61 protein-coding genes (1 of these 61 only partly in view) are annotated in these 54,990 nt (G+C 62.1%); 29 read left to right on the top strand and 32 right to left on the bottom strand.

The genetic code is table 11. The annotated features are described in order from the left end of the window. From ACFY5D_RS21430 to ACFY5D_RS21370, 13 genes are all read right to left on the bottom strand, one after another. Positions 1–221 carry the 5' end (the start) of a GNAT family N-acetyltransferase gene (locus tag ACFY5D_RS21430; RefSeq protein ID WP_387534504.1) on the bottom strand. 319 nt of this gene lie to the left of the window's left edge, so only the first 221 of its 540 coding nucleotides appear in the window; the start codon lies at positions 219–221; its stop codon lies beyond the left edge, outside the window. Positions 222–310: 89 nt separating this feature from the next. Then, positions 311–964 carry a GNAT family N-acetyltransferase gene (locus ACFY5D_RS21425; protein ID WP_387534502.1) on the bottom strand — a complete coding sequence of 218 codons (654 nt, stop codon included), beginning with the start codon at positions 962–964 and terminating at the stop codon, positions 311–313. Next, positions 961–1,149: a hypothetical protein gene (locus tag ACFY5D_RS21420; RefSeq protein WP_387534500.1), complete on the bottom strand. Its 189-nt coding sequence runs from the start codon at positions 1,147–1,149 to the stop codon at positions 961–963. The genes ACFY5D_RS21425 and ACFY5D_RS21420 overlap by 4 nt, the downstream gene beginning before the upstream one ends. Continuing rightward, positions 1,146–1,400: a glutaredoxin family protein gene (locus ACFY5D_RS21415; RefSeq protein WP_387534498.1), complete on the bottom strand. Its 255-nt coding sequence runs from the start codon at positions 1,398–1,400 to the stop codon at positions 1,146–1,148. Before ACFY5D_RS21415 ends, ACFY5D_RS21420 begins: the two co-directional genes overlap by 4 nt. Positions 1,401–1,589: 189 nt before the next feature. Further along, entirely contained in the window at positions 1,590–1,892 is a 303-nt protein-coding gene (locus ACFY5D_RS21410) for a hypothetical protein (protein ID WP_387534496.1), read from the bottom strand. Positions 1,893–1,894: 2 nt separating this feature from the next. After that, positions 1,895–2,305, bottom strand: a complete 411-nt coding sequence (locus ACFY5D_RS21405; protein ID WP_387534494.1) for a hypothetical protein — start codon at positions 2,303–2,305, stop codon at positions 1,895–1,897. Continuing rightward, positions 2,302–2,730, bottom strand: a complete 429-nt coding sequence (locus ACFY5D_RS21400) for a hypothetical protein (protein WP_387534492.1) — start codon at positions 2,728–2,730, stop codon at positions 2,302–2,304. The genes ACFY5D_RS21405 and ACFY5D_RS21400 overlap by 4 nt, the downstream gene beginning before the upstream one ends. Before the next feature lie 83 nt (positions 2,731–2,813). Then, complete coding sequence (locus tag ACFY5D_RS21395; RefSeq protein WP_387534490.1) at positions 2,814–3,527, bottom strand: DUF4192 family protein; 714 nt, start codon at positions 3,525–3,527, stop codon at positions 2,814–2,816. A 346-nt stretch (positions 3,528–3,873) separates the two neighbouring features. Then, on the bottom strand, positions 3,874–4,404 hold the full coding sequence (locus tag ACFY5D_RS21390; protein ID WP_387534488.1) for a hypothetical protein: 531 nt from the start codon (positions 4,402–4,404) through the stop codon (positions 3,874–3,876). Beyond that, entirely contained in the window at positions 4,401–5,210 is an 810-nt protein-coding gene (locus tag ACFY5D_RS21385; RefSeq protein WP_387534486.1) for a ParA family protein, read from the bottom strand. The genes ACFY5D_RS21390 and ACFY5D_RS21385 overlap by 4 nt, the downstream gene beginning before the upstream one ends. A gap of 2,136 nt (positions 5,211–7,346) precedes the next feature. Beyond that, positions 7,347–8,603 carry a MarR family transcriptional regulator gene (locus ACFY5D_RS21380; protein ID WP_387534484.1) on the bottom strand — a complete coding sequence of 419 codons (1,257 nt, stop codon included), beginning with the start codon at positions 8,601–8,603 and terminating at the stop codon, positions 7,347–7,349. Positions 8,604–9,491: 888 nt separating this feature from the next. After that, a complete protein-coding gene (locus ACFY5D_RS21375; RefSeq protein WP_387534482.1) occupies positions 9,492–9,728 on the bottom strand; it encodes a hypothetical protein in 237 nt (78 codons plus the stop codon). Between the two features lie 795 nt (positions 9,729–10,523). Continuing rightward, a complete protein-coding gene (locus ACFY5D_RS21370) occupies positions 10,524–10,823 on the bottom strand; it encodes a DUF4193 family protein (RefSeq protein ID WP_387534480.1) in 300 nt (99 codons plus the stop codon). Positions 10,824–10,958: 135 nt separating this feature from the next. Here ACFY5D_RS21370 and ACFY5D_RS21365 point away from each other — a divergent pair, with 135 nt between their 5' ends. The 3 genes from ACFY5D_RS21365 (at position 10,959) to ACFY5D_RS21355 (ending at position 13,343) form a co-directional block, all read left to right on the top strand. After that, positions 10,959–11,168 (top strand): helix-turn-helix domain-containing protein, encoded by a 210-nt coding sequence (locus ACFY5D_RS21365; RefSeq protein ID WP_387534512.1) that lies wholly within the window; start codon positions 10,959–10,961, stop codon positions 11,166–11,168. Positions 11,169–11,901: 733 nt separating this feature from the next. Then, positions 11,902–12,597 (top strand): hypothetical protein, encoded by a 696-nt coding sequence (locus tag ACFY5D_RS21360; RefSeq protein WP_387534478.1) that lies wholly within the window; start codon positions 11,902–11,904, stop codon positions 12,595–12,597. Continuing rightward, positions 12,597–13,343: a hypothetical protein gene (locus ACFY5D_RS21355; protein WP_387534476.1), complete on the top strand. Its 747-nt coding sequence runs from the start codon at positions 12,597–12,599 to the stop codon at positions 13,341–13,343. Before ACFY5D_RS21360 ends, ACFY5D_RS21355 begins: the two co-directional genes overlap by 1 nt. Here ACFY5D_RS21355 and ACFY5D_RS21350 read toward each other — a convergent pair. The 3 genes from ACFY5D_RS21350 to ACFY5D_RS21340 all read right to left on the bottom strand — a co-directional run bounded on the left by ACFY5D_RS21350 (position 13,305) and on the right by ACFY5D_RS21340 (position 15,647). After that, entirely contained in the window at positions 13,305–13,901 is a 597-nt protein-coding gene (locus tag ACFY5D_RS21350) for a hypothetical protein (protein ID WP_387534474.1), read from the bottom strand. The two genes, ACFY5D_RS21355 and ACFY5D_RS21350, sit on opposite strands and share 39 nt — an antisense overlap. 91 nt (positions 13,902–13,992) lie before the next feature. Further along, entirely contained in the window at positions 13,993–14,565 is a 573-nt protein-coding gene (locus ACFY5D_RS21345) for a hypothetical protein (protein ID WP_387534472.1), read from the bottom strand. Further along, positions 14,562–15,647: a transglycosylase SLT domain-containing protein gene (locus ACFY5D_RS21340; RefSeq protein WP_387534470.1), complete on the bottom strand. Its 1,086-nt coding sequence runs from the start codon at positions 15,645–15,647 to the stop codon at positions 14,562–14,564. The genes ACFY5D_RS21345 and ACFY5D_RS21340 overlap by 4 nt, the downstream gene beginning before the upstream one ends. 99 nt (positions 15,648–15,746) lie before the next feature. On the opposite strand from ACFY5D_RS21340, the gene ACFY5D_RS21335 reads away from it, so the two are divergent. The 8 genes from ACFY5D_RS21335 (at position 15,747) to ACFY5D_RS21300 (ending at position 25,471) form a co-directional block, all read left to right on the top strand. Then, the gene (locus tag ACFY5D_RS21335; RefSeq protein WP_387534468.1) at positions 15,747–16,922 is read left to right on the top strand and encodes a MinD/ParA family protein; all 1,176 of its coding nucleotides are present in this window, start codon (positions 15,747–15,749) and stop codon (positions 16,920–16,922) included. Continuing rightward, entirely contained in the window at positions 16,922–17,263 is a 342-nt protein-coding gene (locus tag ACFY5D_RS21330) for a hypothetical protein (protein ID WP_387534466.1), read from the top strand. Before ACFY5D_RS21335 ends, ACFY5D_RS21330 begins: the two co-directional genes overlap by 1 nt. A 2-nt stretch (positions 17,264–17,265) precedes the next feature. Then, complete coding sequence (locus ACFY5D_RS21325; protein ID WP_387534464.1) at positions 17,266–18,003, top strand: hypothetical protein; 738 nt, start codon at positions 17,266–17,268, stop codon at positions 18,001–18,003. Between the two features lie 439 nt (positions 18,004–18,442). Beyond that, positions 18,443–20,038: a hypothetical protein gene (locus ACFY5D_RS21320; protein ID WP_387534462.1), complete on the top strand. Its 1,596-nt coding sequence runs from the start codon at positions 18,443–18,445 to the stop codon at positions 20,036–20,038. A gap of 2 nt (positions 20,039–20,040) precedes the next feature. Next, positions 20,041–21,537, top strand: coding sequence for an SCO6880 family protein (locus ACFY5D_RS21315; protein ID WP_387534460.1), 1,497 nt, complete (start codon positions 20,041–20,043; stop codon positions 21,535–21,537). Then, positions 21,534–23,132, top strand: a complete 1,599-nt coding sequence (locus ACFY5D_RS21310; protein ID WP_387534458.1) for an ATP/GTP-binding protein — start codon at positions 21,534–21,536, stop codon at positions 23,130–23,132. Before ACFY5D_RS21315 ends, ACFY5D_RS21310 begins: the two co-directional genes overlap by 4 nt. Further along, positions 23,119–24,903 carry a type IV secretory system conjugative DNA transfer family protein gene (locus ACFY5D_RS21305; protein ID WP_387534456.1) on the top strand — a complete coding sequence of 595 codons (1,785 nt, stop codon included), beginning with the start codon at positions 23,119–23,121 and terminating at the stop codon, positions 24,901–24,903. Before ACFY5D_RS21310 ends, ACFY5D_RS21305 begins: the two co-directional genes overlap by 14 nt. Beyond that, a complete protein-coding gene (locus ACFY5D_RS21300; protein ID WP_387534454.1) occupies positions 24,839–25,471 on the top strand; it encodes a hypothetical protein in 633 nt (210 codons plus the stop codon). The genes ACFY5D_RS21305 and ACFY5D_RS21300 overlap by 65 nt, the downstream gene beginning before the upstream one ends. A gap of 128 nt (positions 25,472–25,599) precedes the next feature. Here ACFY5D_RS21300 and ACFY5D_RS21295 read toward each other — a convergent pair whose 3' ends face one another. The 4 genes from ACFY5D_RS21295 to mobF form a co-directional block, all read right to left on the bottom strand. Beyond that, positions 25,600–26,385, bottom strand: a complete 786-nt coding sequence (locus tag ACFY5D_RS21295) for a hypothetical protein (protein WP_387534452.1) — start codon at positions 26,383–26,385, stop codon at positions 25,600–25,602. Then, positions 26,382–27,365, bottom strand: coding sequence for a hypothetical protein (locus ACFY5D_RS21290; RefSeq protein WP_387534450.1), 984 nt, complete (start codon positions 27,363–27,365; stop codon positions 26,382–26,384). The genes ACFY5D_RS21295 and ACFY5D_RS21290 overlap by 4 nt, the downstream gene beginning before the upstream one ends. Before the next feature lie 556 nt (positions 27,366–27,921). After that, entirely contained in the window at positions 27,922–28,095 is a 174-nt protein-coding gene (locus ACFY5D_RS21285) for a hypothetical protein (protein ID WP_387534448.1), read from the bottom strand. Positions 28,096–28,364: 269 nt separating this feature from the next. After that, complete coding sequence (mobF, locus tag ACFY5D_RS21280; RefSeq protein ID WP_387534511.1) at positions 28,365–32,711, bottom strand: MobF family relaxase; 4,347 nt, start codon at positions 32,709–32,711, stop codon at positions 28,365–28,367. Positions 32,712–33,187: 476 nt separating this feature from the next. Between mobF and ACFY5D_RS21275 the strand changes: the two genes are divergently transcribed. Beyond that, positions 33,188–33,529 (top strand): hypothetical protein, encoded by a 342-nt coding sequence (locus ACFY5D_RS21275; RefSeq protein WP_387534446.1) that lies wholly within the window; start codon positions 33,188–33,190, stop codon positions 33,527–33,529. Between the two features lie 56 nt (positions 33,530–33,585). On the opposite strand, the gene ACFY5D_RS21270 is transcribed toward ACFY5D_RS21275, so the two are convergent. The 5 genes from ACFY5D_RS21270 to ACFY5D_RS21250 all read right to left on the bottom strand — a co-directional run bounded on the left by ACFY5D_RS21270 (position 33,586) and on the right by ACFY5D_RS21250 (position 37,030). Next, positions 33,586–34,122, bottom strand: coding sequence for a hypothetical protein (locus ACFY5D_RS21270; RefSeq protein WP_387534444.1), 537 nt, complete (start codon positions 34,120–34,122; stop codon positions 33,586–33,588). 83 nt (positions 34,123–34,205) lie between these two features. Continuing rightward, positions 34,206–34,445, bottom strand: a complete 240-nt coding sequence (locus ACFY5D_RS21265; RefSeq protein WP_387534442.1) for a hypothetical protein — start codon at positions 34,443–34,445, stop codon at positions 34,206–34,208. 291 nt (positions 34,446–34,736) lie between these two features. Continuing rightward, positions 34,737–34,955, bottom strand: coding sequence for a hypothetical protein (locus ACFY5D_RS21260; RefSeq protein ID WP_387534440.1), 219 nt, complete (start codon positions 34,953–34,955; stop codon positions 34,737–34,739). Next, entirely contained in the window at positions 34,952–35,206 is a 255-nt protein-coding gene (locus ACFY5D_RS21255) for a glutaredoxin family protein (RefSeq protein WP_387534438.1), read from the bottom strand. The genes ACFY5D_RS21260 and ACFY5D_RS21255 overlap by 4 nt, the downstream gene beginning before the upstream one ends. Positions 35,207–36,040: 834 nt before the next feature. Next, complete coding sequence (locus ACFY5D_RS21250; protein ID WP_387534436.1) at positions 36,041–37,030, bottom strand: DUF4192 family protein; 990 nt, start codon at positions 37,028–37,030, stop codon at positions 36,041–36,043. Positions 37,031–37,712: 682 nt separating this feature from the next. Between ACFY5D_RS21250 and ACFY5D_RS21245 the strand changes: the two genes are divergently transcribed. The 6 genes from ACFY5D_RS21245 (at position 37,713) to ACFY5D_RS21220 (ending at position 42,557) form a co-directional block, all read left to right on the top strand. After that, the gene (locus tag ACFY5D_RS21245) at positions 37,713–38,330 is read left to right on the top strand and encodes a hypothetical protein (protein ID WP_387534434.1); all 618 of its coding nucleotides are present in this window, start codon (positions 37,713–37,715) and stop codon (positions 38,328–38,330) included. A 21-nt stretch (positions 38,331–38,351) separates the two neighbouring features. Further along, the gene (locus ACFY5D_RS21240; protein ID WP_387534432.1) at positions 38,352–38,735 is read left to right on the top strand and encodes a hypothetical protein; all 384 of its coding nucleotides are present in this window, start codon (positions 38,352–38,354) and stop codon (positions 38,733–38,735) included. A gap of 93 nt (positions 38,736–38,828) precedes the next feature. After that, complete coding sequence (locus ACFY5D_RS21235; protein ID WP_387534431.1) at positions 38,829–39,533, top strand: hypothetical protein; 705 nt, start codon at positions 38,829–38,831, stop codon at positions 39,531–39,533. A gap of 145 nt (positions 39,534–39,678) precedes the next feature. Next, positions 39,679–40,278 (top strand): TetR/AcrR family transcriptional regulator, encoded by a 600-nt coding sequence (locus tag ACFY5D_RS21230; RefSeq protein ID WP_387534429.1) that lies wholly within the window; start codon positions 39,679–39,681, stop codon positions 40,276–40,278. Then, entirely contained in the window at positions 40,275–42,056 is a 1,782-nt protein-coding gene (locus ACFY5D_RS21225; RefSeq protein ID WP_387534427.1) for an alpha/beta fold hydrolase, read from the top strand. The genes ACFY5D_RS21230 and ACFY5D_RS21225 overlap by 4 nt, the downstream gene beginning before the upstream one ends. A gap of 48 nt (positions 42,057–42,104) precedes the next feature. Beyond that, positions 42,105–42,557: a hypothetical protein gene (locus ACFY5D_RS21220; protein WP_387534425.1), complete on the top strand. Its 453-nt coding sequence runs from the start codon at positions 42,105–42,107 to the stop codon at positions 42,555–42,557. A 269-nt stretch (positions 42,558–42,826) separates the two neighbouring features. Here ACFY5D_RS21220 and ACFY5D_RS21215 read toward each other — a convergent pair whose 3' ends face one another. Both ACFY5D_RS21215 and ACFY5D_RS21210 read right to left on the bottom strand, forming a co-directional pair. Continuing rightward, positions 42,827–43,033, bottom strand: coding sequence for a hypothetical protein (locus ACFY5D_RS21215; RefSeq protein WP_387534423.1), 207 nt, complete (start codon positions 43,031–43,033; stop codon positions 42,827–42,829). A gap of 12 nt (positions 43,034–43,045) precedes the next feature. Then, positions 43,046–43,189: a hypothetical protein gene (locus ACFY5D_RS21210; protein ID WP_387534421.1), complete on the bottom strand. Its 144-nt coding sequence runs from the start codon at positions 43,187–43,189 to the stop codon at positions 43,046–43,048. A 315-nt stretch (positions 43,190–43,504) separates the two neighbouring features. Between ACFY5D_RS21210 and ACFY5D_RS21205 the strand changes: the two genes are divergently transcribed. The 3 genes from ACFY5D_RS21205 (at position 43,505) to ACFY5D_RS21195 (ending at position 44,776) form a co-directional block, all read left to right on the top strand. Continuing rightward, entirely contained in the window at positions 43,505–43,891 is a 387-nt protein-coding gene (locus tag ACFY5D_RS21205) for a hypothetical protein (protein ID WP_387534419.1), read from the top strand. A gap of 8 nt (positions 43,892–43,899) precedes the next feature. Continuing rightward, positions 43,900–44,112: a helix-turn-helix transcriptional regulator gene (locus ACFY5D_RS21200; protein ID WP_387534417.1), complete on the top strand. Its 213-nt coding sequence runs from the start codon at positions 43,900–43,902 to the stop codon at positions 44,110–44,112. 235 nt (positions 44,113–44,347) lie between these two features. Then, positions 44,348–44,776 (top strand): hypothetical protein, encoded by a 429-nt coding sequence (locus ACFY5D_RS21195; RefSeq protein WP_387534415.1) that lies wholly within the window; start codon positions 44,348–44,350, stop codon positions 44,774–44,776. 136 nt (positions 44,777–44,912) lie between these two features. On the opposite strand, the gene ACFY5D_RS21190 is transcribed toward ACFY5D_RS21195, so the two are convergent. Together ACFY5D_RS21190 and ACFY5D_RS21185 are read right to left on the bottom strand one after the other, a co-directional pair. After that, a complete protein-coding gene (locus ACFY5D_RS21190; RefSeq protein WP_387534413.1) occupies positions 44,913–45,101 on the bottom strand; it encodes a DUF4113 domain-containing protein in 189 nt (62 codons plus the stop codon). Then, complete coding sequence (locus tag ACFY5D_RS21185; RefSeq protein WP_387534411.1) at positions 45,098–45,322, bottom strand: hypothetical protein; 225 nt, start codon at positions 45,320–45,322, stop codon at positions 45,098–45,100. Before ACFY5D_RS21185 ends, ACFY5D_RS21190 begins: the two co-directional genes overlap by 4 nt. A 102-nt stretch (positions 45,323–45,424) precedes the next feature. Between ACFY5D_RS21185 and ACFY5D_RS21180 the strand changes: the two genes are divergently transcribed. From ACFY5D_RS21180 to ACFY5D_RS21170, 3 genes are read left to right on the top strand one after another with little or no spacing between them, the layout of a single operon-like run. Next, positions 45,425–45,715, top strand: a complete 291-nt coding sequence (locus tag ACFY5D_RS21180) for a transposase (protein WP_387534409.1) — start codon at positions 45,425–45,427, stop codon at positions 45,713–45,715. A 53-nt stretch (positions 45,716–45,768) separates the two neighbouring features. Continuing rightward, entirely contained in the window at positions 45,769–46,260 is a 492-nt protein-coding gene (locus ACFY5D_RS21175; RefSeq protein ID WP_387534514.1) for a hypothetical protein, read from the top strand. Beyond that, positions 46,187–46,627, top strand: a complete 441-nt coding sequence (locus ACFY5D_RS21170) for a DDE-type integrase/transposase/recombinase (protein WP_387534407.1) — start codon at positions 46,187–46,189, stop codon at positions 46,625–46,627. Before ACFY5D_RS21175 ends, ACFY5D_RS21170 begins: the two co-directional genes overlap by 74 nt. A gap of 167 nt (positions 46,628–46,794) precedes the next feature. Here the strand turns inward: ACFY5D_RS21170 and ACFY5D_RS21165 are convergent, their stop codons facing one another. Next, positions 46,795–48,306, bottom strand: a complete 1,512-nt coding sequence (locus tag ACFY5D_RS21165; RefSeq protein WP_387534405.1) for a purine-cytosine permease family protein — start codon at positions 48,304–48,306, stop codon at positions 46,795–46,797. 486 nt (positions 48,307–48,792) lie between these two features. Between ACFY5D_RS21165 and ACFY5D_RS21160 the strand changes: the two genes are divergently transcribed. The 5 genes from ACFY5D_RS21160 (at position 48,793) to ACFY5D_RS21140 (ending at position 54,060) form a co-directional block, all read left to right on the top strand. Beyond that, positions 48,793–49,287 (top strand): RidA family protein, encoded by a 495-nt coding sequence (locus ACFY5D_RS21160; protein WP_387534403.1) that lies wholly within the window; start codon positions 48,793–48,795, stop codon positions 49,285–49,287. Between the two features lie 24 nt (positions 49,288–49,311). Beyond that, complete coding sequence (locus ACFY5D_RS21155) at positions 49,312–50,067, top strand: FadR/GntR family transcriptional regulator (RefSeq protein WP_387534401.1); 756 nt, start codon at positions 49,312–49,314, stop codon at positions 50,065–50,067. A 30-nt stretch (positions 50,068–50,097) separates the two neighbouring features. Then, positions 50,098–51,699 (top strand): gamma-glutamyltransferase family protein, encoded by a 1,602-nt coding sequence (locus ACFY5D_RS21150; RefSeq protein ID WP_387534399.1) that lies wholly within the window; start codon positions 50,098–50,100, stop codon positions 51,697–51,699. Between the two features lie 3 nt (positions 51,700–51,702). Then, the gene (locus ACFY5D_RS21145; protein ID WP_387534397.1) at positions 51,703–52,422 is read left to right on the top strand and encodes a YoaK family protein; all 720 of its coding nucleotides are present in this window, start codon (positions 51,703–51,705) and stop codon (positions 52,420–52,422) included. A gap of 1,314 nt (positions 52,423–53,736) precedes the next feature. Next, a complete protein-coding gene (locus ACFY5D_RS21140) occupies positions 53,737–54,060 on the top strand; it encodes a hypothetical protein (RefSeq protein ID WP_387534395.1) in 324 nt (107 codons plus the stop codon). Positions 54,061–54,503: 443 nt separating this feature from the next. Here ACFY5D_RS21140 and ACFY5D_RS21135 read toward each other — a convergent pair whose 3' ends face one another. Both ACFY5D_RS21135 and ACFY5D_RS21130 read right to left on the bottom strand, forming a co-directional pair. Then, a complete protein-coding gene (locus ACFY5D_RS21135; RefSeq protein WP_387534509.1) occupies positions 54,504–54,569 on the bottom strand; it encodes a hypothetical protein in 66 nt (21 codons plus the stop codon). A gap of 5 nt (positions 54,570–54,574) precedes the next feature. Beyond that, positions 54,575–54,850, bottom strand: a complete 276-nt coding sequence (locus ACFY5D_RS21130) for a hypothetical protein (protein WP_387534393.1) — start codon at positions 54,848–54,850, stop codon at positions 54,575–54,577. Positions 54,851–54,990 lie beyond the last annotated feature (140 nt).

Here is a 54,990-nt window from a genome sequence, read left to right as displayed (position 1 = left end):
GATTGAACTACCTGCTGGGTTCCAAGGTTGTTTCGGCTCAGTGTTAGTCCGCCGAGGAGCTTTCCCAATGGCGTGACTGCTACAAACACTTCTGACGGTTCCAGGTCTCCCGGACTCTCTGGTAAGACATTCGGAGACGCGGCAAGCACTTCTTCGTATAGCCGGGCCAGCAGGGACAGGTCACGGCGAGAGCCGGCCTTCTCTATGACGAAATTTGTCACGACTCATTCTCCTTGCAGTTGTCAGAACTATTTGTTCGATTCTTCCGCTCAGTACCGACAACTTGTTCGATTCCGGTCAACCTCTTCAGTTAATCTTCTACTGGTTGACGCTGGATGAGCCAGGCTCGATAGCCCAAACCTCGTCGGATACCGAGATCGCAATCCCGATAAGTGTTGAGGTTGACCCTTCCAATACTCGCGCCAATTGATGTGGCAAACTTCGCGTTCATCGCCCGTGCTTCTGCGTTGTCATCCTGGGTGGCAAGTGCGATGTCACGCCGTGGCCCTCGATCCGCAGCTTTAGCGAGCAGCTCTAAACCTATTCCGAGTCTCTGCGCTTCCTGAACAACCGCGACTTCGCGGATAAACAGCGGATCTGAATCTAGGAGACCCGGGGATGCAACGCAAAAACCTACATGAACGCCGTCGATTTCAGCTAGAAGGACCAGCCGCTCGGTAATTTCCGTGGCATTCTCTTTCACATCACGAATAGGCATGCGATGACATACGCGCTGCAAATCCCCCAATCGGCGGCCGTCTCGCACAAGCTCGGTCGCTTCCCGAATTGAAACCTCCGACGTCGAGAGGCCTGTCAGCTGTTTCTTCCACTCAACGATTTTTGGGTCTCTGCTGGGAGGAAAGACATGTTTTGCTGCCTCGTACTCGCTGTCACTCACAGGCCCGGGTACGTTCGATTCTTTCATTGAATGGTGTTGATCTACGTCTTTCAGTTGAGAGGTCATTTGCTCGTCCTTTCAGATGTTGGCTTAGCCTGCTTGGTGCATCGTTGCATGAATGCGATGACGATTTCGCGTTGGGTTTTGCCTTGCAGTGCTGCGTAGGCCTTGAATTCGTGGGCGAGTTCTTCGGGGACGTCGAAGTTCAGCCGTTTTTGCGGGGTTCCGTCCTTGGTGGGTTTGGCGCTCAACTGGCTACCGCTTCCTTGGCCAGTTTGATGGCCAGGTCGATGTTGGTGGGGTTCAGGCCGGACCAGTGGAAGTCGTCGTCGACCACGACGATGGGGGCCTGGGAGTAGCCAAGTTCCTCGGTGACGTATTCCAGTGCCGCCGGCTCCTGGGTCACGTCCACTTCTTTGAAATCGATGTGGGCCTCGGTGAATTTCTCTGCCGTCTTGCGGCATCCGAAGCATCCAGGTTTGGTGTAGATGGTGAGCGCCATTGCTCTGCCCTCCAGCTCTTTCGATGTACCATCATTCTGCCCTCAAATGAGGGTCTAATCCAGTGTTTTTCGTTGATATTTCGGGGTTTTTGACCGGTTTTCGTATCCTTAAAATGATCGCAATGTGGTGCCTGTTTTGGCAGTCAATGCCCGCTGGTAGACCCTGGCTGATGCCCGAGTTGGCCCGGTTCAGGAAGGTTGGACCTTGGGTGGGCCGGATGCCGGCCATGGCAGGTCATCGAGGGTCTGCCACAGCGCGGCACTGCCCACCGCGGTTCGGCTCATGCCCGGGGTCAGGTCCAGCGCCAGTGCCTGCAGGAACCGTGCCACCGTGTCGGTGGCCTCGACGTAGGTGGTGTGGCCGGCTTGTCCGGCCGCGAGGATCGCCGCGCATTTCTGCGCCTGGTACCGACTCAGGGCGACGGGAACGTCGTCTTGTTCGCCGTGCCCGGCGAGCAGCTCCTGGTAGTCGTCGGGGTCCAGCGGCCCCATGGTTAGGCGCCGTGGTTTTCGTCTTGGAGTTCTTCTTCGCGGAGGCGTTCGGCTGCGGTGCGGTATCCCTGCCCGTTGATGGCGTTCTGGGCCTGGGCCAGTTCCTCGCCCATCTGCGCGGCCAGCTTCGCGGCCCGGGCCAGGTGCTCGTTGGCCAGGGCGACGCTGGCGGCGGGGTCCTTGCCCTCGTATTCGGTGACGTCGTATTCCTGAAGGGATCTCGTGAGGCCCTGGGCGAGTTGGGTGGAAATCTGGGGCAGGAAGCTGCCAAGGTTCTTCAGGTTCCCCAGGATCCGGTACACCTCGGGGGCCGGGTGGGTGGCCCGGGTGAGGTGGGCCACGGTTCGCAGTGCGTCGTAGGCGTTGTCCGCTTCGTGGACTGCTTCGGGGGTCTGGTCATCTTCCATGTTCATGCCTCTCCTGGTTCCTGTGATTCGTGTTCTGTTCTCACCATACTGGTGGGGCACCAGATGCCCAGGGTTTCGCCGGTGTCATCGATCCATGTCACGTGCACCAGGTGCGGGGTGCGGGCGGTGACCTCGACCGAAATCACCGGGGTGCCGTTGGTGGTGGGGATCTCGGCGGTCGCCCGGTAGCGTGGCACGGGCTCGGCCGGCTCGTCGCCCGGGTGGAAGCGCATGAGAACGTACGCCGTGCCCTGGTGGGTGAAGGTGTCCGGGTTTCCCCGTGCCGGGGTGTCCGGGGCGCGCAGCGCCCCGGTGCGGCGGCCGGGGGAGCTTGCGTCGGGGACGTGCGCCGAAATCTGTTGGCGCGGCACCCAGGGTGGATTGTGGTGGATCTGCGTGTTCCGGGGCGGGAAGACTAGATCGTGACTCATATGTGCGACTCCCTTTTGGTGTGAGTGTAGCCGGGGTGGGGTGACGGTTTGAACCGTCACCCCACCCCGGCTGGTGGTTGGTGTTAGTGCTGGGTGGTGGCGCTGGCGGCCATGTGGCCGCTGAGGATCAGCCGGTTCAGTAGCTGGCTGAGCCGGTGGCCGGGGTTCGATTCGAGTGCGAGGCCCACGAACCTGCGTGCCTCGGTTCCCTTGCCGTCGATCCAGCGCGTCCAGCTGATCGCGACCAACAGGTCGGCACGGTGTTCGGTGGGGATGAATTCAAGGGCGGCATACAGCGCGTCTCCCCCGGCCTTCAAGAAGCCCCAATCCTCCGGGGTCTTCTCGCCCATCAGCGCGGCACCGATTTCCTCATGGTCGGTGCCGGTGGTGGCCAGCGAGGCGATGAGCAGGTCGCGCATCCCCTTGTTGCTGGAGGTTCCGGCCAGCCGTGCGGCGTGCTCGGGGCTGACCTTTCGGGTCTGCCGGTAACCTTCGATCATGTCGGTGAGCGTTCCGCGTGCCACGGCGAGCGTTTCGGCGCACCTTGAGTCCATGGCCACCGCTTCGCGGGCGAACCGCGCCAGCGGTTCCATGGGTGCGTTGGTGCACTCGGGAATGTCGGCGGCGAGCCTGGCACCCTGGGTGGTGGCCATCATGAGGGCCAGTGCCGTGTTGGAGGTGGCGACCGCGGAGAATTCGACCGAGTCGGTTGAATCTCCGTCGTAGTCCATCAGGTGCCCTGCGGTGTTGCGGATGACCGAACGGATGAAAGCACCCCGCGTGGGCGAGCGTGTCACCGAGGGCGCGGTACTGGGCGGTGGTCAGCCTGTATTCATATGGAATTAATTGCGGTAAAGGGTGCAGACTCAGCGATATGGACACCAAAAGATGCGCGGACCCCGGCGTTTTTGACTGAGGAGGATCCTAGGGAAAGTCCACAGATTAGGAATCAGACACACGGGGTCAGTGCCGTGACCAGGCAGCGTCGAGAAGAGACCGGCAACTAGCGCAGGTACAGATTGTGTCGGTGGCCGGAGTGAGCCGGTAGGTCGCTCCCACAGTTGAAGGCCGATACCCGCACGCAGAACTTGAACCAGCTTTCTGCATCAACTGCGCCGTGAGATTCCTGGTAGCGACACCAAGCTAAAACTTGAGCGGGCGGCCAGGGCTGACTTGGTTCAATCCGGTTGGGTACGGTTCCCCGCCGTTGAATTCTTCTTCGACACGCGTATTCATTTGTGAGATAGCCGCTTCAACGTACTCGGACATCGTGCGGTAGCCGGTCAGGTGCCGTGTCGCTGAGAAGGTGGCGCGAAGTCGCGCGTGCTCTTCCTTAGTCTGGAATATGCCTGTCTTGATCTTCGGATCATCAGCGGGTTCGGCTGGTGGCACGCCCTTATTCTTGACGGGCTCGACGATTTCGGTCTTGGGCGCCTCAATTGCTGGGGCTACGGGTGCAGGCTCAACGACAGGCTCAGGGGTCGGCGCTGGTTCCGGGGCTGCAGGCTGCAGCTGTACCGGGGCCAGGACTGGAACGGACACAACGTCGTCCGGCGCCACAGATACGTCGGCAAGCATGTCCGTCACAACGCTGGTGCGATTGGCTTTGCGCAGACCCCGAAGCTTGTTCGCGGCCGCGCTGCCGTCTCCCCCACGCAGAACTTCTTGACTCACGGGGCGGTCCTTTCAAGAATTTTGGAAGCCAACCTTGCCAGCCCGTCGAGTTCGAGCTTGCTGGTAGGGCCAAAGGATTTCAGTGGCTTCGACGCGGCCTGGGACTTCGCGAAGATCTCGCGATCCGAGAGCGCCGGTTCAAGCACAAAGTCTTGGTAATCGTTGCGCATCTGCATAATCCAACGATCCTGGTCAAGACGGTTTTTCTTCTTCTTGTTGATCACGATGCCCACGACATCGAGGTCTTCATTCAGGTTTTCTTGGACCTCAGCAATGGTCGTGACGATCTCGGTGAGACCTTCGACCGATGCAACGCGGGGTTCGCTGACCAGCAGCGCGTGGGTTGCGGCGGTGAGGGCGTTGACCGTGAGCAGGCCCAGGGATGGCGGGCAGTCGATCAACACGATGTCGTAGTTCTCCGACACGCCTCGAAGCGCGGTACGCAGACGTCGTTCCCTGGCCATCATCGAGTCACGCTCTCGCGATGCGAGGTTGCGTTCGGAGGCAATGAGATCAAGCTGGGGGTGATCGCCCTGCCAGGCTTCGCCAGCACGCAAGATCGCGTCACCTGCAACGCCGGCAATGATCTTATGATTCTGTGTCTCATCGCCATACAGCACGTCATTGAGGGTGAATTCAGGTTCGGTGATGCCCAGCGTTGAGGTGGTGTTGCGCTGCGGATCGGCGTCGATGACGAGAACTTTGAGTTTGAGATCCCTAGAGAGAACCTCGGCAAGACCGGTGACGAGCGTCGTCTTGCCGACGCCACCCTTCTGATTGCAAACAGCGATGATCCGGGATGCCATATAGCTACTGATTCTCCATGTGGTCGGTGCAAAATGTTCGCCGGCCGGTCAAGAGGGTACTAAAAATAACCCCTGTCGTCCGGCTACGACGGGAAGCGTTCACTGGAAACAATATGCCCTTATCCCCCTCTATACACAGCGAATCCACTCCGACACGCCGGAAACTGTTTCAGGTAATCGACAAATGGTTCATTTGGTGAAAATGGTACTAATGGAATCAACAGTAGAAATGGTACCTTTTCTACTGTTTAACGCCTCTGTTGAAGCCCGCATTCTCACTCGAGTCCGGCCGCGGACGCTTGATGTACCGCACATGGTAAAACCAGGCGAGAGGTCGCCGGGGGATTTTTCGCCTGATTCCAAGCGCGTCGAGGCGAGTTTTGAAATTTGGTACCAAGGGTATAAATGGTTCCATTGTTTCCATATTCACCATTAGTACTGTTCTCGGATCGCACCAAGGCGATTGGTAGTATTGGTTCCAGTGGTAGTAATGGTTCTATTTCTAGCATTGGAACTAATGCTTCCATCCCACCTTCAATGTCACTAATGGTTCCATTGTTTCCATATGCACCATTTCTGTCGACCTTGCTCCGGGTCGCGGATTGAGTTTCGACTTGATCCGGCACCGATAGTTCGACCGGGCGGAACGTTGCCATCGTTTCCACAGCTACCGGTACCCTGAAGATGCTGAGAACCTTGAGTTCTAGGGGCATATCTGGGGGTACCATTTCTACCAATAGTTCCTGGTAGTCCATCGGGCACAGTCGGGAACCATTGGTAGAAATGGTACCTTTACTGATTTTCGATTGAACTATTGGTAAAAAGGTTCCATTGTTTCCATAGGTGCCATTGCCTGGCGGGCGCGCTCCCCACTATTTGCTAGAGGGTAAAATAGTTCAATTGGTACCAATGATCCCTTGTGAACCACCCGCTCGGCGGCGGCCAAAGGTTTAAAAAGGTAGAAATATTTCCAATGTTAACAATGGTTCTATTTCTGCCAAGGGTTTCATTGCATGGCCAGTCGCGGTGCCAGCGGTATATCCCTCTAGGTGGAAATCTAGGTAAAATTGATCTGGGAATCTATTGGCCGCAGCAAACGGGAGGGCTACCTTCCGGTCCTTTATATCGGGGGACACGACTGCTAGGCCTCTAATGGTTCCATTAGTTCCTTTGGTACCTTTCGTTTCCATGGAAGTATTGGTACCAATAAAACCTTTGGCAGAATTGGAACCATTTCTTGCCGACGTAACAATTTCGGCTCGCCGTAGTGCTCGCTGCCGCGGCGTGGAGGGGGATCGGCGTTCTCTGAACTGGGGATGTTGAACCAGAAGGGTGCCCTTGAGAGACGGAGGATGGGACAAATTCCATTGGGAATGGTCACTCTACGATGAGCCCCCAGGCTGATCCGCGGACTGCTGGCGGTCTGGTTCTCGCCGGCTCAGTCGGCGGCGAACGCATTGCAGGCCGACGGTATCTTCTGGATGGCGGCATTGAGTGCTCCCCCACCCTTGCTCGTGCAAGGGTGGGGGAGTGGCTCCTGGGTGGGTTTGTAAAAAAGTAGAACAACCGACGCTATGGTTTAGATGCTCGTCGTGGCGGACTATATTTACCAGCTTTGATTTGGTTGGAACATGGCCAGGAGTATTCGAAGGTGCGCTTGATTTTATATCGTCCCGACGGTGAGTGTCCTGGTTGTTCGTCGGTTTTGGGGCAGAGGCTGCAGATCTTGAATGACACGGATCCAGGAAGCGTTGTGCCTGTTGATAACCCGTCGGTGAGGACGCTGAGACGGTGCCAGCAGCCATCGCCGCAGTGTACTCACGCACGCCGATCGGCCGTAACGCAGGGTAGCGGTCGTTCATGAGCACACCGATGAGAATGGCACGCCAGTACATGGAGGGCACTGCGGAGAGCCTTCTATGTGGGTGAGTGTGCCGATTCTTATTGACACTGAAGCAACGGCCTAGACCGGGCTCGATTTCAGAGACCAGATCATCCACGGTGAGCGCGTCACCAGAGACATAGATTTTCTCCAGCGCCTGTCGGTTCATCCACTGCGGCAGCGGCCTGTATCCATGAACCCACAGAAGTATTGGTATCAAATGGTGAAAATGGAACCATTACTACCATTTGACGTCAAGCGGCCTCACCGAACGCTATGTCGGATAGTGACCAGTCATCCGGCGGCCCTTCGAATGTTTCCCACGGGTAATCGTCATCGGGGGAGAGGAGCAGCAGTGGGCCAGACATTCGCTTGGCAAGCCATTCGCGCCATATCTGTCGTTGTGCACGGTACCGGAATATCAGCTCAGCGATGAGCTCTTGCACTCCCAGGGACTCAGCAAGGGATGCCAAGCTCGTTCTTTGCACCGTTTCCCAGCCGGTCGCGGTTTTTCGGGCAAGATTCCACGAGGAAAGAATCTCCAGCGCCTCGTGAACCGTTGAGCGGCCAATGCCGGTAAGCAGTGCCAGTTCAGAGGCATTGGCGGGGGAGTGCTCAAGGGCCTCATAGACGAATGCCGCGGGCATGCCGAGCTCCCTGAATACCGGACGCATCGAGTGAAGCTTCCCTTTTCGCCAGGAGAGGGCTTCGGCTCCAGAGCGGATGTGCTCCGGGATCACCAAGGTGTATTGGTCGGCGTTAACACCGAGGGCTTCCGCGCTGTGAGTGATCAGGGCATCTGGCTCATTTCTCAGTGATCGGAGGTGAGACGCAACCGTTGTCGGTTCAAGGCCAGATGCAATTGAGATTGAACGAACGCCGAATTCAATAACTCTGCTTCCACTCTTATGTGCAGCTTCACCCAGAGCACGCAGGATCATTCTCTTAGCCATACCGATCTTTCCAGAGGCATATCTGGATTCAACGATGCGCAGGGCAGAGCGCCAGCTACGAATGAAGCGGTGCTCGGCGGAGGGCGAGTTTGTGGGCACGGGGGCAGCACCCCCCTGTGATGCCGGCTGGCTTGTGTTGGTTTTCTGGACAGGCCTTTTTCCTGCCAGTGTTCCCGCGTATTTCTGGGCGGACGCCCAGTCGCGGTGCAGCGCGGTCTTTCGGTTGGTTCCCGAATAGCGGGCATAGAACTGTGCCAGGCCAGGCCAGGTGCCGTCGCTCATGCGGCGCTGTACCTCTATCAGTGGCATTCCTGCGCAGACGGCAGAGACCAGGACTGCTTGGCGTGCCTCCGACGGGCTGGAGTAGCGTGTGGTGTCGTAGAGACCTTGGCCCGCGATCAAACTCATTGAGCGAGACATGCGTGAGGTAGGAACAGGTGGGGGTACCTGTGCCGATTCGACGCTGGGCCGCGCGGCAAGGATTTCCGGAGACAGGTCTTCGAGCATTCTTTGGACGACTGCATCACCCGCCGGCGAGTTGAAGATCGAGGTGGCCATGGCGGGGCTCATCTCTAACTCTTGGAAGCCGCCTGATTTGTGCACACTGCCTGGGACGCGGATGCACCCATGCCGGATGTTCTGATGCGGGGTTGGGTCCAAGGTTGAGAATCGTCGTGCTAAAGCTTGGACGATGTCTCGTGAGGTATGGAACGGCAGGCGGCTTTGGAGCGGGACATAGACGTGTCGGCCGCCATTGGGGGAGTAATCCTGGATCCAGCGGGCTCCGAGTTCGTAGAGCCATTCGGTCACTGCTCGAACGTCATTCAGAACAGTGTCCAGCCCGCCCCTGGCTACGTCGAAGTCCAGGCACAGCGTTTTGCATGTGCCATCGGCGCCGTGAACGAGCACTGCGGCGGGTTGGGCTGGGCGCAGTGGTGTGAGGTCGCGCTCGTATCGCAAGGGGTAATTGCGTCCAGAATCGCGTGAAATCCGGACGCGCGGAGCGCCGGCTATTGCATGAGCGAAGGAAGACCAGAGGTATGCCGAGTTGTCGGCAAGTGCGACACGCGGGGCTTGTTGGACACACTGATCTGGCACGCCCACTGGGGGCTGTTGTACGATGGGGTTATTCCTCTCGGAAGGTACGACTGAGGCCCGGCTCTACGGACGGATTGACCGTCTCGCTGAACCGCTTCGGATTCCTTGTAGGTGAAAACTAAATAACTGTTAGATCGATACGAATCTTTTCTTTCTCTTAGCGGGTAAGAGGGATTGTTAGCGTCAGCTCAGTACCACTTGGATTCCCGTCCTTGTGGAGCTACAGAACTCTTGAGTTCCATAGCTGAGGTTCATGACGCTCCTATCAAAAGTTCTTCGTTCGTCCCGGCAAAAGAGGTACGAAGAACCCATACTTCGGAAGGGCCCGCGAAAGCGGGCCTTTTCGCTTTAAGCTGGTTGCTGGAGACGTGCTCCGTGCACATCGACGTCGCGTACAGCCTGGGCGATCAACGCTTCGACGTATTCGCTCACAGTCAGGTTGTTCGAACGCGCGGCAACATCCAGCTTCTCGCGGCACTCCACAGACACACGCGTGGCCACGAATTTACGTTCGCCTTTGTGGCGGCGTCCGCCTCCACGATTACCAGTTGCACTCATCGGCTCGTCCTCTGCTTGTGAATTCATCTGGGCCTTGTTCCTAGATGGTTCGGTCAACGGTGACTAGCAGGATCTGAGGTTGGCGCTACCTTGCGGGTTCGTCTGTTTCAGTTTCCTGCTACAGAAGAAATTACCATCGTGTGGTTCGTATCGCTTGCACCTGTTTCAGTTTCCGCGAGCCGCGGCAGTAAAGGTTCCATTAGGGAATATGGAACAAATGGAACCATTACCCCGTTGGAGGCCGTGAACAGTCGATTCCGAAGGAAAGTGGCTCAAAAACCATTGGTTCAATTGGTGTAAATGGAAGTAATGGAACCTTTTCTTCCATTGTTGCCTCAGAAAAAATTTTGATGTTTCGGGCGTGTCTCTACGTCACACGAATTCACGTGCGACTTGGGGGAGTCTCATTGCCAGATAAATGGCTGCCAGGATCAGTGCCCGGGGCTACAAGGGCGGACAGATCGTTTACAGAGCCATGCACAGGAATCACCAACCCGTCCGCGTCTGGGAATCTCAAGGAAAGAAACCCTGGAAACCAGGATATCCAACTCGCAACCACGCACGTACCCGGGATTTTCTCGGGTAGTTGAGAAATCCCGGAGCCGACGATGGCGGTATCACAGAAAACAAGGACGCGACGATCGAAAAGGGGAGCAGAACACCGATTAATCTTGGCCCGAAGATCGCAGGGTGGCCCCGGTATCGCGGCCAGAAGCACTCAGAGTCCGACCGTGGCACCGTTTGAAGCCAGAGCCGGAAGAGCGGCCTGTGCGCTTCTAAGGCTGCCCCTGCGGCTTAAGCGTGCCGACTCCTGCAAATCAGTCAGTAGCCACAGTCACGGCAAATCTTCACGCCGTTCATCTCGCTGGCGACTTGGCTCCGATGCCGGACGGTGAAGCATTCCCCACATATGAATTCGTCATCGGCCCGGGGCACGATTTCGACAACAAGTTCATCGAGGACTATGGCGCCCGGGAGCTCCTGGCCCTCAGAGAGATCGGTTTCTTCCAGATCGGATTGGACGCTTTTGGCGTTCGGTGCGTCCATCTTCTGGACGTCCTTGAGGGTGCGTTCCGACGCTTCGGCAACGTCCGGGCGGGCTTCGTCGTAATCCTGGGCCATGGTGCTCTTCCTGGTGGTGCTGACGGTTGCCGAAATTCTAGGTCCCGCGGCGTGTTCCGGGCAATTTGATAAACGTACCGCCTTTTTGTGTAACCGATCGGGGACAAAATTTTTGTGCAAACTTCTGAACTGAGTATGCTTTCGCGGGGACGTGAACTACGGGACAGGCGTGAATTGCTGGGATGCAGCCAAAAAGCTCTTGCCGAATCCATCAGTACCTCTCGAAAATTTATCGTGGAGCTGGAAGCAGGCAAAAAGACATCGAAGACCTTCGCCGGATTGCCAATGCGCTGCGCATCATCGACCCTCCGGTCTCGTGCGGATCGGCTATGCGAAATACGGTGAGGATTCCGTCCCGCTCTCTGCGTCCCGGGAAAACTACGAGGTCCTGGCCGAAGTGGCCATCGCCGCGGCTTCAGCCTTGAAGCGGCAGCGAAAGGCTTTCATGGCCGCACGGTGCGAACTAGAGACTTTATGCCTAGTCAATCAACTATTTTGAATAACCGATAACGTACCTTATGTAAAGTGGAATTTATTCTAATTTACGCTTGTATTAATAGATGTCAGTCCGCTCTCAATGTCATTATCAATTTTCTCATTTAATTGGCCATAGATCAACAATCCGCATCACCAATCCATGCGGTTTCGGCAGCCCGGTGATCTTCCCCCAAAACTTCACCGCCGCTTATTCCAAGACTCCGACCTCGTGCCGGACCACTTCACTAGCTGGTGAGCCCCAGGCAAACGTCACGGCGTTCAGAGCGAAGCCGATCGCCGCGGATTCGGGATCCGTCATGCGCATTCCGCGCATAAGGTTTCGACGCCCAGATATTAGTTAGATACGACGGCGCCGATACACGGTGCCATCCACCGATATCAGGACCCGGTGACCAAAAGTGTGCATGGTCCTTGGTGCCTCGCAACCGATCCCGATCGCAAGGCTTCATGAAGCACGACGGCCGCTCGACGCATAACGAAGAGCAACATGCACTTGGCCGCACTAATCCTTGTTCTGCATCGGTCGTATCATGGGTGATCGGCTAGATTTGGTGAGCAAGCTCCTGGATGGGAAGTAAATGTGCCTCTGACTAAGACGGAAGTTGAGCGTTGGCTCAACTCGGTCGCGCCCGGGGTCGGATTGACGGTGCTGTCAAAAAAGGCCGGCTTCTCCCGAATCCGCATCATCCAGCAACTCACGGGCGACCGGGTCCAAGAGGAAACGATCATCAAGGTCTCACGCGTCCTGGACATAGACCCCCTCGAACAGCTGCGTTCGTTCAAGGGCTACGAGCACCTTGAGCCTTCCCGTCCCGATCGGCGCGAAGTGGACGCCTTCATCCGGTGGGAGCACCTGCTGCGCGCGTGTGCCGCGATCGAATTCGCCGAACCCGTCACCGAATCGTCCCTGGGTCCGATCCATTTCGGGGAAACCAGCCGGCAGTGGATCGACAGCATCGACCCCGACGGCGGGTTGCGCAAATACCTGCAATCGACCGGCCCGATCAGCAACCCGGGGCTGTCGAAAATGTTGAACGGGGCCCTGCGTTTTGACCTGGCGTTGCTCGCCGCCCAGTACGCGAATGTTCCGAGGGTTTCGGCCCTGGTGGCGTCCCACCTGCTGACTCCTGAGGAGGCGGGCTGGGTGGTTGACGAACGCGTGCAGTGGCTCCAGGGGCTGGGAAAGGTGGAACGCCTGCAGCTGGTGGAAACACGGATTCATGCCGCACTTGTGCGGGAACAACGAAGTCAGGACTTTATCAATCATCTGGGGTGATGAATATGGGTAACTGGATCGCAGGCGCTCTGGCCGTGGTCTTTAGCGTCTTGGTCATGGCGAGGGCTCCCGGCGCATTGCGGGACCGGGCCAGGGTCCGGGTGTGGCTGGCACACCTGGTGATGGCTCTGGTGTTGTGGCTCAGCGTCACCCCCGTCTATATGGGGGCCGACGCCCTTCTGGGTGGCCGGAACATCGCCAACCTGGTGTCTCACTTCGGCTTCTACCTGATGTTCTGGCTGGGCGGGTCCGAAGTCGCCTTGGGCATCGGGCGCCATGACCTCTATCGGCTGATTCACGGACCTGTCGGCACACTGATTCTTGGCGGCGGCGCCGCGGCCATGACGGCCGCGTTCATCCTGGCTGCACCGGAATACTCGGCCATGGGCCTGAACCCCTTCAGGGATGACCCGATGATCGTCCTCTACAAGGCCCTGAGCTACCTCTACCCGGCATTCGTCGCGGTTCTCCTGGCCAGACCCCTGCTGCGGGCGTCTCTGGAGTGCACCGGGCTGTCGGGATCCGCGATGCGGTTGATGTCCATCGGCTTCACGCTCGTGCCCCTGGTTCCCGTGGCGCACCTGGGTGAGTTACTTGCCCCCGGTTACGCGATGGTCGTTGACCTGGTCCTGTATCCCTCGATTGTCCTGGTCGCGACCGGCACCACCCTTGCATTCATTGCCCGCATCCGGTGCAACAGAGGCGCCTCACCAGTGCGCGGGTACCAGAGCGAACACGCCGACTAGGGCGCCGACGACGGCCCCGGCGAATACCTGGTTGGTGGTGTGGTGCCGCAGCTGGATCCGCGACCAGCTGACCACGGCCACCATCGCCACGGCCAGGTGGGGTCCGAAGGCCAGGTTTTCGAAGGCATGGAGGAAGACGAAGGCGGCCACCGCCACGTGAATGGAAATCTTCCACGCCAGGGTGATGCCGCCGGTGACCAGCATGCCGATCAGGATCAACAGGACCTCGCGCAGCAGTACAGGTTCGGCGTGCGTCATGACCAGAAGCGCGAGGCCCAGCAGGATCGAGGCCAGAGCGGTGAGCAGCAGCGGCCAACGTTGTTCGCGTCGGGTCACATGGACATCGCTGACCTTCCCGGTGGTTCGGGCCCAGCCGAGGGCCGCCCACGGGATGAGGGTGGTGAATGTCGCGGCCAGGAGCGCCTGTCCCCACGAAACCTGGGGAAACCTGAGCGGGGTCAAAAGCATCAGCGCGGTGACGAGTACCGTCGGGGCAAAGACATGGGAAACCACGCGTGGCAGTCGAGGCGTTGCCGGGGATCTCGTCGGTGCTGTCATGGTTCGTGGCTTCCTGTGATGGGGCGCTCGTTTCGGAGCATTGCGGGCCTGAACCCATTCTGGTCTGGTTTCTGCTGCCGCACCGGATTCGTTACTCGGCGTTCCCCGCATCGGCGGGGCCCGCGCCCTGCCGGGGGTATTCCTCGTAGGTGTAGTCGCTGATTCTCCATCCCGCGGGAGTGCTTGCCATCGCAAGGCTGTAGAGACGGATTGAGGTGCCGGGTGTGGTGTGACCTGCTTCGTCGGTCCAGTCCCATGTGACTTCGTAGGCTCCGGTTCCCGGGACGATCGAATCGGTTCCCTCCAGCGCAATGACATGCGGTACCGACACGCTGCGGGGGTGGGCGAACCATTCTCCGCTGGCGCCGTTGCGCGCCGGGGCGGTGATCGAGCCGGCCAGTTCCGCGGTGAAGTAGGGGCGGGCGCGCAGGTCCGCCGCCGTCCGGGTGGTGTCCGAATCGGTATACCAGGTCGTCATGACCTTCAAGGCCTCGAGCGCAACCTGTTCCCGGGCGGAATCCGGAGGACCGGACGAACCGGGCGCCGGCGATCCGAGGACCGGGTCGAGCGTCGATGGCTGGGGTGATGATGCGGGCCCGGATGCGCAGCCAGCCAAAAGAACGAGTGCCGGGGCGCCGAGCAGTGCGCGGCGTGTGAGGATCATACGATGCCCTTTTCGACGAGTATCGGGGTCGGGTCGATGGTGTCGGCATGGATCATGTGCTGCTCGTTCGATTCGGGTTTGATGACCTGGAAGTGCAGATGCGCCGCCGTCGAGTTTCCGGTGTTTCCCTCGATGCCCAGGGGCGTTCCGGCTTCCACGTCTTGTCCCGGGCGAACTTTCATGGATCCGACGGCGAAGTGGTGGAAGTCGAAGATGTAGCCGGGCGCCCACAGACACCTGGCCATGATGCGTGACCCGTATCCCGGGGCGAGTTCCTGGACCAGGGTGATGCGCAGCGGGGTCGGCGCGATGACCGTGGCGCCCCGACCCGTGGTTCGCCCGCGCCCGGTGGAGAAGTCAAGCCCGAAGTGGAAGGTCGTCCAGCGGTTGCAGCTCGCACCCGTCGGGCACGGCCTGGGCCCGAATCCGCTGGTGAGCCGGCCCTGCGGCAGGGGATGGATCCATGTCCCCGCCCCCGGCCGCAACTCCGGCGGGCCGCTGCCGGCGCAGTCGGCACTGTAGATGCGTTGGGCCAGATCAAAGATCTTGGCCACATAGCTTCGGGTCTCGCGAAACGGCGGGATTCCCGCGTACTTGAGCACATTCCCCGGGCCCGCGTTGTAGGCGGCGAACACCAGCCGCCGAGGGTCCTCGCCCTTGACCCCGGCGACGGCGCCTTGCAGGTCGTGCAGGTAGCGGCCTTGGGCCTCGATGGCCGCGAGGGGGTCAAAGGGATCGGCGCCGCGCCCGTAGTGTTCCCAGGTGCCGGGCATGAACTGGGTCAAGCCCCGGGCACCGGCCGGGCTCACAGCCTGGGGGTTCCACCCGGATTCGGCCTCGATCTGGGCTGCCAGGAACTCTGCCGGGATGCCTGCCACGATCGCTGCGGCCTGCAACGCCGGAACCCACTCCTTACGTGCCACGGCCTGGACCCGCAAGCCTTCCCCGGTGGGCGTGCACACGGGGCCGATATCTCCGGTGTCTTGGCCGTTGTCCCGTGCCGGGCCCAGGAGGAGCGGGATTGCCAGGCCGCCGAGGAGTAGCCCCGATCCCCCGCCGATGAGTGTTCTGCGACTGACCATTGCGCCACAAGCCTTCACAAAAAAGTTTCATCTCGTTGACCTAGAGACTATCTCTAAGTGGAATGTTACTCTAGGGCCACGAGGTATAAGGAGGTCATCATGACCGTGGAACCTGACTGGCCGGGATCGGCTCGACGACGCACTGCAGCCGTGACCGCACTCAAACCCCTCACGGAACCGCCGGAAAAACCACCTGACCAGAACATCCAGCCAAACGGCCAGACACCACCCCAACCGCCCGCCGGATTGGTCCGGGGACGCAGGAGCGCCGCCGTCCTCAAGGAAGAAAACGTGGACCAGCAGCTGCCGGCCGGCGACGGATGGCAACGATGGGCCAGGACTCTCACCGCGGGGCTCTGGAATCCCCCGGCTGGCCACGCCGAGCTAGAACGCCGCAGCGACATTTCCACGATTCAACGGGTGTTCCCGCGCCCCATGACCGTGTTCGTCACCCAACCGCTGGGCGGGGCCGGCAAGACGATGACCAGTGTGGGCATCGGCTCCACCTTCGGCATCCACAGCACCCTGGACACACTGGTCTGGGACAACAACGAAACGATGGGGACCCTGGGCATCAGGACCAACTCCAACGGTTCACGCACCACCATCTGCGATCTCCTCGAAGAGCTGCCCAAGCTGCAGGCGGAACACACCCGCAAGGGCGACCTGTCCTTCTATACCCGCCACCAGGGAAACAACAGGTTCTCGGCCCTGATCTCCGATGAGGATCCCGAGCGGATGAAAATGATCGGGAACGCCGAATTCAATGCCATCCGCGCGGTGGTGGAACGCTTCTACAACATCGTGGTCGTGGACTCGGGAAACAACACCCGCGCCGAAAACTGGCTCGCCTGCCTGGATGAAACGGACCAGCTGGTCATCCCCGTGACGCTGAAGCAAAACTCCGTCGCGTCCATGCTGCGGATGATCGAGCAGCTCGAGTCCATGAGCTATCTCGAGGGCGTGCCGCGTTACGAGGAACTGTGCCGCCGCGCGGTCGTCGTGGTCACCCCGAGTTCCCAGCGCACCCAGGCAAGCCCGAAGGAACGCGGCCGCCTGCGGGAGCTCATCGCCGAGGCGATCGGGGACCGCGGACACATCGTGGACATCCCCTTCGATCCGGCCCTGGACACCGGGGCCATCATCGATTGGCAATTGGTCAGCGATGAAACCCGCAGGGCCTTTGAACGCGTCTGTGCCCGCATTGCCGAGGGGCTCTATGCCTGGGCGGTGGACGAGAAGAAGAACCCGGCATTGAAAGGAACACGGAGCTGATGATCACGCACCCGACTCTCACCTCCCTGCTGGCCCTCGGCCTCACGGCCGCCGGCCCCAACCCCCTGGACGGGGTCTCCCCCAACCTGGAGCTGTTGGGCGTGAAGTTCTCCAACATGGTCACCCTGGTCCTGGGCGCCATCTGGGCCCTTGCATTGGCGGCCATCGCCGCCGCGTTCCTCTGGAACCTGGCCAAGTGGGGCATGGCCGGGCAGCGCGGGAACATCGATGACGTCGAGGACGGCTCATCGGGGGCCAAGCGTTCGGCCATCGCGTTCTTTGGCACGGCGATCGCCGGGATCATCCTGGGCGCCCTGCTGGCCGTGGCGGGAATGCTGTAGCCATGACCCGGAAGCGTGCACTGCTCATCACGGTCCTGGTGCTGCTGGTCGCCTCCGTCGTCACGGCGAGCATCATGCTGTCCGGCAAACGCGCCACTGAACCAAGTCCCGGTGCATCGCTTGGCACCAATGCCGAGGGCTTCGAGATCTCGCCGGTGAAAGCCGGCGAAGGAGGCACGAAGTTGGGTCCCGACGGGGTGACACCCATCGGGTATCCGCCGACGTGTGAGGGCGCGTATGCGGCAGCCATCAACTATCGCAGAGCGATCCAAACAACCGATTCAAAATGGGCAAAAACGCGCGAAACACTTCTACTCGTTTCGGCTGATCCGACGGCTCTAGGTTCAAGGATCGAAATCACTGATGAGCTTGTGAAGAAATACGGTCTCAAGGACTTCGTTTCTGCTGACGTTCAGACACTTGGGATATTCAAGCCTTTGAACTGTGAGGCGGGGAAAATTGTTCGAGTGATCGTGTCAGACATCAGCACGCTCCGCTATCCCGATACCAGCCCGTCTGTAATGCTCCAGGCCGCACCATTGGAAGTGCTCTGGCAAGACGGAGATTGGAAGCTTGGTTCTCTGACAAATATCACCGCATCCGAATCGCTCAGTCTTGAATTGCAAACGGATACCGTTCCCGAGGTATCCAAAGAGATCATCGACGCGCTATTCACCGCCGACGATGGCCAGGCGATCAGTCGCGAAGGGTGGATGGTGGTGAACAATGCAGCGCATTAGATTCTTCAAGATGCTGGCTTTGGTCTTCTTTGCCGTTTTTGCAGTCCAGCTGACGACGGCGCCCGCTGCGTTGGCTGTTGACGAGGTTCCGGCAAGCATGACTCCGGACCAGTGGAAGAGGTTCCAAAAGCTGGATCCCGTGCAGAAACTCGAAATCAGGGATTCCCTCATCAAGGAAAACGCCAAGGAACGGTGCGGAGATTTCCTGTTCTACAGCCTCCTGGGCAAGGGGTCCGGCTGCGAAGATCTGGTGAGACGGGCATCGGTTCATGTCTGGCCCACGGCCGAACATGCCCTTGGAATGGCGCGCATACCCATGGGCATCTGCGAAGCGCTGAGAGTGGAAGGTGCGCCGATACGAGCTGCGCACCAATGCGAGGCAAAGAATCTAATGGCTGCTTTCCAGCGTTTTGGTGGCCCACTAATGAAGGTTGCACTGATGCAATCGCCCAATGGGCGTGTGGTCCTCGGGCTTGCCGAGGGTGGAATAACCGTTGCGAAGTTCATTGCCGATCCGCAGTCCGAGCTTGAAAAAATGGCCAACACCGCCAAGGCCGAAAGCGTGAGCTCCGCCCAGAAGGTCCTCGAGCAAATCACCACCGTGTCTTCCTTTGATCCCGGGGACCAAGGGTTCCGGAGCATGTGGGCGACCTTTGCCGGCGTCGGGCTGGTGCTCATGGGGCTGATGATCTTCGCGCTCCATCATTCCTACAGCCGCGGGGAAATGTCCGACGATGCCTACCAAAACGCCCTGATGTACTACGCACCCGGCGGTGCCATCCTGGCCGTCTGGGGTCCACCGCTGATGCACCAACTCGGCGAGTGGTCCTCGGGGCTGGCGGCAGGGACGGGGGCATTCGCGGGATCCCAGGTCACCGACTTCATTGTCGTCATCGCGCGCTTCGGGGCCCTGGAATCCACCGAATGGTTCGGCCCCCTGATTGCCCTGCTCTTCTTCGGCCTGTTGTTGATTGGCTCGTGGGGCGTGTTGATCTACTTGGCCATGGTGCCGTTCCTGCAGGCCTCGGCAGCGCTGGCGTTGGCGTTGCTGGTCGGCATGTTCATCCACCCCCGCACCAAGCCGTACGCCCTCAAGGTCGGCACCACGGTGCTGGGGCTGATGTTCCTGAAGCCGGTGCTGTATCTGCTCTTGGGCGGGATCTTCTGGATCCTTGCGCACCAGGAAGTGCTCACGTCGGAGGCGAACGGTGTACTTTCCACGGCGGTCAGCCTTGCCGTGACGGCGATGGTGTTGATCGCCGTGTTGTTTGCCCCGGCCGCGGTTTTCCGGTTGATGCCCGCGATGCCGGCCAACGATTTCCAGTTCGGGGGCGGGCCCAATGTGGCCGGCGCGGCGGTGGCTGCCGGGGCCGGGGCTGCGGTGTCGCGGTCGATCTCCTCCAAACGCGGCGGGGCATCATCCACCGGCCGGGCAGGAAGCCCCGGTAGTTGGGGTGCCCGAGGCGGATCGGGCGGTGCTGGCCCAGCTGATTCCGGCGGCTTCGGGGGAAGTCCCGTCCCTGGTTCGGGCGGAGGCCATGCTAGGCCCGGCGGGCCGGCGTTTTCTCGTGCCGGAGGCTCCGCTGCGGGGAAGGAAAGTGGTCATCGAACGGGCACTACGAAGTCCAGCGGACGTACCGGAGTTGGCAGGAACAAGGATGGCTCACAACCCGAGCCCGGTTCGCCGCGGCAAGGCAGCTCCGGGGACCCCGGAAACAATTCAACAGCCCCGCGCCCGAATCAGCCAGCACACGGGACACCGGGTGTTCCCGCCTCCGGGGTCCCGGCGTCCGTCGCCGATACTGCGGACAACCATGCCGGAAGCGTGCCATCGTCCGGGCATCCGGACCAAACCCCGGGGCGTAAGTCGCGGTCGACCGGCAGCGTCCTGGGTAGTGCGGCCGGGGCCGTGGCCCGCGCGTCGGTGAAACCCCTGCAAGCCGGTGCCGTGGGGGCCTTGCATGCCGGGCGGGAAGGGGCCCGTCGTGCACGTGAAGCCTCCGAGGCCATGGTTCCCAAGAACTGGGGGGAATGACCATGTCACGGAGTGTCATTCTGGGCGGGGAAATCCGTGCCCGCGATGCCGGAGGGCGCACCGCCTATGAATGGGCCCTCGCGCTGGCCAGCCTGCTGCTGGCCTTGGTCATTGGCTTTGCCGGCGGGGACAACCTCGGGACGTTCTTCCTGGCCGTCCTCATGGGTGTCACCGGGGTGGCGCTAAGTTCCCCCGCCTCCATCTGGGGTGGCCGCAGTCCCGCCGGGTTGCTGGTCGAACGCGTCTATGCCGTGTACCGGCGTCGCACCGGTCGAAACGTCTTTGACCCCGCGTTGGCCACCGGATCCTCGAAGATGTCACGGGATACGGCACCCGTGATGGTGGGGGATGTGAGGATCACCGAGGTCCCCTACTCCACCCGGGGCACCGCATCAATTTTCCGCCAACAGGCCGGAGGCCCGTCCTACTACACCGTCGTCTTCGAGGTCCAGGGGGCGGCCAGCGGGGTCCAGGAAGAGGACTTCGAGGACGCGGCACACATCGGGTGGGGACAGGTCCTGGCACGCTGCGCCCGACGGACCTCGCCGGTCAGCCATGTCCAGTCCTTTGCCCGCTCGGTGCCCTCCGACATCACCGACCACACCCAGTGGCTGGCCGCCTACGTTTCCCCCGATGCGAACGACGAGGTGCTGCGTTCCTACCAGGACCTCTGTCTGGAAGCCGATGCGCGGGCCGAACAACACCGGTCCTACGTGGTGCTGAGATTCAATTCGTCCGTGGTCCTGGCCCGGATGGGCGCGGCCAACGGCGGCGGCCTCGAGGGGACGTACCGGGCGATCACCAACGAGGCACGGGCCGTCATGGAACTGGCCGTCACCCTGAACGCCATCACGGCGTTCAGACCGCTGGACAATTCCCTGGTGGCGTCCCTCTTCGCCCACTGCCAGGACCCCTACACGTACGCCATCGACGACTACGAGGCGGCGTCCATCGACCGGGTCTGGCAGCACCTTGACGGGGGCGCGTCCAGGCACGGGGTCCAAGTCAACGGGAAGGGCTTCACCCGGGTGGGCTACATCCCGCGGGACGGGTTCGAGGTCGGGGAACTCCCGGTCCAGGCGCTGAAGCACTTGGTGTCGGGAATCTACCCGCCGGTGATCCACTCGGTGTCGTGGATCAACGCCCTTCAGGACAGCCAACAGGCGCGCGCCAGGGCGCGCCGGCACCGGACCCGGGACCATGCGAAGAAGCGTGAACGTGCCAAGAAGGGCATGCTCTCGGACGGCACGGACGAGGTGATGCTGGGAGCCTCCGAGCAACGAGCCCAGGATTTGATGCCCGGGCAGGGCCACCACGGGGCCGCGTGGGCCGCATACCTGAGCTACACGGTGGAACGCGAGGACCAGCTCGAATCGGTCGCCACCCACTTGGAGGCCGCCGCCTCCAATGCCGGGGTGCGGCACATCGAATGGTTGGACCGCAAGCAGGACCTGGCCCTCGCCGCCGTGCTGCCCCTGGGACGGGGGATCCGGCCATGAGCCTGATCAAGGACAAGCTTCCGGGTCGGTCGAGGGTGCACGACGTGAAACCACGAACAAACGACGGCCGGCGGACGGACCAACCCCGCGACGATAGCGCGCCCCAAGCCACGACCTCAACCACGACCGGACAGGGGCGCCCGTCGCCGGAGACAAGCAACGACGGCGCCGGGGCCAAGGACAGTCTCCGGCGCGGAAAGAAACCCCGGAAAGCAGCGGATCCGGGAACCACCGACGGTTCCTCCAACGACCTGCGCTGGCACGCCCACCGCAGGCTTGCCACCGGCTCCAAGCTGGGGCTTTATGACCCGGCCCCGCCCGGCGCCCCGTCCTCCACCCGGCAAATGGAGGCCAGCCTGCTGGCCGTCGCGGCACCGCCGACCAACCACAAGGGGCTGATCTTCGGGCTGGACACCGGCACCGGGTGGATCATCAGCCACGACCCGTTCTTCGCCTACGGGCACACCGTGCAGAACCCGAACGTCTGCTACATCGGGGACGTCGGGTCCGGGAAAAGCTCGGCCATGAAAACTTGGGGACTCCTCCGGCCCCTGGTCCTGGGCCGGGACATCGTCGTGTTGGACAAGAAACGCCAGAAAGGCACCGGGGAAGGCGAATATGCTCCCCTGTGCCGGCATCTGGGACGCGAACCGATCGCCTTCAGGATCGGCGGCGGCGGATCCTGCATCAACATCTTGGACCCGCGGATCGGTGCCGGGGACCACGACGAGGGGCACGCCGGGGCCCCGGCCGGGCAGTCCATGTTGCTGCGGGCCGTCACCGAGGAAGCCCTCGCCCGTCCCCTGACCCCGTTCGAGGGCAAGGCCCTGCGCACCGCCCATCGCCGGGCCCTGCGCAATGCCGCCGAGCACGGCTATGTGGCGACCATCAGCCACGTCATGGACGCGCTCCTGCACCCGGACGAGGAGGACGCGCGGGAGGTGGAGGTCCCGCGGGCGGAGTTGCGCGGCTGGGGCCTGGAAATCGCCTTCGAACTCGAGCGGCTGATCAGCGACGACCTTGCAGGCCTCATCGACGGGGAGACCTCCCCCGAGGTCCAGCTCGGTGAGGGGCTGACGGTGTTCGATGTGTCCAATCTTCCCGAAGCGGGCCCCGCTCTGGCCATCGTGATGACGCTGGTGAACACGTGGTTGGCGAACATGCTGCACCGCCGCACCCAGAACCGGCCCACCCATTTGCTGGTCGAGGAGGCCTGGCATCTGGTGCGCGGGACGGTGGCGGAGGTGATCGCCCGGAACCTGAAGCTCTCCCGTGCGCTGGGGCTCTCCAGCCATTTCGCGTTCCACCACATCAGCGATGTCCCCGAGGGCTCCACGGCGCAGGCGATCATCAAGGAATGCGACACCATCTTCATCTACCAGCAAAAGAAACCTGCAGACGCGCGGGCGGTCCTGGAGATGTACGACCTGCCGGCCTCCAGCTACCTCGACATCCTCAAGCTGGCCACCGGCAGCTGCCTGCTCAAGATCGGCAGCGAGGTGCCGATCAGGGCCCGGCACCTGCGCAGCCCCAGCGAGGTGACACTCACCGACACCGACGGGGCCATGAGGCAGGTGCAACATGCCAGGGACTAGGCCACGGGGCACCAATGCCGGCCCGCTGCTCGTGCTGGCCCTCGTGCTCGCCGTCCCCTATGCGGCCCTGAACCTGGGCGAGGCGATCACCCCCACCGGATCGGCCATCTCCTGGAATGCCCGGGACCTGGCTGCGGGCCTCGTGCGGGGCCGGGTCGCATGGCCGTTCGCCTCCACCTTCATCGCCCTGGGCCTGTTCGTGGGTCTGGTCCTGGCCGCGGCCGTGGTCATGGAAGGCACCAAAGGCCTGCGGTCCAGGGAGAACGAGCCGGGCCCCTCCCCCGGCACCCTGCGGGCGTTGTCCCTGCGGCGTGCCGCCAATCATGCGCGCAAGGCCCTGCGGGTCCCGCCCGGGACCAAGGACCGGGACCTGGTGGTGAGCATGGCCGCAACACCCAACGGCAGGAAATCCCTGTACATGCAGTTCGAGGATTCGTGCTGGACCTACGCCCCGGCCCGCGCCGGCAAGACCCTCACGATCGTGGCCCCCGGCATCCTCGGCGCCCCGGGGCCAGTCCTGGCGACCTCCACCAAGGTCGATGTCCTTACCCACACCGCGGTCCCCCGCCTGGACGTCGGCCGGGTGTCCGCGTTCGACCTGGAACAGATCACCGGCTGGCCGCACCAGGTGGTGTGGGATCCGGTGCGCGGCTGCCAGGACGAGGACGAGGCCCTGGCCCGCGGCAAGGCCTGGGCCAGGGCCACCTCGAAGGGGAACGTGAAGGGCGGGGACTGGTTCGCCGACCAGGCCGCCGCCGTGCTCGGGCGCCTTCTGCACGCCGCGGCACTGGAGGGTAGGGACCTGCGCGATGTCATGCGCTGGGCCGCGGACTTCACCGACGCCGAACCCGTGGAAATCCTCCGCCGCCACGGCGCACCCGAGCCCTTCGTTGCCAGACTGGTGGACCTGCGCTCCTCGCGTGCTGGGGAAGCGGTGGACGGCATCAAGATGACCCTGCAGGGCCTCTTCGAACCTCTGGCCTCCGGCAGGGTGCTCGCCCAGCTGGTCCCCGAGGGACGCGCCGCCTTCGACGCCGAGGCATTCCTGTCCGGACGCAACACCGTCTATGTGATCGCCGACGGGGACGCCTCACCGCTGGCACCCCTGGTGACGATGTTCACCGACTTCGTGTTCCGCACCGCCAAACGCCTGTCCCAGCAGCGGGCCGGGGGACGCCTCTGGCCGGTGTTCACCATGTTCCTGGACGAGGCACCGAACGTGGCGGCCATCCGGGACATGCCGGCGGTGCTCTCCGAATCCGGGGGACGCGGCATCCGGGTGCTCGGGTTCTCGCAGTCCTTCGCCCAGAACGAGGCACGGTGGGGCACCGACGCGGCCAGGGCCATCCAGGAGACAGCAAACGTCGTCGTGCTGATGCCCGGGCTCAAGCGCGAGGCCCTGAAGGACTACGCGGCGGAAATGGGCACCAAGCACCGGCAACGCCGCAGCCGATCCACCGGCCGCGGCGGAGGCTCAACGACCACCAGCCTCGAGGAGGTGCAGGTGATGAAGGCCGAGGAGATCAAGCACCTACGCGTCGGCCAGGCTCTGGTGGTGTATCGGAACCTGCCTCCCTTCGTCGGGCGGATGCACCCGTTGTGGGAGCGCAAGGACTGGAAACTGCTCAAGGAGCAGAGCCGGCAGGCCGAGAGAATGTGCGGGAAGCTGCCCGTCGATGAGGAACCCGGGGCGGAGGTGCGAGGCCATGGACGCGGACGATTCATCGGGCGCCTCGGGGAACGCTTCACCTTCCTCCGCCGGGGAACCTGAGGGCACGTTGGCGGAAATCGTGCTCGAGCACGACGACAAGCTCGAACACCTCCACAAGGCCCTGCAGGAGCAGCAGAAAACGCTGGCCGCCCTGGTCAAGCACCTCGAACAACCGGGCAGCTCCCCCGCTGCACAGGATCCGGCCCCGTGGAACCTGAAGGACGGGACCGAGAAGCAGCGGCGCAAGATCCTCGGCCAGCTCTTCGACTGGATCGACTGGTACAACGAAACCTACCCCGGGGTCGAGGAACACGTGATCCCGCCGTGCTGGTTCCACCACAGCGCCGTCGTCCAGGAACTGGTGGCCGTGTTCGTGGCCTGGCAGGCCGCATACTGCGGGAGCGATGAACCCAACGATGCCCCGGCGTACTGGCACGACCGGATCCTCTACCCCGCGATCAAGCGGTTGTCCGGTGACAAGGCAGCCGGCTGGGGCAACTGCCTCGGCGCCCACCGGGAACCACGGCGCCCGGACACGGGCCGAGAGAACCACCTGGAATTCCGCGAGTGGCTGGAATCTTTAACCCACCGGAGCGATTCGGCTGCCGACAAGCGGTTCCACGGCTAGCCTCAAGGCACGAAGGATATGTCGCCGCGTCCCCCATGAGGGGTCCCGCTGTGACTTCCAGTGGATGCATCCGCACATGAATGGAAACCCGGTAGCAAATACCCCAGGGGGCCTTCGCTTTCCTCCGCTTAGGCGATATGCCTTGAGATGAGTGCAGCGAACCGAAGCCGGTTCAGATAGCCCGGTACCGGGAACCCGGCGTTCTTCCGCGTGACCTTGCCTGCCAGGTCCTTCAGGATGCGCGCAGTGTCCTTGCGGAACCCGATCGGATCCGGGTCACCCAGGAGCCACTCGGTGCTCGGGTGCGCGTCACGAATTTCGAGCAGGCTGTGCAGGTCGGCCAGGTCCTTCTCCGATCCGCGGTCCTTCCAGCTATGGGCCTTGAGGACCGCTGCTGCTTCCAGGTTGGGGATCCGGGTCTGGTACTCGATGACTTCGGTGTCATCGAGATGCGCTTCGACGTCGATGACCAGTGCCGGGGTCATCAAGGCGAACCGCAGCTCGGGCAAGGTGTCGATCTGGCCGACCCCGGGGACCGACTGCGCCCGGATGCCCTGGGCTGCTCCGGTCCGGGCGAGCAACAGGTTGATCTCGATCCGCTGTTCGGCACCAACATCCTTGAACAGGATGTTCCCGCCCTCCTTGGTGAAGTTCGCGGCAACCAGGTTCTGGGTCACCGGCTCAAGAACCTCGACGCTTCCCAGCGCGGCGTCCGCATCCGCCGTGGACCGAAGCACCGCGTTCGCCGTCAGGTAGACGTGAAGCAGCATGCGGACCATGTGACCGCCGATGATTCGATAGTCGCCGCGATCTGCCACCGCCTGGGCCACGGCCTGCTGGGCACGGTAGCCCAGCACATCCGAGATGCTGAGGGCGTGGACGCGCACCTTGATCGGTTCGATCGCGTCCGTCACTGATTGCTCCTGATGATGAGTTTCTTGAGGTGGCCGGCGGCCTCCACACTGTCCGTGTCGCCGCTGGCCAGGACATCCCAGTAGACCATGACGGCATCAGCCAGGGCAGATACCCCGGAGCACGGGGATGGCATGGCACGGGCAAGGCGCCACAGTGTTGGGTCCCGGGGTATGCACGTGATGAGCGTGGCTTCCTCCACGGGCGCCGGGACGAAGCCGTCGTCGCCCAGGTCGATGGGACGGTTGACGTAGATACGGCCACGGGAGGGCAATTTCCACGGAGCCAGCCGGTCTGCAGCCACGTCGCCGCTTACCAGCGGACTGGCATCACAAAGCTCGGCGGCTTTCGCGGCCTTGAGCGTCTGCTCGGCAATCGGGTCCAGGCTGTACCAGCCGAATTCCTGCCCGCCGGGACCGGAGTATTCCTCCACCCAATGCCCCAGCAACGCCTCCTTGTCGACGGCCGCCAGTCCGCGCCCGCCGTCTGCGACCAAGTCCCCCAGCTGGCGGGCGGCATTGGAGACGGATTGCTGGCTGGTGCCCAGAAGATCGGCGATCACCGGCTGTCGCTGCGGCCCGGTGGAAAGAAGCAGGCAGCGGCCCACCGCCCAGCGAACCCACGCTGCCCGGCCGGAGGGACGTCTCCGTACCGGGGCCTGGACTGGATCCTCGCTCGCGTAAACGGATCCTCGAATCACCAGCCGGAGCGGGTGCTCGGTGAGGACGTCGAAATGCCCCGCCTTGGCCTGCTCGAGCATGCCGGGAGTGATGGTGCGACCGACGAACAGGGGACCAACCGGGGAACTGCGATGGGAGGAAACGTTGCGGACCGCATGGGAGGTTACGTGATCCAGGGACACGGTCGGCTCCACCAGGAAGGATTCCCCCGACGGCAAGCGCAGGAGCCAGCTGCGCTCGGTGGCTCCCTCGGCGATTCCGATGTCGAGCTCGCGCAGCAGTGCAACCACATCGACATTCATGCGACCCTCCAACAAGTTTCATCCCGAGTAGCGGGTTGTTTCTTGTTGGACAGTTCATCACATGCATGAGTATAATGGCAAATTTTTCCAGAAACCCGTGCGGCCGGACGACCGAGTAGGGTTCACCACCGCAGGTGGTGTCCTCGACCGGTCAAAATAGACCTTGGCAGGTGTTGTTGAAATTTGGCGGCCGCGGAAACGCACCGATTTTTTGATCAAGGGAAGTCGGTCGCACTCACGCCGCCCGGGGACCCTCTTACGGGGCTGTGAGACTTCGAAACGAACATACGAAACCCCTTTTCGGGGCAGTTCGACTATTCCGGTACCAAAGAACGTGGCCTCATTAGTTCCTACCTGGACCAAGGATCTTTGTGTGGCCGGGAGTCCTGAACTTGCAGTTGCTTCAATGTGGACGCTGTTGCGCAGCTACACCAGGCGGACGGCGACAAGATCGGCTTCGGCAGCTGCAAGTTGTTGGCTGGTTGTGGCTCCAACGAGGTTCTTGAGAATGCCCGTTGTTGGGTCGGTCCAGGGATCGGGCGCGGAGCCGTCGAAGTCAGTCGAGCCCAAACCGGGCACGCGCTTTTCTTACCAGCTCGTCGGATGTCACTTTTCCAGCAACATATTCCTCGGACTCCGCACGGCAGTCGTCACTGACTTCAAGGCCCTCAAGGCTCATGCTGTGGGCGGCCTCGATGACCCAGTTGCGTCGCTGCTCAGTCATCGTCATGCCATATCCTTCCCGCACCACATCGGCGCAACGTCCATGGCCCGCATCACCGATCCCGGCGATGCAAAGGGACGGCCGGAGACAACCTTGTGGACTCGTGAATCAATGCTACGTGCGGAAACCCCAAAAATTGTGCCCTGGACAGAACGTTCCCGTCACGCTGTCCCGCCGCCGTTCGGCTTACCGCAACCAATTCAAAGCGGTGCCGCCGCCGATCCATGAAATTCATGCCCTCGCGATGGCTCCGTCCACCTACCATGCGGCGCCGGTCATCCCAGTCGCGGTCCCTCGGCATCCGGCCCGGTCCCGGGGTCCTCGCCCCGCCGGGCCTTGCGGACCTTGGGGGTACGAGTTTCTTGGAGACGCTCCAGTCTCTCGCGCAACGTCGGTTCCCCGGCGTCCCCGCCCGGGTTCGTTGCGGGTGCGGGCGCAGCGACCGGCTCGTTCCCGGCATCCTCGGTTGCCGGCTGGACCGGGTGGTTCCTTTCGTGGCGCCGGCGGCGCAGTTCGGCGATCGCAGCCTCGGCCGCCGTCGGCACCGCATTGGGGGCGGCGGCCAGTTCGGCCTCGATGCGCTCCACGGTACGTTCCCCCGGGGTGAGCGGGGGCTTCGTGGTGAGGCTGCTGTGCTTGTGCAGTGCGGTGGCACGCGTCCTGAAGTCCTTGGCCAGGGGATTGTCCCGGTGTTCCTTGGGGACGAGGCCCGGTTCGCTATCGGGGATGTTGTAGGTGTGTCGGTAGGCGGCGACCTCGGCGGCCAGGTCGCGCCACTCCCGGTGGCGGTCCGCGCGGCGGGGCACCGGCCCCAAATCGTGGAGCCACGGCGGTGGGTTCTCGGCCAGTTCGGCACCAACACGGGTGAATTCGCGTTTCACCACGTCTCGGTACTGCCGGATTTGCGTGGCCCAGGCGGCGGGGGTCTCGGGCTTCCAGACGTGCGCTGTGGGCGCGAACCATTCCGGCAAGTCCCGCGGGGTTTCGTGTTCACGCTGCTCCACGAGGGAGCGCAGTTGAAGTTCGTCGTTGATCCGTTCCACGATGATGTCGGCACCGTGGATGCGGGCGGTGCGTTCTCGTTGGAACGTCTCGGCCCGGTGGACATCGTCGGGCAGGGTCTGCCGCAGGGATCGCTCCTGATGCAGCCTGTCCAGCGCCCATTCAAGTTCTTGGGTCTTGTTTTCCGGGTCGGAGGGGATCTGCCGGTCGCGTTCATCCTCGGTCCGGGTGATCCGCGCGGCGAGTTCGTCATCCCCCAGGTGCCCGTAGAGGCGGTGCCGCCACGGCTTGGCCCCCGCGGTCGCCAGGGCGGCGGGTTCGTTAAGGATGCCGTGGTGGCGCGCGAGGGCGAGGTCGCGCAGGTGCCGGAGGTGCCCGGCAGGTATGTCCTTGAGCGGGCGTCGCGCCTCGGCCAGGAGGCGTTCGCGGCTTTCCATGAGTCGTTCCAGCCTCCAGGCCATCACGGCCGAGCGGTCGTGCGCGGATTCGATCTCGCCCACGTCCAGGGCGTCCTGGATGAGCCGGTGTACCTCCAGCCCCCGGTTCTCCGCGGTTCCCAGGTGGTGGGCGACGGCGTCCCAGACCGGGGAACGGAAGTATCGGTGGGCTTCCTCGGTGTCCAGGTGGGCGGCGAAGAGGGTGCGCAGGCGCTGGTCCCGGGCCTGGTCGACCAGGTCCCGGTAGACGGCACCGAGGTGCTCGAGGCTGCGGGCGCGCAAGCGTTCGGCGGTGGCGGTGTCGTGGGCCGTCAGGTTTCCCGCGGTGTTGGCGGCGATCCGCGCCAGCACGCCCGGGGCGTGCTCCCCCGCTTCCAGGGCCACATAGATCTTGTTGCCGTACCGTCCGCGGCTGGTGGCCACGTACGCCTGGGCGCGGTCCAGGCTGGCGGCCAGGAGCGAGTGGGAGCTGTCGTAGGTCATGCCCTGGGCGCGGTGGATAGTGGAGGCGTACCCGAGGTCGACGTGGTTTCGCACATACTCCGCGGGCAGGGTCGTGGTGCCGTGGTGGTCTCGGTGCTGCACATCCAGCGACCCGTCCGCCCTGATGCCGGTGACAGTCCAGACGTCGTTGTTTTTCACGAAGTCGTGGCCGCGGTTCACCGGAAGCCTCCGGTCGTTGCGCCGGCTGACCACCACGTCCCCCACATACGCGCGCGCCCCGTTTTGCAGTCGGGTGCCGGTCCCCGGGTGTAGTTCGCCGAGTTGCAGGCGGTAGGCCTGGGCGCGGTCATTCAGGCTGCCGACCAGGGCGTTGCTGGGGGCGATCATCAGGGCGTGGAGCCCGGCGTTTTGGTCTTTTTGCCACCCGGCGAAGACACGGTGTTCCATCAGGTCCGTGTCTCCGGCCATGATGCGCCGGTGCTCCCAGTAGTACGTCCACGGGTCGTCGGTCCCGGTCAGCGGGGCCTGGCGCAGGGACAGGCTGGCGGCCGCCTCGTCCTCGTTGGGTGTGCCGTCGGGGTGGCGGAAGCGGTGCACGGTTTCGAGGCGGACGGCGGGTTCGTATTGGTCGATCAGTCGCAGGGCACCGCCGCAGCCGATGGCTCCGAGCTGGCGGTCATCGCCGATCGCCCGGATCACCGCCCCGTGGTCGGCGGCGAGGTCCACTGCTTGGGCGAAGAGGCCGGTGCCGACCATGCCTGCCTCGTCCAGCAGGAGCATGTCGCCCGGTTTGAGGGGGACAAAGTGTTCGGTGGGTTCATTGGCCCCGAGCACGAACGCGTCCAGGGTCATGGCGTCGCTGCCGATTTCGCGGCCCAGCGCGGCGGCCGCGGCGGCGGTCGGGGCGACGGCCAGGACCCTGCCGCCGGAGGCCCGGGCGGCGTCCACGACCAGGCGCATGGCGGTGGTCTTGCCGGCGCCGGCCGGGCCGATGCCGATCTTCAGCAGCCGGTCGCTGCAGGTGAATTCCTCGGCCAGTGCCCGCTGCCCCTCATCGAGCCGCCCCTCATACGCACTGAGGCACCGGGTGAATTGGTCGTGGGAGGCCACGGGAATGATGGTGCGTTGCGCGGCTTCCAGCAGGTTGCTTTCGGACCTCAGGACGGTGTGGGAGGTGTAGAGCTTGCGCTTGGCTTTCTGGTATTTGTGTATCGCCATCATCGCGCCGGCCACCGGTTGCGGCACCGGAAGGTCCGGGGTCACACACAATGAATGGTCCTCCAGGACGGTGCGGGTGAGGGCGAAGACCATGGTGTCCGGCAGCCTCCGGGGCCCGGCCAGTGCGCCGAGTTGGCGGGTTGCTTCGGCCTGGACATGGTGTTCGCCCCAGACGGCCCGTTCGGACTCGATCCGCTGCACCACCTGCGCGGCGAGGCCCTGCATCTCGTCCGCCGACAGGTCGAACGAGATCCCCGATGCGCCGATCCCGAGCGCCGCGGACGCACGCTGGGCCTGCTGGAGTGCCTCGTCCCCGGTCGGCAGGCCGAGCGTGTCCCCGAACTTGTGCTGCCAGTCGGCGACCAGTTCTGCCAGCGGTTTCCCGTGTTTCTTGTCCGCGCGCGTGGTGAGGGTTGCCTGTTGGCTGAGGCTGATCATTTGCTTCCGGTTGGGCTCGTAGCCGTGCTCGGAACGGAACCTGTCCACCAGCAGCCGTAGAGCCGACTGGATCTGGCCCCGGCGCGAGGATGCGGCGTCGATGGCTCGCACATCGATCCCGGCGATCTCCGTGACCGGGCGTTTACCGGGGACCTGACGCTCGCTGGTGGCCACGCCCAGGGCGTTGCAGACGTTCTCCATGACACAGCGGTTGTAGTGCTCGCTGGCAGCCACGTTGAACTGGTACAGCAGCGCCCCGTCCAAGGTTCCCCATTGCTCGTCGGTGCCCAGCACCTTGTTGGAGACCACCACGTGGTCGTGGAGTTGAGGGTCCCCGTCGCGGGCGTCGTAGTGGCGGAACCTGGTGTAGATGAGGCCGCCGGCCACGTCCTGCTGCAGCACCCCGTTCTTCCCCCGTCGCGTATATACGGCGGTGTCCTCGAGGTATCTCATGGTCGATTCCACTGCCTCGAGGTGCGCCCGCTCAATCAGCAACCGGGTGTTCTCCCCGCCCACGCCCCACAGGTAGGAGACCGACTTCGGCGGGGAAAACACCAGGTCGAAGCCGGCCACCGCTTGGGCCGCGGGGTGCATCTGTTGGGAGATGAAACGGCCGAGTTCTTCCCTGGAGACGGGGTTGCGGCCGTGCAGTTCACGGAAGTACCGGGCACCGACCTTGGCCCTGATGATCCGGCGTTCATCGACCCCGGGCGCATGGTGTTGCAGGCGTTCGAAGTCCCCCAGGGCGGTGGCGATCCGGTGGTGGAGGGTGTTGTCCTTCTGGGTGAAGCGCTTGTAGCGCTGGCCCAGTTTCTGCTCGAAGGGTTTGCCGGTGCGGTCGCTGGTTTCGCCGAAGCGCGGGTGAAGTCCCTCCCCGTAGAGCAGCTGCATCTGCGCCTCGGTGACCTCGCCGCTGACCTCCAGGTGCGCTGCTCCGCGCCCTCCCCATTGTCCCGGTGGGTAGCCGGAGAGGTGGTAGTAGTCCCCCAGGTCCCGGTTCGTGGCGCGTAGTTCATCACCGCTGGCGACTTCACGGGTGTAATACGTGTAGCCGTCGCCCGCACTGAGCTTGTGCACGGTCATCACACCCCCAGTGTGAACCCGCCCTCCTCATTTATCAAGGATGCATGAGGTGTGACAAAGCATGGTGGTTTGACGAGTCCGACGAAGGAGGAAGCAGTCTCGGCGAACCGGTAGCGATGTCGTTCTTCCGAGGGACGAGGAAACGTGAACGGCATCGTGCCATGCTGCGGCCATCAAGGTGTTGATGCGGTTGTGCACGGGAGAATGCGCGGTGGGTAACACGCTTTTCGTTATCCACGGTGGATTCGACGGTGTGCAACCGAGGCGCTGTTTCCGATTTTTCCACAGGCCGGCGGCCTGTGCTCGCTTCTGGCCTGGTGCCGGCACGGGTCCACCGAAATCTCGGAACCGGTGCGTGGGAACCATGGGTGAGGCCGGGACCCGCCGTCCCGGTTCAGGACCGGAAACCCTGTTGCGGGCCGGGTTACGGGTTTACCCTGTGGTGACCGTTAGGTTTCGATGGATGGGGAGGAATCATGGCCAAGGAACGGAAGTCCGCGGCGGCGTTGGCAGCCCGGGAAAAGGCGCGCACCAAGGCGCAGGAAATGACCCGGCGCCACGAACTGCTGCTCGAGAAGGCCGCCGACTTCTTCGAGCTGGAGGACCAGTCCGCCGCACATATGGAGCGGGCCCGGGTGCAGGCGCAGCAGATCCTGGACCAAGCGACGCAAACGGTCGAGGCCGGGCGCATCCAGCGGGGGCGCATCGTCTTGGAGATGCTCGCGGCCGGCGAATCCAGGGCGCTGGTGGCCCAGCGGCTGGGGGTTTCCGCGGGCGAATTGAGGTCTCTGGTGGATGCGGCCGACACCACGGCTTAGGGATGCCCCGGGTTGCTTCCCGGTGCCGTACGAGGGACAAGGTCTCGGCGGGGGTCTTAGAACAGGGTGGGGGTGTCGACGCCTTGGCCGGCGTTGATGGCATGGATGCGCCGGTCATCCCAGCCATACGCCAAGAGGTCATCTCGCAGGGCGCGGGAACGGGCGGCCATCGCCGCCCGCGGCAAGCCCCTGAAGCGCAGCCCAGATCCATTGGCGGAGCGCAGTTTGCGTTCCCGGTCCACCATGTTGGACCGCCGGTCCCCCATGCCCAGGTGCCGGGGATTCACACAGAGGGGAACATCGCACTCGTGCATCAACTCGGGCAACTGCTGGTGCGACAATCCCTGGTGCAGGGCCAGGCAGTAGCGGTGCGGGCGCACCGAGGCACCGTCCAGATAGAAGCGGCCGTAGCCGTCATCGGCGATCGCGCCGACCCAGATCCAGCAGTGCTCAGGGCGCGGCCCGCGGATGACCTTGGACCAAAAGCGGCGCTCCGCCTTCTCCTGCGTCATGGATGCCCCGGGACCGTACTTTTCCGCCTGCGGGTCGATCATCCGGTGCCTGATCCCCTCCGTACGTGCTGTTGCGGTCATGTGGAACCAGCATAGCCGGGCACCTCATGTAGCCACCGGTTGGAAGTCGCGTCGGGCATGCCGGCCCGAAGGATTCGACCGGTTCAAGCGCCTTGGTGCGAAAGTCTGTTGGTGCACCAGAACAGGAACACCGCTCCGCCGAGAAGGCCGGCGGCCTCGAGGTACGCATCATTCCAGAATCGACCGAGGGCGGTGAGTAGGAGGAGGATTCCGAATGCGCCGCAGAGCAGCCGGCTGATCGCCAGCACGCTTTGGACCGGATGGACCAGAAGCTGCCAGAGCACGACAATGCACATGAACCCCGCGGCCAACAATACGATCATGGCGCACTCCCCCGGCGTCCAGTGGCGCGCTCGTTGCGGCTGGGCGGGGTGCGGCGGTGGGTCTGCTGCCGCCCGCTGGAATTGCTCATGTGTGCCTCCGCCCCGGGCGGGAACACGGGACGTTCCCCGCTGATGCGAAGGTATCGTGCACCACCGACGATTTGGGTTCCGAAGGGCCCCTGTTCTGATTCGCGTGGTTCGGACCAAACCACCACCACTCGGCAGAAAGCGACCCGTGCTGATGGTCCGGTCTATGTCCTCGGTGGCGGGTTGGCCGGAGCAAGGGCGACTCTAGTGTTGCCGGTCCGGGGGCACGGGTGCGGCCTCTTGCCGGTGTCCCAATTCGGCCGGCATGCGGCGGACGCACCGTTGCATGAAGGCGAGCACCAACTCCCGCTGGCTTTTCCCTTGGAGCGCGGCATAGGCCTTGAACTCGCGGGCGAGGTCGTCGGGAACGTCGAAGTTCAACCGCTTTTGCGGCGTCCCGTCGGCGGCGGGTTTCACGCTCATCCCGCCACCTCCTGACGGATGAAACCGATCGCCCGGGCGATGTTGGCCGGGTCCAGTCCCGACCAGTGGAACTCATCGTCCACGACGACGACCGGGGCCTGGGAGTAGCCGAGTTCCTCGGTGACATACTCCAGTGCGGCCGGCACCTGGGTCAGGTCGACTTCCGTGAAAGCCACGTGCGCCTCGGTGAATTTTTCGGCCGTCTTGCGGCATCCGAAGCATCCCGGCTTGGTGTAGATGGTGATGGACATTGCCCTCTCCTCCCACTCTTTCGCTATGTCCTAATTTTACCCTCATATGAGGGTTCAAAACAGGCTTTTGCCTTGATTTTTCAAGGTTTTCAAGGCACTCGCGTGCGTCGAAGCGTGGCTCGTTCAGCGGCTCCTCGGGGCGGCGATCCTCGTTGCCGGGACTTGATCTACTTCGGGGAAAAGGCGGGAACGTGCGGTCCGCCAAGGGTCTGGGGATGGCCGTCAAAGCCTGCTTTTGGGGATTCCTTGGGATCGCTCACCCGATGGGCATCGTGCCGGCTCGATGCCCGGCCCCTGACTGGCCAGACGGGCAAACACGAGCACCTCCGGCGCCTCGATCCGGGCAATAGCTGATCTACATTCCATGGCTGAACGCCATCTGGGGAACAGACAGGATTCCGGCGAGAATGCCTGGCACTGCCAGAGCCGACGGGTGCTACTGCAGGGACGGCGACTCTTCCGCGGAACACGGACACCTGCGTCGATACGCCCACCCGCGATGGGGAAAGCTTGGACGAAATGCCAGCACCAGGCGGGTAAACAGGCTGTGGTTCGCCCGTGCCTGAGTGGTTGGTGGCGCGTAGCGCCTGGGTGCGGCGGCCGGGGGAGCTTGCGGAGGAGGCCGCCGCCGAAATCGGTGAGCGCCGAACCTGCCCTGCCACAGAGGATCTGCGCGAGGGTCTTACCCGAACGCGAAGGTCAGCGCTCAGGCGTGCACCATTGCGGGGGCGGGGTCGTTGGTGCGGGCGCACATGTAGCGGGCTGGGGTGAGGATGTCCCTCGCCCCAGCCCTCGGTAGACGGTGGTTGCAATCGCTGGCCTCCGTGGATGGTCTTAGTGTTTCGTGGTGGCCGAGGCGGGCAGGTGGCCACTGCTGATCAGTCTGGTCAACAGCTCGGTGAGGCGGTGGCCGGGCTCGGTTGCGCGGGCGAGGTCCAGGAAGCTCATCGCTTCGCTTCCCTTCCCGTCGATCCACCGGGTCCACCCGAGCCCGGCGAGCAGGTCGGTCCGGTGCTCCGGCGGGATGTATTCAAGGGCGGTGTAGATGGCGTCGGCTCCGTCCCTGAAGTAGTCCCAGTCCTTGGGTGCGGCTTCGCCCATGAGTGCGGCGCTGATGCTGTCCATATCGTCGGCGCTGGTGGCCAGCGAGGCGAAGATCAAATCGCGGATGCCCTTGTGGGTGCAGGTTCCGGCCAGCCAAGCACCCTCGTGCGGCGTGACGGTTCCGGTGCACTGGTAGCCGAGGATGAGGCCGATCAACGTTGAGCGCACCGCGGTGCGGGTTTCCTTGTCCTCGCAGTCCATCCGGCGGGCCGCATCAGCGAACTTTTGCAGCTCATGCACGGCGGTGTCGGTGGTGCAGGGCGGGATGTCGGCGGCGAGCTTCGTGTAGCTCTCGGTGGCCAGCATCAGGGCCAGTGCCGCATTAGAGGTGGCGACGGCGGAAAACGGGAGCTTGTCGTTGCGGTTCCCGTCGTAGTCCATGACGTATCCATCGCGGATGAGCAAGGCGTGGCGGATGGGGCGTCCGGTCAGGGTGAGAACGGTGTCCAGCGCCCGGTATTGGGCCGGGGTCATGGCGTGGTCGTCCTCGAAGCTGAGCAGGAGGATCCCGTTGACGGTGTCGAGGCGGTGCACGTAGTTCGTGATTTCCGCGGCCCAGAGCCCGGCCGGGGTTTCGGGGCGTGCGTCGATGCGCAGGGTGGCGGCCAAGGTGTGGTTCTCCATCAGCATCAGCACCACCGAGGAGGTGGGGGTGAAGCCGATCCCGTGGATGGCCACGGCGACGGTGTCGGCGATGGTGGTGGCGGTGATCTTGTCCATGGTTCTGTCCTCGCTCCTGGGGTTCGGGGGTCGTGGTGCCAGCCCCGCGGTGGTTCTCCCCCATGTTTTTTGTTTGCTGGCGCAATGAAATGGAGCGGGGCCGGGGCCAAGCACAGCAACCCGAAGGGCGGTGGCGGGAAAAGTTCTTGACCGAAATAAGCGACGCAGGAGCGCGGTCAAGAAGTTTTCCCGCCGCCGGCCCGGAGCGACGAAGGAGCGTAGTGGCTTGTGTGCTTGGCCCCGGTCCGTAAAATCCGAAGGACAGCAAACAAAAAATGATCGGCCGGAGGCCGCAGCCTGATTCGCCGAAGGCTAATCAGGCCAAGAGTCGGCCGCGGAGCGGACGTCCGGTTTCTTGGGTGCGAGCGAGCGAGTACCCAAGAGGCCTGAAACTGGCAGTCGCATATGCAAGAAGAGTTGCACTGTCTAAGGAACACTCCCTCTCCATCGCTACAATCCGCCCAGGATTCCATGACGCATTGATGCGTCCGTGGTCGGGTACCGAGCATGGGCAGGAGGTAGCCGAGACTCCGCCCTCGCCCCGTCAGGGACCCGGGGCTTGGCAGCGGCGGGCACGGTTTCGGGATGGTTACCTTGTCCGACCGGATAACTGCCTTCGGGCACCCTTTCGGCCCGGCGCGTGGACGGTGCCAGGATAGGGCGTGCCGACCGCCAGTTCCCCATGGCGTACTCGGACCTTGCACTCAGTGCTGATGGCCAGTGCATCGCGGTCCAGACCGGCGACACCGAAGTCGCCATTCATCGAACGACCTCCACCGAAGAGACCCCGGATTCTGGCACCGCAGATGGTGAGGTTCTGACCTTCGAAGGCAAACGTGCACCACCGATCCTTCCCCTCGATGCCCAGTACGGCCCCGGGTTCATCCTCCGTGTCCTGGACACCTCCGGTTCGTTGGATGCTCCCTCCCCGTTGATCGTGTGGACGCCGACGAAGGGCGCCACCAAGCACGAGCTCGGTGTCGGAAGCCAACTGATTTCCCGAAGCGGCCATTCATGGATCGGCAGCACCATCCCCACCATGGGGCCACGCACCCTCAAATCAATCACGGCCGAAAAGCTGGAGACCTACACGGCCCCCTCGTACGGCCCCGCGCTCATCGGCGTCCTGGATAAGGGATCGGCCCTATGGGCCAGCATCGAAACAGACAACACCGCCTCGGTGCTCGCCGCCAACGCCAAGGGCAAGATCCGCACCACCGGGGTACTCAAACGCCCGGGCAAAAGTGCGGTGGTGGCCAAGTGGGTCGCGGCAACTGCCGATCATGTGCTCATGCTCTGAAAAGAACCCGACGGATACTCAATGGTGCTTCACCGAACGAAGAACGGCGACCTCGCCAACAAGACCTCGTTCAAAATCCCCACGGATACCACCGTCGAACGCCTGCCGATGCGCACCTCGGACAATGGGAATACCGCGATCATCCACCAGACATGGGCCAATCTGAAGGCCGGAACATTCGGCGCACCTCAAGGAATCGACTTGGCGAAGATCAAGGCGATCCCCCGCCTCGGCGGTATGGAACTTCAGGCAAGTTCCGAAAACACATTCCGCCTTGAGAACGGAACCTCATTCTCCGTGCCCAACAAGGGCTCGGTCCTGGCTGTAACCAAGGAGGTCGTGATCCTCGAGGAATCCCGGCTCGTCTCGGTTTACGGCAAAACCACCACAGAAGGAACAAAATAAATTGACCAACCCACAACGCCATCGCGTTGCCGGACTCGCAGCATTCGGCATAGCCGCAGCAGCCCTCCTGGCTTCGACCGCAGCCCCGCTGCCATGGCCGAAGATCAGACTGGCGTCAATCTTCCTGCCACCAAGGTGTCCGTTCAGGTCTCCACGGATGCGCCAAAGGGTGCCCCTGCCAAGGCATCGAAGGCGGCAGCGAAGGCAGCCTTCTCGGTTTCGGAGGGCTCGGATGAGACAGTTGACCCGACCCCGATCGACCCGCCTGAGCCGGTTGACCCGACCAAAGCTCCGATGGGACCCACGACTCCTCCGGTGAAGCCAACCACGCCGCCTGTTACACCCAACCCCAAGCCAGGCACGGTGAAGCCGGCAGCTCCGAACAGGCCGAATCCTGGCGGTGTCAAGCAGCCGGAAAGCATCAGGAAGAACACCACTCCGCTGCAGCCCAACGGCGTGACTAAGGGCGGGGCCATCAAGACCCCGGTCAAGCACGCCCAGCGAGTTGCCGTGAAGACCCCAAGCGGCGCCATCCAGCGTGCAATGATTCCGGCCGGCACCACCAGCGTCACCCCGTACATCCCGGATAACGCGGTCCTGGTCGACACCGGGCTTGGCGCCCAAAGCGCTGCGGACAAGGACATCGAGTTCTGGTCCATCATTGCTGGCATCACGCTTCTTGCAGGAGCTGGAGCCGGGATGGTTGTTACCCTTCGCGGACGAGGCGCAAAGGCGCAAACCAACATTGGGGGGGGCTGGGACAGCAAAGTGAACTGGCCCTCCTCCTTTATGGAGTAGAAGTGGCTTCCAAGACCCCCACCATGTCCAAGCCATGGTTGGCGACAGCCGAACTCTGATCTGCGACTTCGGTGTTGCTGGCTGTGACGTTCTTGAAGCCTTCCCGTCGGTTGCAAAATTATGTAGACCGGTCTATTTTTAAGTTATGACATCCAAGGGAAACCTGACCAAGGCGCGGCTCGCGGAATCCATGCTCGAGCTCATCCAGACCAGCGGTTACAGCGGCACGGGCCTGAATGCCGTGATCGAACACGCCGCAGCACCGAAGGGGTCGATCTACTTCCACTTCCCCGACGGGAAGGAGGGCCTGGGCGTCGCGGCGGTCGAACTCGCCGCGAAGCAGTTCGAGACGCTGATTGCACAGGCCGCAGCTTCCGCAGGCGGCGCAGGCGAGGCTGCCCGCGCCGTGATTGAGGCCCTGATGACCATCGTCAGCGAGAGCAACTTCCGGCTCGGGTGCCCGGTCTCCGTGGTCACCCTGGAGATGGGCGCGGAAAGCGAGCGACTGCGGCAGGCGTGCGCCACTGCCTTCGAGTCGTGGATCGCCCCGACGGCCGCGTTCCTCGAGGCAAGCGGTGTTGACGCCCAGGAGGCCCGGTCTCTGGCAACCGTTGTTGTGTCAACGATCGAGGGGGCGGTCATCGTCTCGCGCGCCATGCAGAGCACCCAACCCCTGGCTTCCGCCGCTGACGTCGTGGCGGAGCTCATCAACCAGCGCTGCCAGACCGTTGGGGGGACGCGATGACACCACACGAAGACTCCCGCCACGCCCTGGTTTTCGGGGCCTCGGGACTGGTCGGCCGGCACCTCGTCCTGACCCTTGCCGAAGCCGGGGTGAACGTCACGGCTGCAGTTCGGACCGCCGATTCCGGAACGCGGGTCGAAGAATGGCTCGTGGAGCACGGCCTGACACGGAGCATCGGCACGACCATCGTCGACTTCAATGCTCCCGAGATGCTCGCCGGCGGCCCAGCAGCCTTCACGCACGTCACCGAGATTCACAACTGTGCCGGGTCTTACCGCTTTGGCATGACCGCACAGGAGGCACGCAGCGCAAACGTCGGCATCGTCGAGAAGCTTGTCGACTTCGCCGCTTGCCTGCCCGACTTGCAGCGAGTCGTGCACGTCTCGGGCTACCGCGTCGGCGGGCAGGACCCCACGACTGTTCCGTGGCCAGATGACCACCGCACCGCGGCCTACAAGGAACTCGGTGCGTACGAGGCGTCAAAGGTGGAATCCGACGCGATCTTCCAGGCCCGGGCCCGGGGGCGCGGGGTTCCCTGGACCATCGTGAACCCGTCCAGCGTGATCGGCGACAGCGCCACGGGGGAGTCCGACCAGCATATCGGCCTGGCCGGCACGATCGAGCAGATCTGGGACGGCACGGCAGCAGCATTACCAGGCAACGAATCGACGTTCCTCCCGGTCGTCACGGTCGACTACCTGGCGGCGTTCATGGCGGCGGCAGCGGTCGACCCGGAAGCGGCGGGCAAGGCCTACTGGATTCTCGACGACGACACCCCGCCGCTGGCGGACCTGCTGACGCACGTCGGCAGGCATCTCGGCGCGAAGGTCCCGCGCCTCCGCATGCCGATCGGCGTCATCAAGCGCCTTCCGTCCCGGATCACCAAGGCGGATCCGGAGACCCTCACCTTCATGTCCACCGACCGCTACCCGACCGAGACCGCGATCGCATTCGCCGACAAACACGGGATCCAGATGCCCGAGGTCCTGGTATCCCTCGAACGGTGGGTGGACCACCTGGCCGCCCATCGTTTCGGTGCCACCAGGGCCGGCGGCCGTCGATTCGTTGACGCTGGCGGTGTGAGGACATTTGAGTTGGGTGTTCCCGGATCAAGCAGGGTGATCCTTCCGGGTTTGCCCGTGAACGCGGACACGTGGGCAGAGGTAGCAGCCGGCATTGAGGGGCGGGTCCTCGACCTGCCTGGACTTGGCCTTAGCGGCGGGACTGGCGTCCAGGATTGGGAGCGGTGGCTGCCGGCGGTAGTAGCTGGGGAACCTGTGGACCTCGTCGGCCACTCCATAGGTGCGGCCGCGGCAGTAGTCGCAGCTGATCGGTTTCCGGCGCAGGTTAAGTCCCTCACGTTGATCGCGCCCTTCTTTCTCCAGGCACCGATGGGTGCCTCAGCCAGACTGCGGCCGCTCGTATGCACGTACTTGCGACACACCGACCCGGCACGGCTGTCACACCAACTAACCGGGACGGAAGCGAGCGCGGCTGCTCTCGAGTCCAGCGTCAGCGACCTCAGGCGAAGCAGCGCCAAGAGGGTGGCCAAGCATCTCACCCTTGCGGGTTCGAAGCACTGGCGTGGCGAGCTGTGGGAGGCACTTGCACGATTCAGTGGCCCTGTTCGCATCATCACCGGAAGCAACGACCCACTCACCCCAGCCGCGGTTGAGCAGCTCAAATCACATCCGAACGTGAAGCTGATCTCAATCCCTGATGCCGGGCACCATCCGCACCTGACCCACAGTGGCGCTCTCATTGATGCACTGAAGTGAACCGTCCCGCATTTGATGCCGCTGTCTTTCGTGAGAAAGATAGCAACCATGCCCAAGAAATACCCCGCCGAAGTCCGCAACCGTGCCGCACTGATCGCCAACAACAAGGCGATGGACGCAGCAATTTTGGTTTGCCAGGAGTTCGTCAAGATGTTCCTGCAGGCCAAGAAGATGCCCAAGGACGCGCAGGGATTCATCGCCTGGACGCTGGCCCACTCGAGCAACCGCGTCAACCACGCCCTCGCCCGGCAGCGCGAAGCCGCCAAGCTGATGGGGAACGAGAACGAAAGCGGCGAACTTCGCAGCTACCTCGCTCGCCCGGGAGCCAACCCGGAGAAGGCAACCCTCGCACTGATGCTCAGTGCCTACGAGGTCACCTGCGACCGGCAGGACTGGCGCCACCCGATGACCGACATGGCCACCTACCTGACCACTCTGGAAACCCGGGGATACCAAGTCAGCGCGGTGGAACGCATCATTGTTGATAACATCAGCAAGTAGGACTGTTTGCCCCAGAAATTTGAACGGCTGGGGCAAACTTCCTTCCTCTGGGTTTGATCGGCCAACACCTCGTTCCAGGTTTGACCGGGCATCACCCCGGTTGCGATCAAACACGGCACCGGGACTCCCAACCCCGCAAAAGTATTCACAACTCGCGAATACACCAATGGCCACCTCGGTTTCTCTTTCCGAGGTGGCCATTCTTCTTCAGCGGCCCTCGCTGCGCTCGGACTGATTCGATCTGTCCTCCGCGTGGCCGGGCCGGATAGCTAGACGTTGGCTGGATGATACCCCTGGGTATTGATCGCGGTCTGAGCTTCCGAAAGCGCCGTAGCGAGCTCCTGCGCCAAGAGGCTTGCCCGCTCCAAATGCTTCCTGGCATCGGCAACGGACATCGCCGGGTCTTTGCCCTCGTCGTCGTACACATCGCGGGTTTCCAGCGACCGCTGCAGGCCCCAGGAAAGCCTCTCGCACACCGTCGAGAGTGCCTACCCCGCCATTTTCAGGCTCCCCAATACCTCGTAGGCCAACGGTGCCGGATAATCACCGTTCAAATGGCAAATGGTCCGCAAAGACTCATAGAAATCATCGGCTTGCTGCCCGGCGACTGGCAGGGTTGATTCTTCGTTCACGGCGCTCTCCTTCGTGGTGTTGGCTGGCTAAGGTCCACGCAACGCCCCAGGCGCGACGGGTTGTGGATTTTGGCGGGTGTTGCAAATGCAACACCCGCAGCTTTGCCTTCGCCAGCGACGACTTCACGACACACTGCAGATCAAGTGAGTCATTTGACTCACCTGCACCCCCTGCTATCCGCTTGGACCCTTGCCGTCGAGACGTCGTCGGCGTGCATCACCAAATGCCCACGCCATATGTCAACGATCCTTTACATGCATGCACAACCGGAGCTAGACTCACCATGTAAAGGAACCTGTACTTAGGAGAGCACGATGAAACGCATGATCCCATTCCTGATCGCAGGACTACTCGCCCTAGTGGGAACCTCGGCCTGGCTGGCGGCATCCCCGGACGGAGAAAAGCTCTGGCCCTCACTCGCCTCAGGCCTCGTGGTTTTCAGCGGCGCGGCAGGGGCACTCATGATTCGTCGAGGCAATGAAAAGCGGACCCGCTCGGCGGCCGAATTCAGCTTTGAAAACGAAATGGCAACCAAGGCCCAGTCGAGCACCTTCCGCGACGCACTAGTCATGGGTGCCGCACTCTTCGCATCCATCACCGTCTTCGAGCTCCAGCGACTCTCGGCCGCGCTGCTTTTTGCGTACCTGCTGATCCTCGTCTTCGACTTCTTCATCCGCTTCCGCTTCCTGACCCGAGCGTAGGCAAACCAATGAAAAACCGTCTCCAGGAACTACGCAGCGAGGCCAATCTCTCCCAGGCCGAATTGGCCGCAAAACTTGGCGTTTCAAGACAAACGATCATCTCCATCGAAAAGGAACGATACGATCCGGCACTGCCGCTCGCCTTCCGCATGGCGGATCTCTTTTCGGTAACGATCGAGGACATCTTCCAGCCGGGAGTAGCTAAGACAGACATTCCCTGAAAGTGTGAAAGAACCGTTGGTAAATATGCCAGCGTAATTCTACTGATTGGGTACACACATGTCAGTCTCGATATTGCGGTCAACCACTGCCAGCATTTCCCGAACAGCAACGATTTTTGGTCTAGCGTCTGTCCTTATGCTTGCCGGTGGGGGTCTATCACCAGCGACAGCCGCAGCACCGCCCGCAGAGGCAACAACCATCACCCAGGTTGACCCCGCGACCATCACCCCGCAAATGGTCGAAGAAGCCTACGACCAGTTGCTTGCAAGCGACCTGCCACGCACCGTCACCGGCGAAGGCCAGGCAGCCCAGACCACGTTCAAGTTCACTGAGGGCTTTGAACTCACCTTCGGCACCGACTACAAGGCAGCCAAGGACGCCGGCAACGCAATCCAACCGCGCATTGGCGGCGGCTTCGACGGTGGCGGAATGTATGTTCTGCTCAACCAGTTTGACCAGAACCTTGTGATCGGCGGATCCGGGTTCGTCCTCGGTGCCGCAATTTGTGCGATTCCGGCTGTGGGCCAGGTCGCCTGCCTCGTCGTTGGTGCCATCCTCACGATCGCCACCACGGCGCTTGCCGTGAACGGTGGGACCTGCTCCAACAACCGCCAGTTCAAGATCTACGTCACCAACGGCCTACGCCCGGCAGGTTGCGTCTAATACCTTCCGCTGATCAACCAGCAGCAGACCTGTCCGGCAGCATTTTGCGGCAAGGACAGGTCGGGCTTATCACCTGGTCTTCGATCCCAATCGAACACCAGGTGATAAGCCCATCTTTTTGAGAGATTCTATGCAGTCAGCTGCCCTTGACCACCAGCAACTCGTCCCAGTGCGGGGTGCAGCTCGGGGACATCATCTCCCGTTTCCTCTGCCAATCAGGAGCTTGCTTCATTCCCGCCAACCCCAGGCCCAATGCATCGACGCCGTGTCGCTGCGTGATCTTCTGGATCAGCGGACCGGCTTCCTTGGCCTCGTGGGGGTTCACGAACGTCTCAAAGGTTTCCTACGCCCCATCGGGAGCAGGTCGGTGACCACGACGCCCGCGCGGGCGTACTTTACCCCCTCCAGGATCTTCGGCAGCAACGCTTTGGCCTCCCGCGTCAGTAGGAGCGGTTCGGCCGTGGGGCCCGGCAAGGACACAGTGACGGTCGGCTGGTGCGAATCCTTCGTGTTGTAGTAGCTGGTCATCGCCCACGCAGTGAGCACCTTGGCCGGCTGGTGGTGTTTCTGCAGCCGGCCAAGGCCTGCTGTATGTAGATGTCTGCGGCCGTGAGGTGATCTGAGACAGGGTCTAGGAGAATTCGTTTCATGTCAGATCGTCGTAGATTCAGTGAAGAGTTCAAGGCCGGTGCCCTTGAATTTGTTGTTTCTTCGGGTCGTTCCCTGGCAGCTGTTTCCGCGGAGTTGGGTATCAAGGATGGAACCCCGGGCAATTGGGTGAGAGCTTGGAAGGCTGAGCATCCAGAGGCAAGGGCGGATGCGCCTGGCCCGGTGGAGTGGGCCAAGCACAAGGCATTGCAGGCCGAGAATGCCGCGTTGAAGAAGGAAAACAAATCTCTGGGAAAAGCCGGCGCCTTCTTTGCCGCGAAGCATCTGTAGCGGATTTATTCGCTTTCATGTAGCAACAGAAGGCCAACTGCGCGATTGCGTGGATGTGCCAGCGGCTCGGGGTTTCCCGGGCCTCGTACTACCGGTGGGCGCAGCCGGCCGGGTTGGCGCCGACTGCGTCCAGGCATGCGCAACTCAGCGTGGCCGTCCAGCAGGAATTCGAGAACAGCGACCAGATGGCCGGGCGCGCCCAGCTGACCAAGTTCCTCAACGGTCAGGGCATCAAGGTCGCTGCCGGAACCGTGGGGTCCATCATGAACGAGTACGGGCTGAAATCCTGGCGGATGCGGGCCTGGAAGAAAACCACGGTTAATGATCCGGAAGCGCGGGCCGAACACATCAAGAACCACATGCACGATGAGCACGGGAAGCGAGATTTCGCCGCCGGTGTTCCCGAGACCAGGCTGGTGGGTGACATCACGTACCTCAAGACCTGCTCGAAGGTGGCTGTATTTAGCCACCGTGATCGATTTGGCCACCCGCGTGGTGGTCGGCTGGTCCATTCCCTCGAATATGCGTACGCCGTTGATCATTGACACGTTGGTCATGGCCCGGACGCATGAACGCTTGGCCACCGACGGCGTCATTTTTCACAGCGACCAAGGCGCGCAATACACCTCCGGCGACTTCCAGAGGTGGTGCGCCGAGAACAAGGCTACCCGGTCGATGGGATTGACCGGTGTTTGTTGGGAAAATACCGTGGCCGAAAATTTCTTATCCCACCTCAAAACCGAGATGTATCACCACTGCGAATTCCCGAAACACCTGTCGGCACGAACTGCGTTCATGGAATACATCGATTCTTGCTACAACAGACGACGGCCGCACAGCAACAGCCAGGGACTGCCTCCGGCAAAGGCCCTGGCCGAATACGAGAGTCAGCTCAAGCCGATAGCGGCGTAAAAAGAAAAATCAATCAAGCTGTCTCAAAAACTTGACGAGCGCATCGTATTCGGGATTACGGCTTTCTATGCGCCGTCGTCTTCGGAAAACGACGGGCGTACCAGAACGCATCTGCCACATGGGTGGTAGATGCGTTCTGGTTTCACCGAACACGTTCCCCTATTGCATCATTCGTACGATGCAGCGTGGCGTTCCTTCGCCACAGTCGGCACGGTGACGCCTGCGCCAACGCGACCCGGGTCGATATCGCGGTGGCAGGCCTCGACAAAGGCGCTACTGACTGTCGCGCATGCCGTGCAAATGGCCGGGCTTCCCGCCTTGCTTGGATCCCTATCCATTTCGACGGCCACATAGCTGTTTTCACATACGTGGCACTCAATGAACGTCTCCCAGATGTCATCAACCTCGTCACGCGGGTCATTCGGACGCGACAGTACCGGTGAGTGGTTGATCCTCTTCGTGAAGATGCCATAGAGGAGGGCTGCGCCAATGAACGTGAGAGGCGTCGACCAGGTGCTTCCCACCCAACCCCCGAATTGGAACATACCGATTCCAAGAAGCGAGGTGAAGATCCAGACGTAGGCACCGATGCTGAACCTGGCGACGCGTCCCGGCCGGAATTCCGGCAGCCCGTGCTTGTCTCCTGCAGGGTGGAGAAGGATGTGGACCAGCATGATGCCAACCCATGACGCAATGAAGGCTCCCTGCCACGCCAAGGCAACCAGGACATAACTCATGACGTCCGTCAGCATGATCAGGTACGTGATGACTCCGCAAAGCAGCACCGCTGAAACCCTCGGCAGCCGGCGACGGAACACTCGTAGGAAGAGCGCTTCGATGTTGGTCGAGGCCTCGTAGAAATTCGCGGTATTGATGCGCGCCTGAGTGACCCACACCAGGAACAGTCCCCACCCGCCCAGCAGGGCAATCATGTACTCCACGATTGCGGTGGTGGAGATATTTCCATCCATCCCTGCCGCGTAGGCGATGAAGATTCCAATGATCCCGTTGGCCAGGTAGACAAGCACGTAGAAGAACGGGCCAAACACGAAGAAGCCGTTGGTCTTGGCGTCCTTCGGCTTGCCAAAGCGGGCAAAGTCCATGGTGAACATCATCAACACCAAGACGCCCAAGTAGATGAAGAATGCGTAGAGCCACCCCGGAGCAGCAAGTGCAACCGGTTCGGCGGGTACGCTGTCGATCCATCCCGAGGTGTCCGTTTTCGCGGAGGCCAGGAAAACGACCAGGAGCAATCCACCCCAGTACACGGGCAACAGAATGGCGTTGTACTTGTCCATCCAGCGTCGGATGCCGCCCATGACCAACGGAAGATTCATGGCCACCGCTACCGCGTACCACACCCGGATATCCAGGCCGCCGATGGTCGCATCAAAGGCATGGGCGATCATGGAGCTTTCGAATACGGCATAGTAGATCGATGTCGCTGCCAAGATCAGCGGGGCCGCCAGTGCGCCGGCCGAGCCGAAAAGTCGCTGTGAAATCAGGGCCATGGTGAGTCCGGTCTTGGTGGCGTAGGAGGAAAAGAGCATCCCCAAGACACCGAAAACCACACAGGCAAGGACGATTCCGGTCAGGGTGTTCACGGTCCCGACCACGGCGGCCAAAGTAGCTGCCGTCACCAAATAGAACATCCCGCTGACCAGTGAGTACCAGGACATTGAGAGGGACTTCTTGCTGCTTCTCCATATTCGAGGGACGACGTGGGTAGCGTAATCCTCCGATGCGGCTTGGCTGGCGATCTTCGGGTCGTCCGCATAGCTGACTACCAGGGGTGTGAGCTGACTGTTTGCCGCTAACATAGTCGTTCCCTTCAAGTGTTTCCGGTGTCGTGACCGCATTCAGATGAATCCATGATTCTCATGGATGTTCTGATCCGGACATTGGGTGAGTCACTTGGCTGTTGGAATTCGGCGGTTCCTAACCATCAAAGTTTGTCCAACCATCACACCGATGTCAATAGCTCTTAAGGAAATATTCACTTACGCATGAAGAGTGGGCAGCCGCCCCTCGCGCGGCAATAGTCGATCAGCATGGCGCGGCGCACGAGGGTTGACACTTCTCGGATAACGTGAGTAAGCTCATACCAACTTGGTTGGACCATTAGACTAATCCGTTCGGCGCGGAACACACTTGAGGCAGGAAACATGAATACAACATCCATCGAGGATCGAGTCCGAGAACTTGGTCTGGAAATTCCCGATTTCAGCAAGGGATACTACGGCGCAGACACGTATGGCAGCATGAAACCCCATCACATCACCGGCAACGTCCTCTACCTGAGTGGACACACCCCGGACACTGTCGATGGACAGGTCCGTTTCCCGGGGCGCTTCGGCCAAAACCTCAGCGTCGAGGAAGGCTACGCGGCAGCGAGGCTAACCGCCTTGAACTGCTTGGGCGGGATCAGACTTGCGTTGGGTTCCCTTGACCGAGTTGAGAGCATTATCCGTTCCTTATGTTTCGTGACCTCGACGCCGGACTTCGCCGACGTCCACAAGGTTTCTTCCGGCAGCACCGATCTGTTCGTCGAGGTCTTCGGTCCGGAGATCGGGCTGGGCGGGCGTGCCACCATCGGCGTCGTAAGCCTGGCCGGAGGCAGCTGCTTCGAAAACTGGGTCACGGTCGAAATCAAGAAATAGCCGTTTCGCCTCCGGCCGACTGGTATGTTTGTCAAACCAAGTCTCGTGGAGGTAAACGTGTCGTCGCTAGACCATATTGCAATCTCGTCCGGTTCACTCTCGGAGCAGCTTAGTAGCAAGCTCACCAAGATGATCATCGGCGGCGAGCTCAAGCCGGGCGACAAATTGCCCAACGAACGCGAGCTTGCCGCCGCGGCGAAAATTTCGCGCACCTCGGTCCGCGAAGCCCTGCGTGATCTCGAACTGCGTGGACTCATCAGCCGCAAGCCCGGCCGCGGAACTATCGTTGAAGAGCCGAACCGCCCGGAAATCCGAGCCGGAATGCTGGGAATGATGGAGGCCTCACAGCGAACACTGCGTGAGGTCATGGATTTACGGGCCACCATGGAACCACCCATGGCGGAACGAGCAGCAATCCGGGCCAACGACGGTGAACTTGCCGAGCTTCTGCGGCCGCTGGAACTCGCCGAAGAGGAAATCAGGCGAGAAAAGCCTTCAACGGAAATGCTCGTCAGGCTCGATGTGGAATTCCACGCGCAAATCGCTGCGCTAACGCATAATCCGATGCTCTCGAAGCTGCTTGAAGTGGCCAACGAATGGATGGCCCCTTCGCGGGACAAAGAGCGCCTGACCGCAAACCGCCTCAAACAATCGGTGGCAGCGCACCGACGAATATTCGAAGCCATCTCCAAGCACGAGGCCCTCAACGCCCGTGATGCCATGGCCGCACACATCCATGAAGTATCCAGCTCCATGGGAGTTGATACCTGGTCCCAATAGGACCCCGATAGAAAGCCAAGCCCCAACACCATGACTCAGCCCCTTTCCGGAGCCGTCGCAACTCCCCATTCCGGAGCAACAGCGGCCGCCCACGACGCATTCGCCCACGGCGGGAACGCCATCGATGCAGCCCTCGCGGCCGCCGCAATGCTGACAGTCGTCTACCCGAACCAATGCACCGTCGGCGGGGATGCAATCGCCCTGGTGGGCACCGCGGACGGGACCGTGACGGTGGTCAACGGCTCGGGCAGGTCCGCCCGCACTCTGGATGCTCGCGACTACGCCGGCGCCGACGGCTTTGTCCCGGTCTCGGGCGCGAAAAGCGTCACGGTGCCAGGACTGCTGAGCACCTGGGACAAACTGGCCACAGGATGGGGCCGTTTGCCCCTCGCTGCAGCGCTGCACCGGGCCGCCGATGCAGCAGCCACGGGCGTCCCCGTCGCTCCGGGCGTACACCGAGACCTGCTCCGCGAGCGAGACCTGCTGGCACAGGATGAGGGCTCCAAGGCCGCATTTTTCCGCGAGGACGAGCTGCTCGCCGAGGGAGAGCTCCTACGACTCCCCGGGCTGGCCGAATCCCTACGGACCATCGCCGAGGAAGGCATCACCGCCTTCTATACGGGCGGCATCGGTCAGAGCATCATCGCACGTCTTCGGGCACTGGGCAGCGACCTGACCCCTGAGGACTTCGCATCACACACCGCTTCGATTGAGCAACCGCTCTCGGTCGCATTCCAAGGGGAGGAATACCTCAGCTCCGGCGGCAACAGCCAGGGAACCTTCTTCCTCAGCGGCTTGGCCGCACTCGAAGAAGCCACGACCGTCCTGGGGCACGTCCCCGACCCCGCAAGCGCCGATGCCCCACTCATTGCCCGCATCCTGGCTACGGCAGCCCTGGACCGAGACATGCTGCTGGGCGATCCCGAGCATTCGAGCATGCCACTCGAAAAGCTCCTTGACCCCCAGGTAGCAAAGGAAAAGCTTACCCACCTTCTGGCATACCCGGAATCCCCGCTACAAGCATCCGGGCGCACCTATGGCCGCCGCACCGGGGACACCGTAGCGATCGTCACAACGGATTCCGAGGGAAATTGGGTCTCTCTGATTCAGAGCGCCTTCCATGCCTTCGGATCATGCATCACCGACCCGGGAACCGGGATCCTGCTACACAATCGCGGCGCCTCGTTCAGCCTGAAGGAAGGCAGCCCTGCACAGCTTGCACCGGGGCGCCGGCCACCCCACACACTCATGCCTGTGCTCGTGCGCAAGGGCGGGAAACTCGTCGGGGCGCATGGAACCATGGGCGGCCGGGCCCAGCCGCAAATCCACACCCATCTTGCATTGAACCTGGCACTGGGACTTTCCCCCGAAGAGGCTGTCGCCAAGGGACGCTGGATCGTGGGACAAATGGAAGCGGGCGCCACCGCGTCCGACGAGGCAAGTACGATCTCGGTGGAATCCGGCGTGGAGGCGGCAACCCTTCAGGCCTTCGCCGCATCGGGCTTCACCACGAATCTGCTGGAGCCCCTCGATGATGCCGTCGGTCACCTGCAGACGGTGCGTGCGGCAGGATCCGGATTCGCCACGGGATCCGATCCACGCTCCGACGGACTCACCGGACAGGAGGCCTAGGATATGCGCTTTCAACGGATTTCATTCTGGCTCATGGTCTTCCTGAGCTTCGGGACCGGCGTACTGGATGCTGCCACTTACATTGGGATGGGCGGCATTTTCGGAGCGAACATGACGGGCAACGTCATCCTGGTGGCTATTTCCCTGGCCGGCACCGGGAACATACACATCACTGGTCCGTTGCTTGCGCTTGGCGGGTTCGTCCTGGGCTCTTGGGTTGCCGGGCTTGTCACCCGCAGGCACCCGGCCAGCAAGGAAAGCGACCCGACCATCGCGCCGCTTTTCTGGATTACCGCCCTGGGCATGGTCGGGATATCGGTTGCCTTTTGGATGTTGCCTTCCTCCGCCCTCCTGTTCCATGCCTCCACGGGTATCATCGGAGTGCTGATGGCCTGCCAGGCACTGGCAGCCCGCCGAGTGGGCGTACCTGACATTTCGACTGTCGTCGTGACTTCGACGCTCTCGCTCCTGTTTAGCGAAGCAGGCAGGTTCAACGGCGGAGCCGGCAACGCGGCGACCGGCAGGCGCTTCGCCGCGGTAGTGTCAATGTTTGGCGGAGCCGTGCTGGGCGCGTTCTTGGTGCCACACGGGCTGAATATTGCACTCCTTGTCCCCACGTTCCTGCTCGTGGCCGTGGCCGTGGGCTACACGATCGTGCGGCGCACACATTCCCGGCACGCGGAAACAGCGAAACCAAATAGACGATCGGTTCTCGTCGACTGAGTGCCAAGCGGCAAAGACGGCGGAACGGCTTGGAGATGAGTTGATGATCCGCTGCTCTTCCATCTGCCTAAGAGGCGTGATCGACCCTCGGTTGCGCCTTCGTCGAACATTTTTGCATCACCGATGGCGAAACATCGAACACCGCAGCAAATGGCTTGTACTAGCGATTCTCAAGACGACGAAATTTATCGATTGAGGGCGGGAGTTTCAACGCAGCGAGTCCGACGTCAGTGCCCAGGCCGCTCGCAGTATGCCCGTACCCAGCGCGCCCAAGGAGAGGCGTAGCCTGCGGCCATACCCAGGAGTGCCGGACGCCAGTAAGCCCGTGCTCCTGACCATCAATGTTGCCCGCCGCTGTACTCACATCGGCGGGCAAACAGGCCTTCAAGAACACCACCAACCTCCACCTAGGTCTGATGCCCCGGGCGAAATATCATTCCTGGGGAATCACGAAAAGGGGACCACCGTCGCAAACCGGAGACATGTGAGTCCAGGCCCAGGAGACTGGCCTAGATGCAAGGATTCGTGGAACGGGCGATCGCCCGTTCCTGCCTTAATACCAAGGTCATCGTCGGCAGCGGACTTGTTGCCTAGTCGCACCTAGGTGAATACCGCTTCATGGCCTGGCAGTCTTGCTCAAATTCCTTGCCGCATCGGCCCCGTTTGTGGCCATGCACGAATACGCCTACTGCCTCCAGGACTAAGGCCCCGGAAGCCATTTCCAAGTCAATCTCCTGGCCTAGCGTTCCTTAGCAAGCCGCTGAGTAGGAGGAGTCAGTCGCCGTGATAGAACTCCAATCCGACGCCATAGTACAGCTCATGAGCGGATCAGCGGCAAAGACTTACGGTCCCTACAAAGCTGAAAACCGCCGCTGCCGTCATGGCAACCGGCCGCTAACACCCCCACGAGCTTCTGCGCATGGTTCCAACTTTAAGCAGAAGACATGTCATCAAAATTCCATACTCGTAGCCCATTCCCGAAAGGAACGCCCTCCGTGACTTCACTCGATACATTTCGGCGCCTTGTTCGCCATCGGATACGACCTCATCCAGATTCTTACCGTCCAGACACACAGGTGCGAACACGTATCGTATGCACCCACCCCACTATGAAGAACGAACGCTGTAAGAACCCTCGTCGGGGAAGAAATCAAAGCGTGGTGCGTCACGATGAAGTCGTGATCACCTCTAGCTAGGCGATGGTGAATATTTTGGTGGCCGCAGCGATTGCCCTGTGATCGTGGGACCACCGAGCTCCATCACCTACTCGAACATTTCAAGCGTCCTCATTCCGACACATCAAGGAGAATCAAAATGGAATCCAGAGAACAGCTGACCGACCACATCCGGCATGCGGTCAACATCGGGAAATACGCGAGCAGAGAAGGTGGTAGCTTCATTGGGAGCTACGCGCATCACCCGGGAGATAACACCGGACGTTATGTGATCGAGGCATACCGCGGACACGGGCCCGAGGGTGTCAGAGCCGTGGTTCTCGCATATCTGGAAAGCTACAACGAGCATGCTCGTGAACTTGGCGCCCGGCAGGCAACACTCCAGGAAATCAAGAACGGCCTTGAATTCGCGCTCCCTGGAGCGACTGAAGCCGAAGCAGAAGCCATTCACGCCGCACTCTAAAGGCGGGGAATAAATGTTCCGGTGAGTCGCCAAGCCCCACGGGTCTGCCCCCCCCTCACCGCTTTTAGCGGTGAGGGGGGCAGAGAGAGCGAAAGAATATCAGAAGAAACGAACGCTATCCTTGGAGTCTTGGAGTCTGAGTAGTAAATGGAACAGGATTGCACGTTTAACCCTCTAATTGAGAGTTACGGTCCGACCTGCTGCGGGCTTCCCCGGAAATCTATGGGTTTCTGGAGACGCTCGGGCCGGGTCATCCGGCATGGGCGTGCTTCGGCCTTCGCGACGTGTCGATGGAAGGGGGCTCGGTAGTAAAGGTGTGTCTTAGCCCGCAGTTTCACGCTCTTACCGGACCTCAAATCACCGCAGTGTACTCGTAACCGGTCTGTCCCCCGCTGCGCGTACAGCTTGAAAACGGAAGCATCCGCAATGCCCAGCTGCGCGGCCTACGATTCCACCACTGGCCACGGGACGGCTAACGGATCCGTCAGGAACCGTCCCACCGCCCGCACCGTGATCAGTTGGACAGCGAAGCCCAGACGATTGTGCTTTCCCGGCCGCGGCCAACCACCGACAGGCTGGCGTCGTCAAACCAACAGAAGTGTTCGAGGTCCGCCGCCGCCCACCTCACCTGAAACCTGCGTACCATCCTCGCGCCGCTGACCTTCACCGACGAGAACCGCCCCGTCTCTGAGGAACCGGTCACCAAGGTGACCCACTCCGCCGCGGCCGCACGCAAGGCCAGCACCCGAAAACTCGACGACGGAACCAAAAACGCCAGGATCCCCGACAATCCGGGGGTCCTGGCGTTCTGCCTAACGTAACTTCAGGCTGGTCAGGCCAGCAGTCGGCCGCAGAGCGGACGTCCGGTTTCTTGGGTGCGACCAAGTGAGTACCTAAGAACCTCTGAGACAGGTTGACCTGCGGCCGACC

Origin of the sequence: Paeniglutamicibacter sp. NPDC012692, from assembly GCF_042901625.1 — a bacterium.
Taxonomy (GTDB): Bacteria; Actinomycetota; Actinomycetes; order Actinomycetales; family Micrococcaceae; genus Paeniglutamicibacter.
Note: the sequence above shows the minus strand (reverse complement) of the source record. Positions and strands in the feature narration are given on the sequence as shown.

Excerpts from the sequence above, each read along its gene's own strand:
- ACFY5D_RS21425 (WP_387534502.1), bottom strand. The coding sequence starts at position 964 with ATGACCTCTCAACTGAAAGACGTAGATCAACACCATTCAATGAAAGAA.
- ACFY5D_RS21415 (WP_387534498.1), bottom strand. The coding sequence starts at position 1,400 with ATGGCGCTCACCATCTACACCAAACCTGGATGCTTCGGATGCCGCAAG.
- ACFY5D_RS21410 (WP_387534496.1), bottom strand. The coding sequence starts at position 1,892 with ATGGGGCCGCTGGACCCCGACGACTACCAGGAGCTGCTCGCCGGGCAC.
- ACFY5D_RS21405 (WP_387534494.1), bottom strand. The coding sequence starts at position 2,305 with ATGAACATGGAAGATGACCAGACCCCCGAAGCAGTCCACGAAGCGGAC.
- ACFY5D_RS21400 (WP_387534492.1), bottom strand. The coding sequence starts at position 2,730 with ATGAGTCACGATCTAGTCTTCCCGCCCCGGAACACGCAGATCCACCAC.
- ACFY5D_RS21385 (WP_387534486.1), bottom strand. The coding sequence starts at position 5,210 with ATGGCATCCCGGATCATCGCTGTTTGCAATCAGAAGGGTGGCGTCGGC.
- ACFY5D_RS21380 (WP_387534484.1), bottom strand. The coding sequence starts at position 8,603 with ATGGCCACCTCGATCTTCAACTCGCCGGCGGGTGATGCAGTCGTCCAA.
- ACFY5D_RS21375 (WP_387534482.1), bottom strand. The coding sequence starts at position 9,728 with ATGAATTCACAAGCAGAGGACGAGCCGATGAGTGCAACTGGTAATCGT.
- ACFY5D_RS21370 (WP_387534480.1), bottom strand. The coding sequence starts at position 10,823 with ATGGCCCAGGATTACGACGAAGCCCGCCCGGACGTTGCCGAAGCGTCG.
- ACFY5D_RS21365 (WP_387534512.1), top strand. The coding sequence starts at position 10,959 with ATGCTTTCGCGGGGACGTGAACTACGGGACAGGCGTGAATTGCTGGGA.
- ACFY5D_RS21355 (WP_387534476.1), top strand. The coding sequence starts at position 12,597 with ATGAATATGGGTAACTGGATCGCAGGCGCTCTGGCCGTGGTCTTTAGC.
- ACFY5D_RS21350 (WP_387534474.1), bottom strand. The coding sequence starts at position 13,901 with ATGACAGCACCGACGAGATCCCCGGCAACGCCTCGACTGCCACGCGTG.
- ACFY5D_RS21345 (WP_387534472.1), bottom strand. The coding sequence starts at position 14,565 with ATGATCCTCACACGCCGCGCACTGCTCGGCGCCCCGGCACTCGTTCTT.
- ACFY5D_RS21340 (WP_387534470.1), bottom strand. The coding sequence starts at position 15,647 with ATGGTCAGTCGCAGAACACTCATCGGCGGGGGATCGGGGCTACTCCTC.
- ACFY5D_RS21335 (WP_387534468.1), top strand. The coding sequence starts at position 15,747 with ATGACCGTGGAACCTGACTGGCCGGGATCGGCTCGACGACGCACTGCA.
- ACFY5D_RS21330 (WP_387534466.1), top strand. The coding sequence starts at position 16,922 with ATGATCACGCACCCGACTCTCACCTCCCTGCTGGCCCTCGGCCTCACG.
- ACFY5D_RS21325 (WP_387534464.1), top strand. The coding sequence starts at position 17,266 with ATGACCCGGAAGCGTGCACTGCTCATCACGGTCCTGGTGCTGCTGGTC.
- ACFY5D_RS21320 (WP_387534462.1), top strand. The coding sequence starts at position 18,443 with ATGCAATCGCCCAATGGGCGTGTGGTCCTCGGGCTTGCCGAGGGTGGA.
- ACFY5D_RS21315 (WP_387534460.1), top strand. The coding sequence starts at position 20,041 with ATGTCACGGAGTGTCATTCTGGGCGGGGAAATCCGTGCCCGCGATGCC.
- ACFY5D_RS21310 (WP_387534458.1), top strand. The coding sequence starts at position 21,534 with ATGAGCCTGATCAAGGACAAGCTTCCGGGTCGGTCGAGGGTGCACGAC.
- ACFY5D_RS21305 (WP_387534456.1), top strand. The coding sequence starts at position 23,119 with ATGCCAGGGACTAGGCCACGGGGCACCAATGCCGGCCCGCTGCTCGTG.
- ACFY5D_RS21300 (WP_387534454.1), top strand. The coding sequence starts at position 24,839 with ATGGACGCGGACGATTCATCGGGCGCCTCGGGGAACGCTTCACCTTCC.
- ACFY5D_RS21290 (WP_387534450.1), bottom strand. The coding sequence starts at position 27,365 with ATGAATGTCGATGTGGTTGCACTGCTGCGCGAGCTCGACATCGGAATC.
- ACFY5D_RS21285 (WP_387534448.1), bottom strand. The coding sequence starts at position 28,095 with ATGACGATGACTGAGCAGCGACGCAACTGGGTCATCGAGGCCGCCCAC.
- mobF (WP_387534511.1), bottom strand. The coding sequence starts at position 32,711 with ATGACCGTGCACAAGCTCAGTGCGGGCGACGGCTACACGTATTACACC.
- ACFY5D_RS21275 (WP_387534446.1), top strand. The coding sequence starts at position 33,188 with ATGGCCAAGGAACGGAAGTCCGCGGCGGCGTTGGCAGCCCGGGAAAAG.
- ACFY5D_RS21270 (WP_387534444.1), bottom strand. The coding sequence starts at position 34,122 with ATGACCGCAACAGCACGTACGGAGGGGATCAGGCACCGGATGATCGAC.
- ACFY5D_RS21265 (WP_387534442.1), bottom strand. The coding sequence starts at position 34,445 with ATGATCGTATTGTTGGCCGCGGGGTTCATGTGCATTGTCGTGCTCTGG.
- ACFY5D_RS21260 (WP_387534440.1), bottom strand. The coding sequence starts at position 34,955 with ATGAGCGTGAAACCCGCCGCCGACGGGACGCCGCAAAAGCGGTTGAAC.
- ACFY5D_RS21255 (WP_387534438.1), bottom strand. The coding sequence starts at position 35,206 with ATGTCCATCACCATCTACACCAAGCCGGGATGCTTCGGATGCCGCAAG.
- ACFY5D_RS21250 (WP_387534436.1), bottom strand. The coding sequence starts at position 37,030 with ATGGACAAGATCACCGCCACCACCATCGCCGACACCGTCGCCGTGGCC.
- ACFY5D_RS21245 (WP_387534434.1), top strand. The coding sequence starts at position 37,713 with ATGGCGTACTCGGACCTTGCACTCAGTGCTGATGGCCAGTGCATCGCG.
- ACFY5D_RS21240 (WP_387534432.1), top strand. The coding sequence starts at position 38,352 with ATGGTGCTTCACCGAACGAAGAACGGCGACCTCGCCAACAAGACCTCG.
- ACFY5D_RS21235 (WP_387534431.1), top strand. The coding sequence starts at position 38,829 with ATGGCCGAAGATCAGACTGGCGTCAATCTTCCTGCCACCAAGGTGTCC.
- ACFY5D_RS21230 (WP_387534429.1), top strand. The coding sequence starts at position 39,679 with ATGACATCCAAGGGAAACCTGACCAAGGCGCGGCTCGCGGAATCCATG.
- ACFY5D_RS21225 (WP_387534427.1), top strand. The coding sequence starts at position 40,275 with ATGACACCACACGAAGACTCCCGCCACGCCCTGGTTTTCGGGGCCTCG.
- ACFY5D_RS21220 (WP_387534425.1), top strand. The coding sequence starts at position 42,105 with ATGCCCAAGAAATACCCCGCCGAAGTCCGCAACCGTGCCGCACTGATC.
- ACFY5D_RS21205 (WP_387534419.1), top strand. The coding sequence starts at position 43,505 with ATGAAACGCATGATCCCATTCCTGATCGCAGGACTACTCGCCCTAGTG.
- ACFY5D_RS21200 (WP_387534417.1), top strand. The coding sequence starts at position 43,900 with ATGAAAAACCGTCTCCAGGAACTACGCAGCGAGGCCAATCTCTCCCAG.
- ACFY5D_RS21195 (WP_387534415.1), top strand. The coding sequence starts at position 44,348 with ATGGTCGAAGAAGCCTACGACCAGTTGCTTGCAAGCGACCTGCCACGC.
- ACFY5D_RS21180 (WP_387534409.1), top strand. The coding sequence starts at position 45,425 with ATGTCAGATCGTCGTAGATTCAGTGAAGAGTTCAAGGCCGGTGCCCTT.
- ACFY5D_RS21175 (WP_387534514.1), top strand. The coding sequence starts at position 45,769 with ATGTGCCAGCGGCTCGGGGTTTCCCGGGCCTCGTACTACCGGTGGGCG.
- ACFY5D_RS21165 (WP_387534405.1), bottom strand. The coding sequence starts at position 48,306 with ATGTCCTGGTACTCACTGGTCAGCGGGATGTTCTATTTGGTGACGGCA.
- ACFY5D_RS21160 (WP_387534403.1), top strand. The coding sequence starts at position 48,793 with ATGAATACAACATCCATCGAGGATCGAGTCCGAGAACTTGGTCTGGAA.
- ACFY5D_RS21155 (WP_387534401.1), top strand. The coding sequence starts at position 49,312 with ATGTTTGTCAAACCAAGTCTCGTGGAGGTAAACGTGTCGTCGCTAGAC.
- ACFY5D_RS21150 (WP_387534399.1), top strand. The coding sequence starts at position 50,098 with ATGACTCAGCCCCTTTCCGGAGCCGTCGCAACTCCCCATTCCGGAGCA.
- ACFY5D_RS21145 (WP_387534397.1), top strand. The coding sequence starts at position 51,703 with ATGCGCTTTCAACGGATTTCATTCTGGCTCATGGTCTTCCTGAGCTTC.
- ACFY5D_RS21140 (WP_387534395.1), top strand. The coding sequence starts at position 53,737 with ATGGAATCCAGAGAACAGCTGACCGACCACATCCGGCATGCGGTCAAC.